This is a genomic window from Selenomonas sp. ND2010, from assembly GCF_000702005.1.
Taxonomy (GTDB): domain Bacteria; phylum Bacillota; class Negativicutes; order Selenomonadales; family Selenomonadaceae; genus Selenomonas_A.
The window spans coordinates 31,215-88,885 of the sequence record NZ_KL370847.1 but is presented as its reverse complement, the minus strand read 5'-3'; the positions used below and the strand labels follow the sequence as shown (position 1 = coordinate 88,885).

The following is a 57,671-nucleotide window of genomic DNA, read 5'->3' as shown; positions in this document are numbered from 1 at the left end:
GCGGAAATAAACACATAGCGTTTGGCATAATAAAGGCATAGAAAATTAAACAGACAGTCTTCAAAGTTTGGCATATCATCAAAGTGCAGTTGATATTTTTCGATAAGCTCCCGCCGATAAAGCTTGCCCCATGACGCAACATTAGTTCGATTTTCCAGCATTGCCTCAATACGCAACAAAACATTTTCTGGCATAATCCATACCGAATCTGTCAACCGTACTAAATCATACAAGAGGTATGAGCCATCCTTCTGCAAGCGATACTCCTGACTACCACCTGAAACCACATCTGCATTATGCAGTATTGCTTGCGCGTATAGTGTCTTCAAATATTCTGGTTCAACAACGTCATCGCCATCCACAAACGTCAAGAAGCGCCCTGTGGCGGTCTCCATTCCCCGATTGCGTGCCATACCGGCCCCGGAGTTCTCTTGCAGCTGCACAAGCCTTATACGGCTGTCAGTCGTCGCCATAGCCGCGCAGATTTCCCCGCTGCGGTCTGTCGACGCATCATCGACAACGATGAGTTCAAAATTCTGCAACGTCTGTGCCAGCAGGCTTTGCAGGCATGCCTGTATGTACCGTTCGCAATTATATACAGGCACAATGACCGAAATACTAGGACACTTCATTTTCATACCTCAACAATTATTTATCAACATAGTAAATGCCTTCACGACTTCTTCGGGCGGAATAGTCGCAATGCAATGCGCGGTCTTGCCACAGCAACCGCCATAGATGATTTCCTCTTGGCAGGCCCCAATTGCCTTATCCGGGCGCAAAGCGATATAGGGAACCTGCCACGGCGCAAAGCGATGAAAACCGCTGAATACCCCTGGCAGGAATTCATCCTTGTCCAGCGGATCGCGGAAAAAGGCCAGTACCGGTTTCTGCAAAGCTGCCGCCATATGCATGGTCCCCGTGTCATTGCCGATATACATGGCACACAGGTCGAGTACCGCGCCCGTTTCCCGAAGGCTTGTCCTGCCCGCAAGATTTACCACATGCCTCTGCGGCAAGGCCTTTTTCAACTGCTCAGCCGCCTGCTGTTCCGTCGGCCCGCCAATCAACACGAAACACAAAGCAGGATAGCGTCCCTCAAGCTCATTTAACGCACGTGCCAAAAACTCTGGCGGATATTTGCGGTTTGGCGTTCCCGCACCGAGGCCTACGGCAATATAGATAGCGTCCGCCGTCTGCTCCCAGCCCAACAATGCCTTGGCCCGCAGGCTATCCACCGCACCATACCAAAGATCCATGCTGGTATCGCCAGGCTTAGTCCCAAGGGCTTCCAGCACATAAAAAATGCGCTCGGCCTCATGCAGGTATTCTGGCGGACTAACGAGTGATTTTGTCAGCAACTCCTCGGCAAAGTCGGGCCTAGCTTCGAAGTTTCCATAGACATTGAACACTGTATTGCTGAAATCCACGCGTTCTTTGGCGCCACTTAAGTATTCCACCAGACGGATTTCATTGCGCAGCTGCGCCCAGCCCCAAAGCTTTGAGATACATAAATCGAACTGCTTTGGCCAAAGATGCTCCTCTGCAAGTGCCACTAGCTCCTGCCAAGCTTCCCGCTGATTCTCTTGAAAGCGGCGCTCATCATACAAAATACGTTCATTGATATACGGACAGAATTCCCAAAGCTCCGCCACACCAGGCCGCACCAGCACAGCAATATACGCCTGGGGATAAGCGCGTCGCAGCTCCCGCATAAAGCCTGTCGTTAGCACCGTATCGCCTACCGCATCGAATAACAACACCAATATTGACTTCACTGCCCCAGCCTGCTGTTTGCGCAGACCTGCCTGCTCAAAAGCCGGCTCCATCAGCGCTTTGAGCTTCGCGACGGAAAGCTGATGCACATCCATGGCCAGTTGCACTAGCTGTTCCCCAGCTAAAGACAAAGCATGTTCTCTCATTGCAGCAACTCCTTCTTATGCTCCTGCCGGCAACGATCGATAGCTTTTTTCACCATTACCGGAGCAATCTGACGCTGGCACTCCAGATAATGCGGACTCTTCTGCTCATGATACGGGCAAATTTTCCGCAAGAAATGAACACGGACATCATTGAAACAGCCATTGCATACGCGGGGATTCATGACCCGATAAACCTCCGGGAATTCATACCAAACTGCCGAAAATCCCACCAGCATGATAACAGGACACCCCGCCATCCAGGCCAGCCACGAAAGGCCACTGCCAAGGCCGATGAAAAAATCGGCATACGCCAGCATATCAGCCCGCTCAGCCAGTGGAATATTGCCCGTAAAGTCCTCGGCGCCCGCTGGCATCTTTACAGTGATGCCTTGGTCACTTACGACCCTGTCGCGATCGATGCACAGCACCCGATAGCCGAGTTGTTTCAGATACGCCACGATTTCGTCCCAGCCATTTGGCCACTGCCAGGTCTTAGCTACGCCCGAAGCCTGCACGCCAATGCACACATAAGGTTCTGCGATTGTCCGCAGTTTACGCGGTTTCCAGGGAATACGCGGTGCGATACAATCCTGTCCGAGAATATACTGCGCCGATGCCCGCATTGGAATCCGTCGTCCATCCATCGGGATGAAATGCGGATCATCAAAGCCGATTACCAGCCAGAAAACCGCATAAGTATCCTCCGGAATTTTTTCACATTGTTCGATTTCCGGATAGGCGACCTGAATAAATTCCCGCCATTTTTCACGGACATCAATCGAGATTTTCGCTTGATGCTGCTTGGCAAACATAACAGCCGCAGGCAAGAAGGCAATCGTATCGCCCATCGCCGTACTGACAACGCCAATATGGATACGCTGCCCTGTCGGATCAAAGCAATGCTCAAACACCTTCTGCCCCGCGTAAAAGACCTCGATAAACCACGGGATATAATATTTTTCCTCCGATACCAGGATGACTTCGGCTGCATCTTCATCAAAATACACCGTGCCAGTTTCGGCATCTGCTATCCGCACATGATAATCCCCTGCGGGGACCTGCAAGCGAAGCCCATTGCGGAAATCCAACTTCAGCCCGTCAATGCCCGTATCGCCAGCTACAGCTCCCATATGAACATGCATTTCATTAAAAAATATACGATTGTTTTCTTCCATCAATTCCTGCTGCTTTTCTGTATATTCCCGGCAAGAAAAATACTGGATGGGATACGGAAACATCTCCATTCTTTACCTCTTTCTTCCATTAGTTAATCGCGAGCAACGCCTGCTGATATTGCTGCCAAAGCGGCGTTGCCGTATCAACACCAATATTCAAGGCCTGCGTCAATATCCGTTCGCCATTTTTGCAGAACAGCGTTACGGTTTCCGGCCAATTCGCCTGGGGCCCCGCTGCTTTTTCCGCTTTTATGAGCTCCAGCCATTCGAGCTGATGCATGACGAGCGTTTCCAGCGGCAGTTCCACCGTCTGGGGCCAAGCATAGCACTCGGTTATCACGCCAACCAACTGCGTATCACCTGCAGTAAGCAGGATTTTCCAAGCCGTAAATGGCAGCATATAGCCCTCAGGCCGCAAAAAAGCCTGCCGCAGCCAGCTGCACGCATCCATCAAGCGCCGGGCCATCAAGGCCCCCGTCAAACCACCAGCCGGATATTTGCCGATTTCGACCAGCCGCTGCCAAAAAGTCACACAATAAGCCACTTGCGTATTATCCATAGGATGAATCGTAATATAGGGAAGCTCATTGCGATAGTCCTCTGGCCCGTCGGATATCAATAGACTGATAGAGACATTCTGTTCCGCGATAGCTGACACCATACGTAACATAAAATTAGCAGCCATTTCTGTTCCCGGCAACTGCCAATGGATAAAATCGCCTTTAGCAGTTGCCGAAAGCTGGGTAAATACCTCCCCCGCTGGCGAATCTGCCAAAACCTGCCAGTCGAGCTGCTTTGGCAGATTCCGCTTGCAGCTCTCCTTGATTTTCATCAAATCGCTGCTGTTTACCTGATTCATGCAGGGAATCAATACCTGCAGATAAGGATAATCCTGATCTGCCACCTGCCGCAAACGCGAGCAAAATTCCTCCCACTCCCCGAGATAAGGAACGATTGTCGTGACCCATATCTTGCGAGCCAATATCTTCTCTTCCTTCAATCGTTCCGCCAGCAAAACACTGGCCTGCATCAGATTGACCTGCGGATTTGGCGTGACCTGCTGACTATAGCGCAGTTTCTGCGGCTGCACCAACGGCCGTAAATCTACCCCATTGGCCCGTTTGAAAAATTCAAACGGATTGATGGCCTCGCCCTTTATCAGCCGCTGATGGAAGAGGCGGTAACCACCACCACCGATAGAAGCCAGCGAATATTTCGATACGAGAATTGGCCAGGCAACCGCAATCTTTGTTTGGAACTGCTCGGAACTGCGCCAATAGAAATGCGCGATTTCCAGTGTCTGGCAATCCAGCATATCCCTGCCCACCATCTTGCCCTCTTGTACCGAATACAGATAATGGTTCCCCTGTATCACTTGGAGCTTATTGTCTAATACGGCCTTGGCCCCGACGATGCATTTATTTCCCGCATCACGGTAAATATCCCCCAGAGCCGGCCGCGCCAACAAGAACTCCTCACGCCGCACATCTGGTTGATAAGGACTATAACGCCGCCAGGGCAGCTTATATACAAACTCCCTATCCAAGTCTTCTAAATATTCCCGTATGCTCTTCCCGGGCTTAGTGCCTACCAGGAACTCATCCGCATCCAGCGGAATAACCAAATCGGCCCCATGCTTATTGATTGCTTCATACAAGAGATCTGTCGTCATATCGCCCTGGGCATATTCGACCCGATTCGATGTATGTACAGTAAGCGGCAAGCCTTCCTGCTGCAAGGCCCGCAGGATTTCTGCCGTCTTGTCTGTACTCTGATGGTCGATAAGCAACAGTTCATCGGCAAAGCTCAACGTATGGCGCACGAAACTTTCAATGATATCCATTTCGTTCTTGACTATGCCAATGGCTGCGATATGATATTTCTTTATCGCAGCGGGAGTCGGTTCTGCATACTGAGCCTTTGCCTCCCACGCCTGCCAGCGGATATCTTCAATCAGCTGGCACAGTTTCTTGGCCACTGTGGATTTCGACTGGGAGATAAGCGGTTGCAGGCTCTCCAACAACAATGGCAGGAACTTCTGTCCTTCGCCAACCTGCAACGTCCGGCATATCGCCTCGTCGAGCACCTGCTCCAGCGTTTCCAAGACCACTAAGGCATTTGGCTGCGTTAAACGCTGCTGATAGCAGCAGCGCCAGAGGTATTGCAGGTCTTCGCCATAACCAATCCACACCTCATCCCCAGCGGGATAACGCTCGAGCCAGGTCAAGAGCAAGATTGTCATTTCCGTATAGCGCTGCTGGTGAAAAGCCCCCCAAAGCCTTGCCATATCCATATACCGGCGCTTCTGCCAATAGGTCTCTAAATCTGCCCGTCGGCGGCTCTTGCCCTCTACCAAATTCTGGCCGGTAAGATCATAGCCGCACGCCGCAATCTTTTGCTGCCAAAACGCCACATGACTTTCATTCCAGCCATGGCAGCCAAAGGGCCGCAGCGTCCCCGCCTCGATTCGCCGGTAACAGCGCTGTACCTCTTCCTGGACAGCGAACTGCAAAGCGATTGCAATCGGCGCACACCGAAAATCAAAATCTGGCTGAACCCCGCACCAGCCCCAAAACAAGTCCTCGACCTGCAAAAAAACATCCTGGAAAATCTGCTGCCGCCCTACAGGAAGCTGCTCCCAGCGTTTGAGCGCCTGCCTTGCCGCCGTAATTTTCCGCAACGAGAGGCCGCCATTGCCCACACGTGCGCCAATGGCATGCCAAATGGGATTCGACGGTGCAATCGGTGCTCCGATGTAATCATAGCCAAGGTCACAAAATTCCTGCAACCGATCCGCAAAGACAAAGGCATCGAGCTGATAAATCAGCAAATAATCATAAGATGCAAACCGCGCATAATACGTTTCGTTTAACAGCAGCTGGCTGTAGCTCGTAATACTCGTGAAATAATGGTCCGGAAAGCGCTCCACGGCAATGCCATCTTCCAAGCCTTCATAATCAAATACCAAGGATTCCGGCGCCACAAAAACGCAAGGATAATTGCCCAATATCCGCTTTACCTGCATCAACGATACTTTTTCTGTTGTACTCAAAAAATCCCGATAAATCGGAATGGTAATCACTACACTCATGTTCTGCCTCTTCCTTGGTTCTTATCAATCATTCCATACCATTGTGGAAGTTCTTCGTATTGGCCGCTTTGTGCAAGAGCTCCTGTCTGCCAGCCGGTGTAAGTAAATGGCGGACAAGACGCTGCAAAGCCAGCTGCCCACGGTCAGGCGTATCGCGGCTTACTACCCAGCCACAATCAGCCCGTTGTACCCGAAGTGCCTGCGCCCCCCAATTCATCGTAACTACCGGATAGCCGGATAGAATTGCCTCACTAGCCGTATAGCAATAGGTCTCCGGAAAAGCACTTGGGATAAGCACAGCCGCCGTCTGCTGGCTGGCTAACAGCTCAGGCACTTTCTTACAATCGTATTGCCCAGTAAAGATAATACCCTCGCGATCCCCATCAATATCCTGTATATCTTTGCCCATTACCACCAGTCTCATAGGCAGTTTGCGCCGTTTGCGCCAGCTGTTTAGCTGCAGGATATAACGCGCACCTTTTTGTGCACATAAATTTCCCAAAAAAGTCAACGTAAGCTCCGGTGCATACGCAAATTGCGGCTGAAACGTCCGCTCGATATTGCGCTGCAATTTATGCGGACGGCTCATAATTTTCACTTCGGGATAGAATTGATTCACCACTTGGGCTGCATAGGCAGAGGGCGCAATCACTTCAGCTGCCCCTGCCAGGAACTCCCGGAAATTCTGCCGGAAAAGCTCCAAATCAAGATTTGGTACCGATCGTTCTTGGAAAATCATCTGACAATACGGCTGGCTGCGATAATTAGGACAATAGGCAGCCTGACAATCCAGCGACCAATTGGGACAAACACACAAATAGTCATGCACATAGAACGTATAGGGAACGCCGAGCTTCCTTATAATCGCCATAATCTCAAACAATCTAAAACCGAGCAAATGATTGACCGTTATCTGCGTGATATGGTTTTGTTGCACCAAGTCCTGCCATTCGGCAAGGCTTCGCGGTGCCTGACTTGGACGCAAAACCATTTTTTTTGCCACGGATACCTGCCTCAGGTATTCCTGCAAAAACACCTCCGTTCCACCGCCCAGCTCATGCGAGATAATGAGTTCCGTCGCTTCCCGAGCTGGTTTAATTCCCAAAGCTTCCCGCACCTGCTGGCAGAAAAGTTCTGGTTCCTGCTTGATTTTCTGCCGATAGGCAGCATAGCGACCGACTTCCTGCTCGTAATTTGCCAACAGTTCACGGATTTTGGCTATGATATTCGGAATGTTTTCCTCCGTATCCGCAAATTTCAAATCCTCAGCAATAGGAATATCCACCGCATTGGCTGCTGCACCGCGTCTGCCGGTAATCAGGCAGCACCCCGACAGGACGGCCTCGCGCGGTATCCTGTCCTTGCCCGGATGATTGCCAAAATCCACATAGACTTTCGCCGTATGCAGGAATTCTTCCACCTGCTCCGGCGTCATATCCTGCACGGGACGCCAGGAAATATCTGGCGCATATTCCATGAGTTTGCGCGTAAAATCCAGGCCCTTCCGGGGATTGAAGGCAACAACATCCTGCCGGTTTTCTTTCGTTACAGTTTCATTGCGCAACAAAAAGGCCTCGTCGAGATAATCCCCAACAGGCAGTATCTTTTCCGCTGGTACACCATTTAGCCGCAAGAACCGCTGCGCGTACTCAGACTGCACCCAATGGGTAAGGCCGGCATCATTCAACGCCCAGACATTTGGCAAAGGTTCTATATCAAACGCTTTCGCCTGTTCTTCATAATACTGCAGGAACTCATTGGTCAGCTTCCACCAATTATCGACGCTGAGCCACCACAAAACCCGCTGGATTTTCAGCGATTGCGGCACAAAGCCGCACAAGGTCTCAGGGATAATCAGAACATTATCCGGACAGTCATCGATAGCATCGGTATACGGCAAATTATATTTTTTATAACCAGGATGAACCTTCTTCTCTGCCGTAAGCGGCCAATAATACATAGCAGCATCCACACCATCAGACAACAGACACGCTGCAAGCTGATGCAGCAGCGTCGGCCCGCCCGAATAGGCATGTGCAGGACACATGATATAGACTTTACTGTTTTCCGTCAGATTCATACTTCTACCGCAGCCTCCCTGCTCATTTCTGCAACAGGAAATCAAGCAACAAAAAGTCCGTCTGTGGCAATTTGGCGGCAAGCGCCAAGGCCTTGTCCGTCTTGCCCATGCGTTTTGCCAGTACGGCCAGATTGCGGATGACATTTGCATTCTTTCCATCGATAGTAAGAGCTGCTTCTAAAAGCTTAGCTGCTGCTGCATATTCGCCTGCCGTAAAATGACCACCAGCAAAGGCCTGCAACAGACGCACCTTGTCACAAAGTGAAGCATCCTTGTTCAGCACGGCCTGAATCTCTGCTTCCACATCTTCAGCTGCTTTTTCCTCTGCCTTCACTGGCTCGTCCATTGGCGCACCTGCCACCACTGGAATCTCCTGCGATACATTCTGCGGTACTACCGGCGCTACTGGCTCTGCAGGGATAGCTGCCGCCTGCGGAACTACGGCTGGCGTCAAGCCTAAGAAAGCCGCCACATGCGGGAAATCAGCCTTCAGATGATCTGCCTCATTGCGGCCATAGTAATCAAGGATATCCTCCATATCCTCGCGCTGCTCCTGCGTGAGCTGGCCCTCACCATGCTCAAGGACGAAATCGAAAATCGCCAGACTATCATCGGTGCGATCCTCCAAGATGCAAATACGCGCGAGCAAAATCCGCGCTGCCAGATGGCCCGGTGCGAAATTCAGGACATTTTCCACCATGCCTGCTGCCCGTTCATAGTCACCAATCATAAAGTAACTGTACGCACCATCATAGAGCATCTCCGGATTATAATCGCCAGCCTGTACGAGCTCAGCCAGTTTGTTGATAACATCGCTGTATTTCTCCTCAGCAAACAACGTGCTCAGTTCCTCACGCAGTTTCTGTACCATCGCCGACTGCATCTCCTGTCCTTTTTTCTTCTTGTTTTTATTCATCTTACGGTTTGCTTTACCCATCGTATAATCTCCCTTCTTATTTTAACCTATGCCCTTATCTCATCTGTCAGGCTTTTTTATATATTCGGCGTAACCATGGCCGCCTCCTGCTTTTGCTGCCACTCAGCCCAAATGGCGCGGTACATCGCCTCGACCGACTGCACATAGGCAGGGCCATCCATCAAGGGCGAAGCCTGCATCATAACAGGAATTTGCTGATGCAGGGTGCGCAATAGCTCCTTGTCCCTAGCTAACGCCACCGCTTTGGCGACATACTCCTCACGCGTCGCGCAGGCCAGCTCCCCCAGACCGATGTTCTGCAGGATGCTATAGCTAAACCGCTCGCCATGACGGCGGCCATAACGCGCGATGACCGGCACACCCATATAGAGCGCTTCACAGGTCGTACCGCCCCCCGTATAGGGATACGTATCGAGCAGGATATCGACATCAAGATACCGCTCAAGATAATCACCGGTCGCATCCTCCAGAATATATTCTTCGGGACGGAACCCAATCCGCTGCAACTGACGGCCGATGATCTTCAAGGCGTTTGTCTTGTGACTCGAATTCTTGATAAGGATGCGGCTGCCCGGCACCTGCCGGATAATCTGCAGCCAATCCTCCAGTATCTCTTCATTGAGTTTTAGGAAATTATTGAAACTGCCAAAAACAATCGATTCGTGCAGCTTGTATTCCTTCTCCACCTTGAGCACCCGCGCTGACGGTGTATAGCAGAAATGCGAATGAGGAAGCCGCCAGATTTTCTCGCGGAAATCCTCCTCATGCAGTCCCGGCGGGTCGCAATGCGGGTCGCCGAGGAAATAATCCACAACTGACGAGCCCGAAGTGCTCATATAGCCAATGCCTGCCACCTGTACGGGTGCTGGGCGATAACTCATGACCGCCATCGTCCGCCCGCCTGACGCATGCACATCAAAGTCAAACAGGATATCGATTTCATCCGCATAGATATCCTGCGCGACCCGGCTATACTCTACATTGCGCGGATAACGCCGCATCATGGCAATCTGCTGCTCGATATCATCACTGAGCAGATCCCGCCCCTCATACAGCTGATAACAATAAACGTCAAACGCATTGCGGTCATAGGCCAGCAAAAGCTGTATCGTAAAATAACTGACCACATTGTCGGTAAACTCACCAGCAATATAGCCAATCCGCAATTTATTATGACAATGGCGCGCCAAGTTATGCTCATACTGCTGCACCGCCCGTGTAAACTGATCATAGGCAAAGTGCAGCTGCCGCATCTCTGCATCCGTCACCTCCGGATAGTAATGCAGCATAAACAGGTAATCGCTAAACTCCAGCTGCTGGATACGGAACGGCTGACCTTCGCTATGCTGCAGAGCTGCCCAAGAATATTCCCGGCACTTTTGCTTATCAAAAAGCTTATAATAACATTGACTATAGTATTGCAGGATGCGCCACTCTTCATCTGGAGCATATCCCTCTTCCCGTACCAAACGGTTCAGCCGGTCCAAAGCCTGTTGTGGTGCTTCCTGCTCCAACAGCTTCAGCACCGCCCCATAGCGATTGTCCAAATCTCCTAAGTCCATTACCTTCCCACCTTTTCCAGCATCTGCCGATAGGCCGACTCCACCTCTGCCACATAGCGCTGCGTATCCATAAGCGGCGCTTGCAGGAGCATTTGCCGCAAATTTTGATGCATTGCCTGCAAAAGCTCCTTATCCTGTGCCAGCGATACCACCCGCGCCACGTATTCCGCTGGCGTCTTGACTGCTAGTTCCCCTAGACCCGCATTTTGCAGCAGCGTAAGCCCGAAACGCGTATCTCTGCGCTCGCCGTAAAGCGATACTACCGGTACGCCCATATACAGGGCATCACAAGTGGTGCCGCCCCCCGGATACGGATAGGTATCGAGAGCGATATCGACCGCCAGATAGCGCTGCATATAATCCATCGATGCCGCTTCTAACGTAATCCTATCCACAGCTAATCCCAAATTCCGCAACCGTTTCTGCACCATAAGCTGTGCCGCCGGCTCACCGAAAATATCGCTCTTCAAAAGCAAGCGGCTGTCCGGCACCAACTCCATGATTTTTTGCCACAAAAGCAGCATATCATCGGTAATCTTCAAATAACGGTTAAAGACACCAAAGGTGATATACCCATTGGTCTGGCAGGGTGCTCCCTGCGATTCCGGCAAATCACTGCGGCCCGTATAACAGAACTGACTCGTAAGCAAAACGGGCTGTTCGTGATACTTCTGCCACTCATGCTGACTATTTTCAGGGTCCGTCCAGCCATCGGTCAGGAAATAATCCACTGCAGACAGTCCCGTCGGATGCGTATAGCCAAGGCCCGATACCTGTACGGGTGCCGGCCGCCAGGCAAGGATTGGCAGTCCTGAATCTGCACTGTGCCCGCCTAAATCGACCAGAATATCGATTCCATCCTGCTGGATTCTTCTGGCCACCTCCTCATAGGAAAGAGCCGAAATATCCACAAAATGCGCGACGGCCTTCCGGACCATGTCCGTATAGTTATCTTGCCGTGGACTGAGGCTATAGGCATAAAGTTCAAACTGCCCGGCGTCGTGAGCGCCAAGCAACTGATAGTAGAAATAGAACATCACATGCTGCCGAAAATCCGCCGACAGATAGCCGACACGGATTTTGCGCCCCAGAGACCTCCTGGCTGGCGTCTGCGGCTGCACGGCGGCAAATAGCTTATCATAACCGCGATGTGCCTGGCCGTATTCCTCCGCGCTAAGCGGCAAATTATGCTGGGAAAGCAGCCAGGAACTGTAGAGCTGACAGCGGTCCTTGAAATCCACCGCCAACTCGGCCGCCTGCTGGTAAAGTGCTGCCGACTCCTGGGTCCTGCCAATCTGCAGGGCGCAGTTGGCCCAAATAGCCAAAAGACTGGTCATGAATTCCGGCGTGACTTTTCCCGCCTGCTGCGCCAGTTTCTCCGCCCCCGTTGCGGCGGCCTCATAACCAGCCAGATAATGCTTCTGCCGCATTTCGACGGCCGCAAGGGTACGCCATAATTCGACATCATGGGCGGCATCCTGCTGCGCAGCCTGCCGCAGCCACCAAGCGGCCCTCGCATCATCGTGCAGCGCTTCATAGGCCATAGCCCCGGCCGTCCAGGCCTTGGCTGACCGCTCAGGGAACCGCGCCGTCATCCGGCCGGCAATCTCCACCACCTTCGGCCAATCCTGACGAGCCTGCGCCAAGGCCAATTCTCTTTCTTCCTTACACTGGTTTTCCCAGCGTTCCTCCACAGAACAAGCCCGCTCGAGCCAATCTAAATGGATACGCGTAAAGGCCTGTTCGACTTCCCCCATATAATCTGCCGCCTGCATGACAGGCGACGCCAGGAGCTGCGGCCGTATCGACTGATGATAGCAGCGCAGCCGCTCTTTGTCGTTGGCCAATGCCACAGCTTTTTCGACATATTCTTCCAGCGAGAACGCACAGAGTTCGGAAAGCCCTGCATTCATGAGCAGACTGTAGCCAAAGCGTGCATTATGGCGCTCTCCAACCAGCGTGATGACCGGTACGCCCATATACAGGGCATCACAGGTCGTACCGCCCCCCGGATACGGATACGTATCCAGCGCGATATCCATCTCGTTATAGGCCTGCAAATACTTGGCCTCCTGCTCGCCCAAAATCAACCGCTCGGCGGGAATTCCCGCCTGCTGAATGCGCTCTAGTGCCAATTTCCTTCCATAGGGATTATTGAAAATAGCCGCCTTGAGAAAAAGTCTGCTATCGGGAACCGCCGCTAAGATTTTCCTCCAAAGTTCCAGCATCCCATCGGTTACCTTGGAAAAGTTGTTAAAACTGCCAAAGGTCACGTATCCATTCTTCTGAAAGGGAGCCGGGGCCGGCTCCTGCGGATTATCATGCCACATAAAGCAAAAATGGCTGTGCGGCAGACGAATGAGTTTTTCGACAAAATACGCATCGTTTTCCGGCGGGTCCGTATAATGATCTGCCAAGAAATAATCGATAGCGGGCAAACCTATCGTATCGAAATAGCCAATGCCCGATACCTGTACCGGCACGGGCTTATAAGCCATCGTTTGCAAAAATCCCCAAGCCGTATGCCCCGTGAGATCGATAAGGATATCGAGCTTGTCCTGATAGACGATTTCCGCGACTTTTTCATCCGGCAGTCCTCTTACATTCTGCCAATGATCGACCATAGACGCAAATTCCCGGCTCGCATTATCTTCTTCGCAATCGGTATAGCAGAAAACTTCAAAGCGGCGTTTATCATAATCATGCAGGAACGCATAACTGAAAAACGCCACGACATGGAAATGCAAATCCGGCGAAATATAGCCAATCCGTATTTTCGGGCTGTTGCTGCGCCGCTTTTCATGGCGATACTGCGGTATCTGCGCGAATAGCTGCCCGTATTGTTCGGCAGCTTGCCGCATAAATTCCTGCGGTTTGTCCAAATAGTGCAGATTGAACAGATAATTGCTGTATTCCGTGGCCTTGCCATGCTCCAAATCCTTATACTGGGCCGATTCGAGATAGTGCTGAGCCGCCTCCTGACCACGGGCTGTCTGCCGGTAAAGAGTCGCCAAAATGCTATGTACCGCACCGCGATACCAGCCCTCGAGCGTTTCATCGGCCAGGGCTGCCTTAAACTGCCTTTCCGCCGGCTCCCAATCGCCATTCATAAACGCAATACGGCCTAAATAGAATCGGCTGACTCCATCCAGTGGAAATAGCTGTTGGTATTCACGTCCTGCCGCCTCAGCCCGTTGGGCATCGCCCCCATCGATATAAGCGGCCAGTATTGCCTGGAACATCGTGCGGTCGGTTACCCCGGCCTGCCGCAAAGCATCGGCCGCCTCGATGGCCTTGTCCCACTGCCGCTCATCCATCAACTGCGTCAGCAGCAGATAGAGCTGTTTCTTCTCCCGGTATGTCATCGTTTTACCCTTTCCCGTTATCGCTTTGCCACCTCATGACCGCCTGCATGATTTTTTCGCGTTTGACTGGCAACAAAGCCTCTGCCGTCTTATCTTCCGCCATCACCAACAGCCGGTATAAAAACTGCAATTGCCTTGCCGCCAGCTCAGCAGCTCCATCGGGCCGGCCAGCTGCCAAGCAGCCCAAAACCTGCCTTTTATCGTCTTCCGCCTGTTTGGCATAGTAGACATAAACGAGCCCGCCATTTTGCCGAGCCAAATGCTGAGCCAAAAATGCGGCATCGGCCTTCTTATCATAAATCGCATTAAAAACTTCGATGATATCGGCAGCATTAATCTGCTGCCGCTGCAAAAAATGGAAAAACGCCAGAAACAAACCACTATGATAGCGGTTTTGCTGCAATCCCTGCCAATAGTAATCCTGTGCAGACTGCGCATCAAACTGCATTTCCGCCAGTTCGCCGAGCCGCCAGTAAACCGATGGCAGCAGGCGCATCGCGTTATCCATTACGCCCTCTACCGTGTCCTTGGCGTAAACTTCCCGCAGGCGCAGGCCAGCTTGCAAATCTTCTGCCGCCTGCAGGTAATTCCGCTGTTCGAAACGGCACAATCCACGCATCAGTGGAAACTCCGCCAAAGCGGGGCATTCCCGAATAGCTTCTGTCAGACATCTATCGGTTTCTTCAGCCGGATGATGCGCCTGCATGCAGCTGCTGGCCCAAGTCTCATAGGCACGCCCCTTCAACTCTGGCGACAAATCTCCTCGCGCCAAGAGTTTCTGGGCGTACTGAATTGCTTTATCATAATCCTGCAGGCCATACCAGATGTCCATAAAATAGCGGTCATCCATTGGCTCCTGTTGCCCGTTATTCGCCGCAATCCGTTCCTGCATCAGCTGGAGATTGCGTCGCAGCTTGGCCTGTACGATATGCGTGGAATACCCCGTATGATAGATTTCGATTTCGTTGGCCAGCTCGAGTGGTCGCCCTTCCGTAACCGTCAGGACTTCATGAATCCTGCCCTCATAGCGCAAATTTTTCCGATTGCGGAACATGCGCAGCTGAATCAAAGTCGTCATGATGCGATTGCCATCATCAACGTCAATATTGACCAATCGGCAGAGTACCCCTTCCAGCTTGAGATTTGGTTCCAATCGCATCAAAAGCGGCCGCACTTTCGCCTGTGCTGCCGGCGTGAAATATTCATCCGCATCGAGAAATAAAATCCAATTCCCCTTGGCCTGATCGAGCGCAAAGTTTTTCGCCGCCGCAAAATCATCGCACCAGTCGAAATGATAAACGTTAGCCCCAGCCGCCTCGGCCATCGCTACGGTTCTATCGGTACTGCCCGTATCGACGACAATCATCTCATCGGCTACATTTTTCATCGAATCCAGCCAACGCCCGATGTTTTCCTCTTCGTTTTTGGCAATCACACATGCCGATATGCTGATTTTCATGCCTCGTCCTCCCGGCATTGCAGCCATTTTTGATAGGCCGGCAAGTCCGGCTCCATGCAGCCAGCGGCAGCGGCCCGTTCCAAACACTCCTGTGCCGCCGCAAACTCCTTCAGATAGTACAGACAAATCCCCGTATGGTACCAGAACAGCGCACCGTCCCCAATCGCCTCAGCAGGAAATTCTGCCAGAAGCGAATAGGCTGCCTGCCATTTCTGCTGGTGTATAAGCTCGCTTGCTGCCTCCTGTACCTGCTCCCAAGAAAAATCAAGGGCCAGCCCTGCATACTCCTCATATTGCTGCTCGCCGGCAAAGCCCTGCATAGCCGAAAGCCCCGTCATATAACCGGCAAAATCTTCTGCCGAAAGCTTCTCCTGCCAGCCATAAAGCCGGGCAATCACAAGCTCTAACGGCGCGGGAAGCAGCGCCGCCCACTGGCGGCAATCCACCACCTGCAGCTGACGCTTATCCGCCGGCAAACTGACAAGAGCCGCAAATAATTCCTGAATATAAATGCCCGCTTCAAGCTGTGCTTTTTCGCCAGCCTCCGGCAGCTGCCCACTTGCAACAAGTTCTAACAAATGCTGCTGATTTTGCGGCAATTCCATGGCCAAAAACTGCACCAAGCGGCCATAGCCAAACCTTATAGCCCAATCCGCCAAAAACTTCCGGGCCTGCTGCTGATTCGGGAAAAAAGGCAGCACCTTTTGCAGCCATTCCGCTGGCGTCTGATTTACCCTTTGATAGCTGCGCGCTAAGGTCTCTTCCTGATAGGGATTCAGGCGAAGTGCCTGCTGATAACATTCTACGGCTTTTTCTGCCTCATGCTGGCTATAGCAAAGCCCTAACGCCGAATATACCTCCGGCAAAAGGGAGCGCACCGCATTTGATCCAGCTGACAGATCCGACACGGATGCCTCGCGGATAAACTGCTCCAAAAGGGGCTCGGCCGCTTCATAGCGGGCTAGTTCCGTCTGGATAATACCCTGCCAGCCAAGAAATTCTATATCATTTATGCCAGCAGCCTGTGCTGTATCGATAACGGCCAGTTGTTCCTCTGGGCTTTTGCCCAGTTCGCGCAGGCAGTGCAGCCACAGGCGGTATAATTCTCCATCACCAGCCACCGTCTGAACCCCGGCGGCAATCGCCCGGCGGGCATACTCAATCGCCAACTCATATTCATGCAAACCATAGAGACAATCGGCCAAATAGCGATAATGCAAGGGCTTTTCCCCCTGCTCCTGCATCTCCTGCATGATGAGCTTAAGATTTCTCGTGAGTTTCTGCTGGATACGCCCTGTCGAATAGCCCGTATGGCGAACGGCTAAGGATTCCATACAGCCCTGTTCGATAACTCCCGTTTCCGCATACAGTGCCTCATGGATGGCGCCCCGATAACGCCGCGAAGGACTTGGTCGCCAAATCCTCAGCGCCCGAAACCGCTGGATTTCCCGCTCACAGGCATCAACATCCACATTGACGATTGGCACCTGTACGCCCGCCAGCTCCGGATGATTCTGCTGTAAAAATGCCAGACAGCCGCGTACGCGCTCTGGCGCATAAAAGGTCTCATCAGCATCGAGGAAGATCACCCAATCACAGTCAGTCCCTACCCTGTCCAAGGCATAATTCCGCGCCGCTGCAAAGTCATTCTGCCAAGGAAAGGCATAGACTTTAGCCCCGGCCGCTTCGGCCATCACAACCGTATCATCGGTCGAGCCCGTATCCACCAGAATGATTGCATCACTGAAGACGGCCGCTTGTTTCAGCCAATCGCCCAATTCTGCTGCTTCATTTTTCGCGATGATGCAGGCCGTAATCCGCAATCCAGATGCTTTTTCCCAGATGGCCGACCATTCCGCAAGTTTTTCCTGCGCCAGGCTACGCATCGATGCCTCAAACTCCTTTGGCTCCAAACTTACCGCCGGATATTCCGCATCGCATTGCAACGCCTGCTGCATCGCCCGGATCGCTGCCGCATAATCATAAACGTCTGCCTGACAGATGGCAAATTCCGCCCAAAACTCCGGCAATTCCGGAAAATCCGCCACCGCCTGCTGCACCAATTGCCGCCGCTCTTCGGCCCGTCCCTGCTCAGCCAGTGCCGCCAGCAGCAGCCGATATGAACGACTAGCAAACGCCACCATCCGGCGCCCCTGCGCGATATCGAGCCGCGCATAATGTTCCATCTGCACCGTATCGCCTACTCCGCGGCAGGCTTCTGCCAGGTACATATAGAGCCGTCCTGGATTATCTGTTTCTGCTAGCTCCTGCAACAGAATACGCAGATTACGTTCGGCCTTGCTTTGGTTGACAGCCGCTTCGTAGCCTGTATGATATAAGATTAGTTCCGCAGGATTTATCACGGCTATATCTGCTATCACGTTTCCATTTTCACGCAGTTCCTCATGGATACGACCATCGTAACGAAGATTCCCCTGCCGCTTAAAGGCACGCAGGACAAAAATCTCCCCCAGAACATCCGTCTCATCCTTATCGATATCATAACGCTTCATAAGTAATGCCGCATGTCTCTGATACTTTGCCAAGACCTGCCGCAGATTGGCGCAAAAGTCCGCCGCTATATATTCATCGGCATCCATAAATAAGATATAGTCACCTGTGGTCTGCTCAATGGCATAGTTGCGTGCCGCCGAAAAATCATCCTGCCAGTCATAATCATAAATCCTGGCTCCGTAAGCTAAAGCAATCGCCTTCGTTTTATCCTGCGAACCAGTATCGACAACAACGATCTCATCGGCGGCAGCTTTTATGGATGCCAGCGATTTTTCGATATTCTTTTCTTCATTTTTCGTAATATAGCAGACCGATAATCTCATGAGCTGCTCCTCCATATACAACTGCGTGAAAAATGCATATACATAATTATTTATTCGTCAGCAACACAAAAAACCCTCTCCCGAAGGAGAGGGTTTCTTGCAACCATGTAGTTAAATCCGTTACCGGAATCTCGCTTACTGAAGCAGGCTGAGAACCGAGCTGCTGCTCTGGTTTGCCTGTGCCAGCATGGACTGAGCGGCCTGCATGAGAACGTTGTTCTTCGTGTATTCCGTCATCTCTTTTGCCATGTTGGCATCGCGGATCGTGGACTCCGAGCTCTGGACGTTCTCGGAAGCCGTCGTCAAGTTAGCGCTCGTGTACTCGAGACGGGACTCGATCGAACCGATCGTCGTCTGCTGATCAAGAGCCTTAGCTACAGCATTGTCGAGAACGCTGATAGCTGCGTTAGCCTGCTGCTGCGTACCAATCTGGATGTTTGCCCCCGAGGAGCTCTGGAGACCAAGGGCCTCAGCACGCATATCCGTCAGGCCGACTTTGATGCTCTGGTTTGCTTTCGTGCCAACCTGGAGAACCATAGCGTTGTCCGTGGACTTGTTCTGTGCACGGATGGACTCGGAGAAGTTGTCGAGAACTGCGTTAGCAGATTTCTGGACAGCACCCTTCGTGTTCGTTACGGAAATCGTCAGACCAGAGATCTGGTTCTTTACCGAGGAACCACCAGCCGTAATCGTCAGAGCGTTCGTCGCATCAGCCGTAGCAACCGTATCGCCAGCAACGTCCTTACCGATGTAGGAGTTAGTGCCAATCGCCGTGCTGAATGCTGCTTCCGAGGTCTGGCTGTTTGCCGCCTTGATGAGGTCAGACAGGCTGTTCGTAGCGCTGACGGAAGTCGTGTAGGTCTTGCCCTGTTTTACGAAGGAAATCGTAACTTTGTCCATCGAGTTGATGTTCAGGCTGTTGCCGTTACGGTCTTTCATCTCGCAGAACTTCGTCGTGCCCGTCGTATCAGTGCTGAGGCTCTGGTTGGACAGTGCCGTGGACGTAGCTTTGACTTCGCTGTTGTGCGAGCCGTCTACGAGCAGCTTGCCGTTGTACGTTACGTTAGCGTTGTCGTTGATCTGGTCGATGCTCTGGTCGAGCTCTTTCTGGATCGTAGCGCGGTCGCTGTCCGTGTTCGTATCGTTGGCTGCGTTGATGACTTTCTCTTTGAGAGTCTTCAGGATGTCAACCGTGGAGCTTACTGCACCCTCAGCAACTTTCATCATGCTGCTGCCGTTCTGCGTGTTGCTGTTAGCCTGGTCGAGGCCACGAATCTGAACGCGCATACGCTCGGAAATTGCATAGCCCGAAGCGTCATCAGCAGCACCGTTGATCTTCATGCCGGAAGAAACCTTTGCCAGGCTCTTCGTCAGTGCATTCGAGTTCTTGTTCAGAGTGTTCAGCGTCGAGACTGCCGACATGTTGTTTTTAACTACCATACCCATGATAATATTCCTCCCTGATAATACAGAAAAATTATTTTGTAACGGACATCCATGCCCGTCGCTAACTATATAATAGTAAGCTGATCCGTAAGTTTGGGGCTGCTAGCTGACCACCATTGCTTTCCTTAGCAGCTTACATATTATCGTAAGTGATTTCTTACATAGTATATATCGGAGGTTTTCCGATTTCCTTAATACCTTTTTAAAAAAAAAATTAATATTTTCGATTTAGGATATTTCCCACTGGATTGACGCTCTGCAAATCATAGGCGTGCACCGTGGCATTCTGCCGCTTGGACTTATTGAGCCACGCCTTGGCCTTATAGATAATCTGCATATCGAGCGGCTTGATCTTCTCTACCAGAGCCCGGCATTCCTCGGTCTTCCGATAGACTTCCGTCTCGGGCAAGGCTTTCATGCGCTCCACGATGACATCGCGCTGGCGCGTTAGTTCCGTGAACGCATCAATATCCTGTTTATCGATGAACTTCAAAAGCTCCTGAGAGAGTGTGTAGTACATCTCCCAGTTCGCTTTTGCCTGTTCCATTGCATCATTAGCCGACATAACTGTCACCCTGTGCATTCTTCGTGCCCTGATCCTGACGCGCTTTTTTCATTGCCTGCGCCCAAGCATCACGAAGTTCTTTGATAATATCGATTGCTTCCTGCACCAGCTTCGTATCGCTCTTCATATTGCCTTCGACCAAACGATCGTAGGTATAATTGTAAAGCGGCATGAGCTGCTTGCTGATATCATAATCCATGTTCAGCGTGATGCGGAACTCCGAAATGATATTCTGTGCTTTTTGCAATGAGATATTCGCTTGTTCCCACTGCTTGGCCTCAATGGCATCTTTGCCTTCATTCATGAATTTCAAGCAACCATTGTAGAGCATCAGTGTCAATGCTTCCGGGGTTGCCGTCATGATTTGCTGACGTTTATAAGCTTCAGCTGCATTGTTTACCATATATGCCTCCTAAAGAAATCAATTGCCATTGCTGATATAACCCATCTGCATCGACAATTTCTGAATCGCCTGTTCCATGGCATCGTATTTCTTATACAATGACTTTTCAAAGGCATCCATCATCGTTTTGAAATTCGACATCTTGGTCTGCATCTCCAGGATCAAATCACCAAGAGTACTGCCATCCGATGCCGAGGACGAAGTGCCTGCATAGGACTTCATCGTTTTCAGATTTTCATTGACCTTATCGGTAATGCGGTTGATTACACCTTCCTTGTTGTAGTCCGTATAAGACTCGCCCTTTTCATTTACGGCATCACCCGACGAAGCAAAAATCTGATAGACGCAGTCCGGGTCAGCAGCCAGTGCCTTTTTGAGCTTGTCCTCGTCAAGACGCAGATGACCACGGTCGGTCGACGACTCAATACCGATGGACATCATCGTGTTATAGCTGCTGTCAACCGAGTCAACCGGCGTGTAGATTGCCTCGCGCATCGCGCTGATAATCTTGCCCAGCGTTTGGTCGTGATACAGAAGACCGGATTTGGCCTTCTCGTTCCACTTCGTAATCTGGTCCTGCGTCATCGCATTTTCCTGCGATTTCGTCAGTACATCGTAATCGCTGTAACGAGTCTCGTTGTACTTCGAGTTGAGCTCATCGAGCATCTTGTTATAGTCTTCGACGAACTTCTTGACGTTCTCGATAATCTTATCCGTATCCTGCGATACCGATACTGTCGCCGACCCAACAGCACCAACATTGTAAGTAACGTTAGCAACATTGATTTTGCTGCTCGTCGTTGCATAGTCTTTACCATCAATCGTAACCGAACCATTCGTACCAGTTACCGTCAGCGTATTCGTACTGGTACCCGTTGTGAGTCCAGCATTAAATACCGTATTGAGGAATGCCCGCGACGAAGTTGCCTTGTCCGTTGTATCCATCGCATCGATTGACAAGGTAATATCCTTGGTACTATCCGCATTCGTCAGCGTCAGCTTGCCATCATTGGAAAGCGTCGCCGTCACATTAAGGCCAGTGCCATTGATATCCTTCATCAAGTCATTGAGTGACTTCGATGCTGCCTGTTCGGCCGTGTATACAATCGTCTTGCTGGCCGAGCCATCGTTGATGGTAAAGGACAGACCATTCGTTGCCACACTGCCCTCAATATCGCTAAGTTTCGTATTCTTCGTATACGCCGTGGAATTAACGCTGGTCATCGTGCCTTTTTCGGCTTTCGAGCTTACCCCATTTGAGGTCTCCGAAAGCTGCGGCAGCGACGTCATCGAGTCCCCGTCGACCTTAGCCAGATTGAGGTTATTGATAAGCGCGCGAGCCGCATCGTCAGCCTTGGCATTCGTCGTCACGCCATCTTTCGTCTCAGCGCCCGTACGGTTCTTAACCGAAAGGACAATCTGATTATCGACGCCACCGTCTTTCTGATAGATGCTGAAAGCATCATTCGTCGAATCATAGGTAGCCGTCATATTGACGTCAGCATTTTTAATCTTGGCAGCAAGATCGTTTAACGTCTGCTTGCTATCATAGAGTTCTGCATACGTAAACGAAATCGTAGTGGTTGTCGTACTCTTAGCATTCGGATCACCATTACTGATCTCAAACGATAATGCAACCTCATTGCGAATCTTAGCCTTATCCTCTTCACTAGCCGCTGCATCCACAGCTGCCTTGTATTCCGCCTCCGTTTTCTCGGTCTGCCCAGCAATAATATCTTTGATATACATGCTGTTGCCAGCGCTTTCATCATTGCGCGTAATGGCGCTCTGCGACTGCATATAGGCATTGCTCGATACCGAGTTGACCTTAACGGTATGGCTCATATTGGCCGCCTCAGCATTAGCAGTAGCTGAGACGACTGACGAGTTCGTACTAGCCGCCGACATCGGATTCGTCGTATACGACATCTTGTACGTAGACATCGTCGAAGTCTTGAACGTATTCAGATCTGAATAGATACTTGCATAAGCCTCTTTCAGCCATTCGTTCTTGACCTCTTTTTTATAGATCTTATCGTACTGGCTCTGCTTGTTCAACATACCGACCTTGACCATCGAATCAACGTCGATACCCGAGCCGGACAGGCCATAAATTCCCTGTACGCTCATCCCTTACACCTCCTTAGGCATTCTTGTCCAGGAATGCGCCAAGCCAATCCTTAGCTTTTATCATGTGTTTGATCATTTCCTCCGGCGGAACTTCCTTGAGCACCTCACCGGTCTTCCTGTCCAACATTTTGACAGACATCGTATTGACTTCCTTATGATACTGGAATTCGAGATCTGCATCAATGCGGCGCATCAAATCATTGAGTTCCTTTGTCATATAGCTGACAGAGGACTCATCCATCTTCTGCTCGTCTTCTTTTTGTTGTTTCTGATTCTTAGCATCCTGAGCATTTTCGCTCTGATTTACCTGTTCTTTAACAGCTGCCATATCAGAGGCCTTAGCTGTTGCTACCTCGGCATTCTCTTTTCTCGTGTTGACAGCAGTGTTATCGGCACTAGCCTTTTCCGCAGCACCTACAACAATAGCAGAAGCCACCACATCCTGAACTTTACCTATCATTGTTATCCCTCCGTAGAATTATTTAAGTTTTCCATAACCTTAATAATTATTTATTGGGCAAAGCAGCACTGAGATCCAAATCCTGCGGAGCCGGAGCTGCGGCCTTTTGATTTTCCTCCTGAATTGCCCGATAGATTTCGCCACGATAAATCTTGACTTCACGCGGTGCATCGATAGCAATCCGGACATTGTCGCCTTGAACTTCGACGACATTGATGACAATATTATCGCCAATCATGATTTGCTGGTGGGGTTTACGGGTAAGTACGAGCATTATTTGTTTTCCTCCTTATTTTCCGGAAACAATCTATGCTTGGTTGTGTAGCGGCTCTTGTCGAGCACAACCTGACGGGCCTGCATCGTGTTCTGATTCAGGACTACTGGTGCCATTAAATTGGCCGTCATTTCTGCTACCTTCCCACCAGGAATCGTCAAAAGCGTGTAAATCAGCATATCTTCCTGCGTTTTGATGCCGAGCTTATTCTGACTTTCATCATCAAGCTCGAACTCATAATCCGGGAAGAATACGAACGGCATCGTCATGAGGAATGCCAAATCCGGTGTTGTAATTGACTGCAGGAACACATAAGGGCTCTCATCATCATAAGGGATGATGAGAAACTCATGCTCATCTTCAAAGGCAGGGATACCATCTTCGAAATGTACTACCTTTTCTTCTGCGACTTCGATTTCGCCAAACCGTAATGTGTTGACCTTTTTCATTCGTTACGCCTCCAAATCCGCATGCTTCATCGCGTCATGCGTAGATATCGTATTTGCCTTCGGTCACCCATCTTCTGACATCCGCCTTCTGCTGCAGATACGTCTCGACCTTACCGGGCGTAAAATTCGTCTTGGCAAAGGCTTCCGTATCAATCTTGACCGTTACATCCCCTGGGTCTAAATTTCCCTCCGCCTTTACCGGCGTAAAATGGATTTCCGGGTCAGGGATAAGATTGGCAACGATATGACGCTGCTTGCTGATTTCCTGATTCAGCTTGCTGTCATACCGCTGTTTAACCGGCTGCCGACCTTTCTTGCCGCCATTTTCGATATTATCCCAGGCTTCCTCCGTCCAACGCGATGTCGTTTTCTTGAGGTCACTAAATCCCTGCTGTCCATGTTCCTTGGCAAAATCCGTATGATTCGTAAAACCATAGGAGTGGCGGCTTGGATACTGGTTAATCTCAACAGACGGCTGAGTCCAATGCGCATTAGACCGGGCCTGTCGATTTTCGCTATGCAGTTTTGCCGGTGTTGAATGGGCTTCCAGCTTTCCTAGCTGCGTGTGCATACCAATCATCGGTTGCGTTGTCCGCATATTTAACCGCAGCATAGATTATTTCACCCTTTCCCTAGGAAAATCCTGCTAATCCTTTATCTTACCTTTATTATACTATGTTTTCCTGCGTTAAGCTATCCTTATCGCAAGTAATCCGCCAACGACTGTGGCAAAATTCTGCCGCCGAGGGACAAACTCATATTGTAGATTGTCTGCTCCTGCATGAGCTGCACTGCCAGTTTTGCAACATCCGTCGAGCTGACATTGGTAATATCGTTCGTGATGATCTCATTCTGATTTTCCAGCATAGTCTGAACCGACTGATAGAGCTGCTGGCGGGCACCGAGTTTCGTCTCGGTGTTGACCGTCGTCGAATGCGCGGCATCAGCTACTGTCTGTCCATCTTTGGACAGCCAGTCATGGTCAGCATTTTCGACCTTAGTCCGGACCGTCAGCATCTGGTTAAGCATGGCTGCTCCCGATGCCTTATTGCCTGAAGCCGGGTCGTCAAAAATATCCGTCCCAAAGATTTCCGGCCCCGTAACATTTACCGTATCGGCTACCGGCTCCGTCGTACCATTTTTCTTGACCATGGAAACGCCCTTGTCATCGCCATGATAGGTAACGATCTGCTGCTTGACGGTAGCAAATTTCAGGGTAACACTGGTACCATTTACGCCTATCGCAGCACTAAACGACTCACCATCTGCCGTTATTTTTCCCGTATTGGCAAAATACTTTGCGACATCCGTACTGCCGCCCCAACCAGACAGCGTGCCAACTTCATCTCCATCGTTGACCTCTTTCCGCGACTCGCTGGCCATTTTATCTTTATAGCCATTTTCCACGAAATCCTGGCTGAACACCTTGCCATTTTTCGTATTGAGGTAGTAGGTATTGCCGTCACTGCCCGTGAGCGTCAGCATCTGTTTCATGCTGCCCGAGTCATCAACAGCCCCATTGCCGCTGAAAAATGCTGCCTGATTCTCGTCGAGCGTCTTCGCCAGGCCGCGGTCGACTTCTTCCGTCGACATGATAAACGGCTTGGTCAAATCCTTCTGACCACCAAATACATAGCTGTCGCCCTGCATCGTATTGCCGAGCGAAACGAGCTCCTGAATTTCGGCCATCATTTCCTTGGCAATAGCGGCCATATCGCTCGCGTTATTCGTGCTGTTAGCGGCTGCGACCGTCTTCTCCTTGAAGGTCGTCTGGATACTCGTCATATTGACCAGCGCCGCATCGGAAGTTTTCATCCAGGAAAGTGCCGAACTGACATTATTCTGGTACTGCGAATTTTCGCTTTCCGACACCGTATAGCGGAGATATTTCGAATAATCCACCGAGTTATCCGAGGGACGATGCAGTTTACTGCCGTCGCCCTGTTCCAAGAGTTTCGTCTGACGGGTATTGGCATCATTGAGCTGTTTCTGATAACCATAGACCATCTGATTACTGCTTACGCGAATAGACATTTTATTTCACCTCGTTAGTTCAAAGATTATCTGCCGACAGTACCCGTGCTATTGATAAGACGGTCAAGCATCTCATCCATAGTCGTCAGGCAGCGGGAGCAGGCACTATAGCCTTTCTGGAAGGTAATCATATTCGTGAGTTCCTCATTCCAGTCGACACCAGCTGTCGAAGAGCGCCAATTGACGATCTGGGTAATCAGGTCTTCCTGCGAACTCTCTTTGGCCTTTAACGACTCGGCATCGCTGCCCAGTTTAGACATCGCCGCATTGTAATAAGCGTTGAGCGAATCCGCCTCAGTAGCACGCGCCGATGTCGAAACCGCCTCCGTGCTGCCGTTTAAAAACACCTTAGCCGTATTGTATTTCTGAGCCTCAGAACCACTCATATTCATAAGTGCACTGAGATTAACCGCATTCGTACCATCTTTGGAACCATTCGTGACAATCTTATACGTTCCATCCAAAAGCTTTCCGTTGGCATCCGTATCCTGCTCTACCGAGAAGATACGAGCGGCTACGCTGTCCTGACCGCCAGTCTTGGAGAGCTGTCCATTAACGGTCAGCGCCGTAATGATATTAATGCCGCGAACCGTATCGGTCGATTTGACCGTTCCGTCAATGTTAACCTTCGGCGTTCTGGTTTTCGTACCATCACTGTTGGTCGTTTCCGTATAACTGATGGATCGCGTAACGGTGCCAGCAGTCATCGTCGTAGCCTTCATCTGATGATTGTCCGCATCCCATTCGTATACCGTATTATCATCACCATAGAAGTTCAAGCCGTAGAGCGGGCCCTTATATTCGCCATTCGTACCAGTTACCGTACCATCCGGCTGGGTAGTAAACGTCCCCAGCGAACTATCGGAGCCATTGATCCCCGATCCCTGCTGGTGCATGTTGTTGAACGTCGTGAGCAAAAAGCCTGCCATATCCGCCAGCTTATCGATATACTCTTTATCCTCAGCAATGGTATCCTGCTGTGCCTTGAGACTGCCATTCTGTGGCAGGAAGGTAATGCCGGATTCCTTGATGTTGATGACATAGTCGTTGATGCCATAATCACCATTATTGATAGGATCAGACATCTCAAGCGTCAGCCGTTCGACACCGCCGACCATTGTGATACCATTGGATACTACCGAGTACATGCCCTTCTCATCTTCATAGACATTAAGGTTCATATACTGCGAAAGTTCATCGACCAGCAAATCGCGCTGATCGCGCAGATCGTTGGCCGAAGCGCCGATTGCTTCCTGCTGCATGATGTTCTTGTTGAGCTGAACGATCTTAGCCGTCGTCTCGTTGACCTTATTGACCGTCACGCGCATATCATCATACTGGGAATTAATCTGGGACTGCAGCTGCTGACCAGCCGTCTTGATTCTATCGGCAAGGGTATTGCCCTTCTCGATTACCGCCACACGCGTGCTGGCAGTCGAAGCATCCTTCGACAGATTCTGCCATGCCGCGTAAAATTCATCCATAGCATTTAAGATACCGGTCTTGTCCGAGTCGTCAAATACCGCCTCAATCTTTTCATAGTTGACCTGCGTGGTCTTGTAATATTCCTGCGTCGAAGTCTCCTGCCAGAACTGCTTATCCGCATAAATATTGCGGGCACGTTCGATTGACATCGAATCAACACCCGTACCGACTATGACATTTCCATAAAGAGAGGATACTCCCTGACCTCTCGTTGCTGCGAGATTTACTTTCTGACGAGAATATCCTTCTGTTGAAGCATTTGTGATATTATGGCCGACTGTATCGAGCGACAGCTGATTGGCAAATACGCCGCGAACCATCGTATTCAAACCAGAAAATGTTGAACGCATTTATCTCACCTTTTCTTTCTTCATTTCCCTATCATCTTCTCTCATTCCGCAAAGGGAATCAAACATTTGCATCAAACATTTTAATTCCACGGCGATTCTCTACTTCCGGTGCCCCTGGAGGCGCATAAGTATCGTTAGCCGCGGTCTGGGTCATCACATTGATGTGAAAATCCACAAACTCCTTACTTCGTTTCAGGAGTGCCTGCGTCGATGCCAGTTCCCTCTGCAGGCGTTCATCCAATCCCTGGATTCTTGATAAGAGCCGCATAACCGCATCTCTTTCCACAGAGTCCGGCATGCTGGCTGCATAAGCAGTCATTCTCTTTTTCCCCGTCTTCTCAAGAAATTCGCGAGTGATTTTCTCAAGCTGACCAATTTTCGTTAAGGTGGGTTCAATCGCTTGAACAGCTTCGGTTACCCCCTTGCCAGCACTGTTTTCCTTCAGCGCTGTTTTTATCGCCTGGAGCTTTTCCAGACATTCTGTCGAGAGCATGAGCTGCGTACGCAACAATTTAATGACTTCATTCATCATCTTCCCACCCTTATTTTATCGATATGCCCTTAGGCATCGAATTCATAATTTTTCCGATGGCTGACCACTTCTCCACCACTTTGACCATAGGTCGGTTCGACGGTAGCGCCGCCAATCCGGTTCAAATGATAGGCAACAGCCTGCATGGCTCCACGAATAAGCAGACTGTTGCCTTCGCTTAACTCTTTTGCCTCCGCTGTATTTTTTGACAGCGAACTATGGAGTTGAACCAGAATCTGCTGCAGCTGCGGCGTTGGTGCCATTCGCACCAAATCTTCCATCTTGGTATCCTGCTTGATGGAACGATCTTCCACGGCCATGTGAATCAACACCTTCTGGCGCCTCTGTTCCAACTCCTTAATTTCCTTCGTTAAGGCATCTTCTTCTTTAACGAGTCCTTCAAGGGTCTTCATGTCAATTGTGACCAGTGCTTTTTTCTTCTTTGTCCCGAGCTCGATGAGCTGCAGATAAACTTTGTTCAAATCATTAAGTATTGCTGCAAATTCTTGCCACATAGGCTGCCTCCGTTCTCAGGAATAGATTTTTCATCAGAAACGCGTGTCCAGCAAGCGATCCGCAATGCTCTTGCTATCCACTTCATAAGTACCATCAGCAATGTGCTGACGAAGCGTTTCCACCTTTTCCGCACGGCTCTCGTCCATTCCACGAAGCTTCTGCAGCATGTTGCTGAACGTCTGGGCTTCACTGGAGAATACCACCTCATCCGCTTTATGTGCGCGTTCTGCGGCGCCGCTGCGTCTTGCACCGCCCGTTGAACTTACATTATAAGCGCCAGTCACTGCCTGAATATTGTTGTTGATAAGCATATCCTTTCACCACCCATTTTAAAAACTATGACTTTATAAGACCCCATAAGGATTCTTTTTATGTCTTCTGGTTAAAGTATCGTAAAAAAAAGCAGGAGACTTAACTCCTGCTTTTTAGCTATTATAAGCGTTTATATTAAATTTTCTTTATTTTTCTCTGTTTTTCGCCTTATTTCATGTTAAACAATCAACCAAGGTTGTTTTTCGAATACATGCCATGTCCATGACCGGTTGGTTTTGCTGCCTGTTTGGCGGCAGTAATCGCCGACGCTTTTTTCTGGAGTTCCTTATGGAGTTCCTCCTGACAACTCTGACAGATTTTGCCCGTGATAATCGGGTTGCCGCACTTCTCGCACGGATAGCTCATCTTTACACCGATCTGTTCAAAGCGGCCTTCACGAATCATCTTCTTGATCATCCCCTCAGGCGCACCAGTAGCCTCAACGATTTCCGGAATCTTCGAGCCCGGATTATCGCGAACATAGTTCACCACTTCTGCCTCTTTCTCAAGGATTTTATCATAACAATCCATGCAAACGCGATGCCCCGTATCCGCAAACAATTTGCCGCACATCGGACAATTTTTGTTTTTCCCTGCCATATCTTCCACTCCTATTCAAGCATCTCGCTATTCTATCGCAATCATAACTACATTTCGTATATATAAATAAATTCGGCAGGAAGGACAAATTTCCTCCCTGCCGAATAATTTCTTTTTTCTTGTTTCGTATTTTACCAAATTTTTCCCAGCATAAACCATGTACGCCCCTTGGCCTGCGCAGCTTGGGAAAGATTTGGATCGTCACCGATACGACGGGCATAGTCTAGCCGCGTAAACCAATCGTTGGCCTTCGTATAGGACAGTCCCAGGCCCCAGCCCCAGAGAGTTTCTCCGCTGGACCACTGTCCCAGCGAACCAGCACTTCCCTGGCGGTCTGGGGATCTATCGTTGTTGAACCAGACATGACCGCCATCGATGTAGGTACTGAACACGAGTCCCGGAATATCGGTATAGAAGCGCGTCTCCATCGTACCCATTACGCCCTCATCCCCAGAACCTTCGCCCTGCGGATAGGCACGCACGCCATTGGCACCGCCGAGATACATCTCCTCAGAACCGTCGAGATTGCGGCTGGCAATCTGACCGTTTGCCTTGACCATCACATCAGCGCGGTGACCGATTCGCTGTACTGCCGTCACATTGGCCTCCCCCTTGGTAAAGCGTCCTTCGGAGTGGCTGTCGGCCAGCGTACGACGGGCATCGGCACTATCGAATCCCAGTGTTCCCGTCGTAACCGTAGCGCTATAGTTAGCTGTAAAGCCATCACGGCGTTCAAAGCCATTGACGCCGGCATGGACACTATGCGAATGCTTCCGCTTGCTGTCGTTGAACATATCCAGGTCATCCTTCAGCTTGCGGTAATCATAACCATAAGTTGCCGTCAAACCACTGCGCGTGAAATGGTAGAGTGGCCGGCTGCCAAATACACTATAGGTATTGGCCACACCATTGGCACCGAGACTCCGCAGGCTGCCACCGACTTTGTAATCCATGCGGCTGTAACCAAAGCCCAGCATCGTGCCACCATGACCGATAAGTGCCTCATAGTTGGCATAATAGTTATGCATATCGGCATTGGAAATCATCGTACCGACACTGGCCTTGCCGCCGGTACCACCAACATCGTAGACGTTGTGCTGCAAACCATAACGGTAACGGCCGGAATTCTGGCTGCCGTAGTTTTCCACATAGAGAATCGTATTGGACCCCTTGCCCTTTTCAATGCGAACGGTCAAATCGCTGGTACCAAACTCTTTGCCAGGGCTCAGTACACCGACTGCCCGCGTACCGCTGATATCCGACAGGGAGTAAAGTGCCGACTCCAGATTCTTCGTCCGAATGATATCGCCAGATTTGAGCCCATTTACGAACCCCTTGGCCACTTTATCTTTCATGCGGGTCTGGTTGTCGATCTTTACTTCACCATAACGGCCCGGAATCACCTTGATAATAATCATGCCATCACTGCTCTCCTGCGCCGGCACATAGGCAGCGGCAGCCGGATAGCCATGCTGGCGGCAATACCGCGTGATAGAATTCAGCGTCACATTGAGCTGACTCATCGTGCGGTTCTTACCCATGCCATTTTGAAGGATGCGCGTAAGCTCGGCCTTATCCAGATAGAGTTCATGAGCGTCAAGGGTGAAATTTCCAATCGTGAATTCCACCTCAGGCTGTACCTGTGACTGTCCCTGCGTCTTATCCTGGACTTCGGCCGCTGGCGTGGGCATCTGCCGCTTGACATCTTCTCCCGGTTTTGACAAAGAAGACGCTGCCATAGCACTGCCGCTAAGCGCACCGAGAAGTGAAACGGCTGTCACACTTGCTGTGAGTTGTTTCTTCCACTGTTTCTTCATCTTACTGCATCCTTCTTTCTCCCTTACTGTCATACGGCGTTCTGAATTTCCGCATCGGCGTCGTGATTTGCCGTTTCGCCGGAAAGCGGAACAATCTCCAGATTTACAATCTCGCCCTGGCCATCTACCTGAACATGGGCTACACTGCCAGCATCTACGCTTTCCATATTGACGACATCACTGCCCGTAATGCCGATTTTAGCGAGCCGTTCCTTGCTGTCCATGGCTCCAATTCCCTTCAAATCGCCATCAAGACCTTCCGAAACATTGCCACTCGCCTCACTATCATGGACATCCCCACTATTTATCGTCGTGATTCCCAAAACCGTGCCTTTGGTATCACGGTATTCGAGGGCTGCTTTGGCGATTTCATTGAAGGTACTGACATCATCCATTGAAGACTGTTGATAAGCCGTCTGGTCTGGACGGAACTGCGATTTCGGGTTGACCGTATCGTGATATTCACGGCCTGGATCTACCATGACGACGGTAAAGGCTTCTTCATTGGCCGGATTCTGGCTGAACGTGTAGTTCTGTCCCAGATTCCCTGCCGATTTCCCCTTATACCAGCCATACACACCATATTGGCCCGGATTTTCGTTAGTAAGTTCCGTCTCATCCTTCGCCGCAAATGTGAATGCATCCGCTAGGCCGCTGTCCTTGGCTACCAGCCCCGTCACGCTGCCCGTGAACGTTGGAATCGCTTCGCCGACATTGATCTTCTGCGGCTCAGCAACGATATCGAGCCCCTTGCGGCGAATCGTTCCCTTACCGTCTGCCGACGTCTTATCCAGCTGATAGTTGTCATTGTCCAAATGAAGTGTATACGAAACATTATGGTCAAGCAAAGCATCGGTATCTTCGCCAGCGGCAGCATTTTCATTGTCATAGCTGCCAGAAACCGTAAGGCCGATATTGTCCCCCGCAATAATGCGGTCATCGAGAACGATATTGCCCGCAGCGTTTTCCACGCCATCGGTGCCATCGTATTCCTTGTCGGCCCGTGTGACATCGGTAATCGTGAGCAGGCGTTTTTCAATCGTACCATTGTGCCCCGTGAGCGCTGCCGTCATCCCATCGGTCGTCAGGCTCTCACTGGCTGCAGTATCTGCCAATTCATAGTTGCCATTGGTCCAACCGAGCTGATAGGTGTAATCCTTATCCGCACCAGCGTTCCAATCCGTATAGTTCCCAGACTTGACGAACACGCCCACCGTATCGCCACCGATAACATTGGTGGTATCGACAGTGATATTCGCAGCGTCGAGGTATTTATCCGCCAGCGAAGTGTCGCGGTCGTATTCCTTGACTGGCCCTTCTTTGACCGATACATTTACCGTACGCGGCGTTATCGTGCCGCTTCCCGTAAGCGTATCCGAGCCACCTTTGGCCTTGACCACATAGTTGTCCTTCGTCGCACCAGCAAGCTGGAAATTGCTGAAATAAACCTCCTGCGTCGTGACCTTGCCCTGCGAATCGCGAGCTACATCTTTGCCAGCATAGGCCGCACTGATGGAATCTGCCAACAGCGTAATGGCATTCTTTTCTGCCTGGATGACACCCGTATTTTCATCCGTACCATCCAGCAGATTGATGTGATTGCGCTGTTTCTTATCGGCATCAGCCGCCGCATCGCCATCATATTCCTTATCAATTCCTGTGCCATAGCCATCGGCAAAGTCCGCATAGACCACGCGTTTCTTGATCGCACCATCCCCCTTATAAGTATTGGCATCCTTCTCCGTCGCCAACCCCTTGGTGGTATTGCTACTATCGAGCGTGTAGTTGCCGGCCGTATTGCCCGTAAGTTCCAGCCTATAGTTAATCTGTTTGCCAGATTTTGCCGTGCTGTCCGGATCTACATTGGCATTTTCATTCTCATAAGCTCCCGTCACCGTGAGATTGACCGTATTATCTTTCGCCAAGATATCGTGACCATCCTCGAAGGTATAACCAAAGCTATTAATTACCTGACCGTTTGCGTCTTTGACCGCCGTGTTACCATCATAAGTTTTCGTATAACCACTGAGGTTATCCGTCCTGATTTTGAGCACGCGCGGCGTGATACTGCCAGTATTCGTATAGGTCTTATTCTGGAACGACGTCAGCATCGCTGCATCCATCTTGAAGTTCTTGAACTCCTGCGGCTCCAAATCATTAAGCGTATAAGTTACCCCATGACCAGAAACCACATTGACCTGATTGTTATCATAGACGGCGGACTTCAAATCGTATTTGATGTCGATGTTATCCCCGGTTACATCGGTATAGAGGGAAAGATGGTCCTTAGCATCCAGAACCGCATCCGTTCCATCGTATTCCTTAGTAATCGGCGTCGTCCATTTGGTTTTGACATCATTTGCCGTAAGTGCCAGCTGGCGAATCTTGCCCTTCTTGGCAGCCTCGGTGAAATAAACCGTATCGGCAATGGTGTAATTCTTGCCCAAGAAGCCCGACGCGTTATTCGCATCCGTGGCATTTTCGAGTGCCTGCTGGAGTCCCGTGTACTTAACTGCCTTGTAGCCAGTCTTTTCATCCTCAGTACTGCCCGTACCCAGCCAGTTTACGTCCCCATTGGCCGTAAAGCTGCCCTTTTCGGTCTGACCGCCTGCACCGATGCCCGTCTGAGCACCGCTGGCATCGGCCGTCCATTTGCCGTAAGTTCCGGTGATGTTATTGTCGCTTAGCTTGATAACCTCGCCATTGACTCCGACAATATTCTTGCTCGACAGCGAGTTGACCGTATCTTTGGCATCATAAGCCTTGTTGGCAGTCTTATCGCCAGCCTTGTTGTTGTAGTCAGACGCAGCGACATTGCCATCGTAGTTAAAGTCAGCCGAAATCTCTTTGGGCGTAATCGTGCCTTTGCCTGTAATCGTAAGAGACGGTTTGCCACTTACCAGCGTTGACCCTTTCGTACCATAAACCAGTTTGTAGTTCGCAGCATTATCGCCCTTCAGCACCGCATCGTAATAAACATCCTTGGATGTTACTTTGCCAGCACTGTCATAGGCGACATTCTTATCCGCATAGCGAGCGTTGACGTTATCACGGTCGAGCTCGGCTTTATCGCCACTGATAATTCCCGAAACATTAAGGATATTCGTGCCAATAGCCAAAGCCGTCCCATCGGGGTTAGCCTGGGTAGAGCCTGCCACCACATCCTTCTTGCCGTTATACACCTTCGTAACCTCAGGGTCGTGGAACGACACCGTGACATTCTTCGGCGTGATAGAAGCGGTACCCGCATCCGTAGTCTTCGTCAGCGTCTTAGCGGTAGCATCAAAGAACGAAACCGAGCTCAAATCAAAGTTCGACAGTGCCTTATCCGTCAGCGTAATCGTAAATTTCGCCTTGTTGGCATCAACACCGCTGGTCTCTGTTCCCGCCGAATTCAGATAGATACCGGCAGCACTGTAATTCTCCCCCTTGGTATCCGTCTGCCCGTTTTTCAGAACGACGCCACCAATGACGAATTGGTTGATATAGTCTGCTGCATCCTGTGAACCTGCCTGATCGCCATAGTCAGCGGCCGAATGATTGTACGAAATACTCGAATTCGTATCGTACACTTTATTGACCGCATCAAAATTCAACGTAACATCCGCATCGGTAAGGTTTTTGGGGCTAATCGTGCCACGACCATTGAGGACCGTTTTTTCTCCTTCTTTCGTCGTGACTTCATTGCCATTGGCATCGGCAATGAAATAGTTCCCTGCCTGTGCACCTTCCAGCGTGAATTTATACGTGACATTTTGCGAGGTCACCTGGCCATTCGCATCGCGGGCAACATCTGCACTGTCAAATACCGAATCCTCCTGCGACGCAAACGACACATGGACATCATCGGCAGTACCGCTCCGGCTCTTGATCCCACCATGATAATTAGGCGATATCAGCGAGGCATCATTGTTATAGGTATCCTTAAGATAGGCATTGCCATCATATTTCTTGTTGACATCATCGAATGTCACCTGCAAGCCAGCCTTATTGATGACACCATTATTCGCCGTAAACGAAGTGCCCTTTGTCCAGTTTTTATTATCATTGGATACGTAAATATCGTAGTTATTGGCAATGGCATCACTACCCGTGCCGATTTTGGCCGTATAGTTAATCGCCTTACCCGTGCCAGCATCAACATTATCATAGACTGCCGAACTATTATTGACACTTTGATCTTGGGTAAGCAAACCGTCGGCCGCATTATCATAGCCAACAAAAGTGACAACGCCATTTCCCGAAAGCGGCGTCGTCCCATCATAAACGACATTGGTCGCATCATAAGTCTTGGTAAAGCCACTAGCAGCCGCCTGCGCCTTCAATTTGCGCGGTGTGATGATGCCGCCATCATTGTTGGCTGTCTGGAACACCTTGGTGACATAACCATTACTGTCTTTGAGTCCTGCTGCGATGGCATAGTCGCCATTTTCCGTGACCTTGAGCTTATACGTCACATCTTTCTTTATCACATTGCCACTGCTATCACGGGCAACATTCGCATCGGCACCATTCGCATCGCCATAGTTCGCGTCGCCAACCGTATACGAAAGATTGACATTCGTATTGCCAACCGTCGCATAAAGATCACCGACGAATTCGTCCGCCGTGTGATTTACACCCTGCGCATCCTTATAGGCAACCGAAGCACTTCCGTCATAGGCCTTGGTAATCGTCCCATGCTTCAGCGTCAGTTCATTCATACTGTTGATGGTCAGCGGATTGATAGTGCCTATGCCGTAATCGCTGTCCTCATCGAGCACATAGTTATCCGAAATAATGCTGTTTTTGAGGCTCACCGCCGCACCATTTGCATCTTTGCCCGTATATTTTACCGTACCAGCGATAACCGCATTACTGTTGTCGCGCTGAACGTGAGCATTCTTGGCAAATGTCGCATCCGTATTGCCTGAACCATAGGTCCCCATGATGCGCGTCGTATCAACGATGTTCCCCAGGGTATCCCCACTTACCAGCACCGAATTGGTACCGTCGGTGATGTCCGCTACCGAAATAACATCCGAAGTCTGTTCGCCCTTTACCATCTCCGAGTCATCATACGTCTTCGAGACATTATTAAACTGGATGTTCTTGATATGAACCGGATTGATGGCGCCCGTTGCTCCCGTAATGGTCTGCGTGGCCTCGCCCCCCTGCGTCTTAAACACATAGTTCGAGGCTTTGCCCGAAATCGTGCCATCTACTACACTTACGGTATACTTGATGCCTTGGTCAGCACCAATGCCATAGGTATTCGACTTGGCAACATTTTCCGAATCATATTCGCCTTTTATCGAAAGCTTCGTTCCATCGGTAGCGATAAGCTGATTGCTGCCATCGGCATACTTAACCAGCCCATCCGACAGAGCGATATCACTCGTCAGCTGGTTGTTATGGGTTACCTTGACCCACTTATTCCCATCATAAGTTTTATCGATATCGGTGGTCGTATCCCCCAGCGCCAGCGTAATCACACGCTTCTTGATGGTACCGCCGGAACCAGTTACCTCCGCTGTCGAACCATTCGTAATAGCCGCACCGTTAATCGTATAATTATCGGCATCACTGCCGCCAATGGTGACATGATAGCCTACGCCATAACCGGTGCCTGCATCGGTGACATGCGTAGTGCTGCCTTCCTGCTCGGTGAAATAGCCCGAATGACCATTGGTATCCTTCGTTACCGTGAAGGTCAAATCATCCCATACCGTTTTGTCCGCATTATGAATGACTTCATCGGAATAGACATTCTGCCCCAGTGCTCCATCATAGAACTCCGTATTATCATACGTTTTCTCTGCCCCTTGGGCCGCACCATTAACGGAAAAACCGCCCAGCGATATATTCTTCTTGGCAATGGTTCCCGTACCATCCAGATAGCCGCCAGTCGCCTTATTGACATCAGCGCCGACGCCATTATAGGCCTCACTGTAGAGCACATCGCCATTGGCATCGACCAAACGGTAATTTTTCGCATTATCGCCCGTAAGCTTTAAGCCGCTATAGCGTACCGAATGGCTACCAGCATTTTTCGTTGCCGTTCCCGTGCCATCGATATAGTTAGCCTCTGCGGAAGTGATATCGATACTGACCTTATCCTTATTGGTTGACCCTTCCGGGATAATGATCCCCGTAAGCGTAAAGGTATTGTCCGTAGCTGCTGCAGCCGCAGTGGTACCATCATAAGTCTTGTTGATTGCGGTACCACCCGAGTAAAAGCTGCTGTTAAAACCAATAACCAAATCCTTCTGGGTGATAGTACCTACCCCGGTAAGTGTCGTACCAGAAGAAAAATCCATTCCCGCTGTATTGAGGATGTAGTTATTCCTAGCTGCAATTCCGACCGAATTATCGGCGAACTTCAAGTCGATCGAGCTATCCGAACCGAACTTGATATCTTTGCCCTTGCCCACCGAAGCATCGGCATTGCCATTGCTATCAACAAACGAAGCAGAACCGGAAAAGTCTACGGTAACCGCATCTTTATCCACGTCGAGAATGCCTGACGTCGTCGTGCTGTTGCCACTGAACAGATTCTTGAGTGCTTCGCGGGCATCGGACTTGCCATCATATTGCTTCGTGATTGGCGTATTACTATAATCCGTGATAGCCTTGACCGTACGCGGAGCAATGCTGATATTGCCACCTACGAGGTCATAGCCCTGCTGGTTGGACCAGACCATGGCCAGCGTATTTTGCGTACCCGAAGAAGCCTCATAGGTCGAATTTTTTTGACCTGAGGTATTATACTTGATATCGCTGGCATCGACTGTCGATTTTCCCGTAGTCTTGATAAACGACGAAGCATCATTAGCAGTCGTTGCCGTCAGGGCATTATTATCCTTATCAACGATTTTCAGTGTCTCGCCGTTATAAACGAGCCCTGTCGGCTGGCTCGTCTCATCATACGCTGGCATATCGGTACTGCCGTTTGAACCAATACCAGACGCCCCCGATACGGCATTGCGGACGGAGGCCTTCTTATCGAGCGAACCATCGGCCTTGAAATAGCCATAGTTATACGAAACCGTCTTGATTCCCTTGGTCATCGAGGTAAGGATTGGCGTGTCCTGTCCTTCATAAATACGCCAGGTTGGACGGGTTACCGCGCCATTGCCATCGACCTTCACACCGCCAGTATTGCTGATATCCCAGCCCAAATCGCTGTAATATGCTTGACGATTCATAATGGAATCGCTATAAGTGACCTCCGCTGGACTTGCCCCAGCCGTTGTAAATTTTTGTATTTTACCATGACTGGTGTCCTTTACCAGCGAATGATCAATTTTTATTACCCCCGCCTGCGGATAAGGGCCATTATTCGAAATTGCATAACTATTGCTTACAGTCGCCGATAATTGATTCGTAGATGTTTTATCGCCAGATTTAGCAATAAACCCGTATTCTGCACTGCCATCAAAATAACTATTCGTAACTGAATTAGCCCCAGCGGAAACATAACCAATGAATCCAGCACCATAATCTCCCGTTATCTTAGCAGAGCTATACGAATTCTCGATAGTAACTCCCGTAGCTGTACCGACTAAGCCACCATTTTTTCCATCACTTGTTATCGTTCCAGTACTATAAACATTGCGAAGAACTGTTCCAGAACCAGCTGCTCCAACAACGCCGCCAGCCCATTTATCATCCGAATCCGTTATATTAACATTCGTAACACCTAAATTTTCAATCTGTGCTCCAGATGTTGCTCGGAACAATCCACCACCAGTAGTAGAAGTAAAGCCATCGATGGTAAATCCCATACCATCAAACTTGCCGGTAAAAGTCCCCGAATAGCCATTAGCGGATGTAATATCCTTCGACAGCATATAATTGCCGCCTGCATTGGTGATTCCAGACATAGAATCAATCAACTGATAGTACGTATTCTTCTTTTCCGCAGCCGTTAAGCTGTCGTTATTGGTACCATTTACCTTATAACCGCTTACACCAGTTCCCGTGGAATTACCAATATGAACATAGCCGTTAGCGCTGGATTGAAACGAAATATCATCATTCGTGACATTGACTGTATTATCTGCCGTACCCGAATTCATGAAACGGATATTGTTGCCTTCCAATACGACCGAATTGGCTGCAATCGAGCCCATATTGACAATATCCGAGGCTACCGTCGAAGAAGCATCCTGGATAACCGTAGAAATCGCCTTACCCGCTGCTACATTTTCCTTTGCGGCAGCGGAATCGAGATAACGGGTAGAGACATTAAACGAACCGGCACCAACATCAACGCTGCTGCCCTTACCGAAAATAACACCATTGGGGTTGACCAGATAGATATTGCCCCCCTTCGCATTGATGGCACCATCAATCTGGGAGGTATTCTGGCCCGAAACGATATTTAGATAGTTATGGGCATCGTTAAAATTTACACTTTCGCCCTTGGCTACCGAGAAATCCTTCCAACCGATGACATTATTCGGCGCCGTACTGGTGATATTTGTATCGACAGCACCAGCTGTAGCAGCTGCCACCTGATCAATCGCAACACCAGCCGTTTTTACCCCATCGCTGACTGGTGCACCATAAGCCACCGGTACGATGCTAAACATACCGGCAGTAAGTGCAATTCCTATATTAAGTACGAGTTGTTCCGTTCGTTTCTTCTGCCCCATCTCAGACACTCCATTCCGTCGGAATTATCTATCCTTACATTATGTATCTTCTTCTGCTATCATTGTACGCTATCTTATAGGAAACCTCAAATTAAAAAAGAAAAACTCCCCTCAGCCTGAAGGGAGTTTTTTATCTGTCATCCGTTACTGAAGCAAACTCAATACCTGGCTGCTATTCTGGTTTGCCTGCGCCAGCATCGACTGGGCAGCCTGCGTGATTACGTTATTCTTGGTATACTCCGTCATTTCCTTGGCCATATTGGCATCGCGGATTACCGACTCCGAGCTCTGCGTGTTCTCACTCGCCGACGTGAGGTTCGAAACCGTATACTCCAGACGGCTCTGCATCGAACCGATCGTCGTCTGCTGGTTCAATGCCTTCTGCATAGCCAAATCCAGCACGCTGATAGCCGCATTGGCATTCTTCTGCGTGCCGATATTGAGCGTAGAACCATCGACAGCCCTAAGCCCCAAGGCCGTAGCCCTCATATCGGAGAAACCAATCTTGACCGTTTGATTGGATTTCGTGCCAATCTGGAATACCAGCGCGTTATCCGGCGACGGATCTTCCGCACGAATTGCTTCTGTAAAGTCATTGAGTACAGCATTGGCTGTTTTATTCAGCGTACCATCATGATTAATAACATTAATCGTAAGTCCCGAAATCTGACCTTCAATACCTGCTGCGCCAGCCGTAAACAATAGTGCCGTATTTCCATGGACTGTCGTTACATCTTCCCCCATGCGGTCTTGACCCACGATATCCGATAAACTCATCGACAAAATATTACTATCTGGCTTTTTGCCATTAGCATCCTTGCTCATAGAAAACATGTCCCCCAGCTCCTTATTCTTTACGGGGTCCAATGTCGTAACATAAGTTTTTCCCTTATAAACATAGGAAAACTCAATTTTACTATCGCCTCGAATTCCCAGATTGCGGCCCGTACTATCGGTAAGGTCTTTCAACATTGTAGCGCCCGTAACGTCAGCCGACAAACTCTCATTCGCCAAAACCGTCTTCGTTCCTGGCTCCAACACTTCATTATTATGAGACCCATCGAGCATTACCTTGCCGTTATAGGAAACATTAGCATTCTCGTCAAGCTGATCGATAGCCTGGTCAAGTTCTTTCTGGATAACCGCGCGGTCAGCATCAGTATTCGTATCATTGGCCGCATTGATAACCTTTTCCTTGAGCGTGCTCAGAATGTCCACCGTGCTCTGCAGGCCGCCTTCGGCAACTTTGAGCATGCTGCTACCAGTCTGCGAATTATCAATATCCTGCTCAAGGCCATTGATCTGCACCCGCATCTTCTCTGAGATGGCAAAGCCCGAAGCATCATCGGCAGCACTGTTGATTCTCATCCCTGAAGCAACTTTTTTCAAACTTTTCGAAAGCGCCTTATCATTTTTGTCGAGCTGATTCAGCGTATTCTTCGCTGCCATGTTATTCTTAACTACCATAGCCATAATGGCCGACCTCCTTGTTTCCGCTATCTATTATGCTAAGACATCCATATCCTCCCCGACATGGATATCATCTCTTGCTACTTCATGTATCGTCAAAATCAGTTTTTTTCTTAAGCGATTTTCCGCTCTATTTAAAATTTAATCTTTTTCTCTCTAACTGTCAACCTGTCACACAAAAGCCTTCCCTGCTGGAAAAGGTGAGCGAAAAACGCTCGGATGGAGTGTATGACCTCATCCGCCCCTAACGGGGCACCTTCCCCAGAGGGGAAGGCTGTATTTGTTTTTCCTATGGCTTCCCCCTTGAGGAAGGCTTGGGATTACTGTAATAAACTCAGCACATTACTGCCGCTTTGATTGGCTTGGGCCAGCATCGACTGCGCTGCCTGCATCAAGACATTCGATTTGGTATATTCCGTCATTTCTTTTGCCATATTAGCATCACGAATCGTCGATTCACTGGCCTGCGTCTGTTCCGTTGCCGTGGTGAGATTGGCTGACATGAATTCCATTCGCGCTGACTGTGCGCCCAAAGTCGTATTGGCCGAGAGCAGATATTTGATTCCCTGATTGACATGTTCCAGGAATTTATTTGCCCGCACACGCGTTGTCACGCAGTTATTCAAATCCATCGTCACGATGTCAGCCGGATACTGCCAGGTATCTTCGAGCCATTTGCGCTGTTTCTCAGCAATCGTGAGATTTTCATAGCCCGCTGGCCATTCTTTGGGATAATCTTTCAACTCTGGCTGGATATTCCAATGCTCTTTCGCATCAGGGAAAATCATCGACAACGTCGTATTCGGCAATTCAATCATCGTGTTCTGACTGCCACGATCCCAGCTCTGGATATGCAGATACTGTTTCGGGTCGTTATAGGGAACAGGAATTTTCCCCGGAATAAAATCGCCCATCAGACCATTTTTCAAGGTCAAACCACTGCTTGCTTTATAGATGTGCAGCTCTCCAGCTGATGCATCATATTTGAATTGCACCGAATGCCTAAGCGCAATCTGGGTGCTGACATCGGAATTGCTGGGCAAGCGCCCAGTACCAACGCCAGTCGTGTCATACACTGCATTGAACACGGCTGCCTCTAAATCCTTAGCGGTTTGAACCCCAGCTACACCAACTTTATAGCAAATTGGCGTTGTATCGTTTTGGTTATTGACATCAGGGCCAAAACGAGTCGACGAATAAGAATTCGCATCAAAATAAAACGTCATAAACTGACTGCATGCATTGCATTTCAATGAAAACCCCTTGCCATGAAGATCCGCGGGAATATTTAACGATGCATTGTTAAAGATGCTATTAAAATCAATAACGAAATCATTAACGGAGGTGTTGCCATTCGCATTTTGTACAAAGGGCACTTGATAATCAGAACCATCAACAGGCAGCTGACTAAGCGCAACGAATCCATCTGGATTTTTTACATACCCACTGGTCGGCTCAAAGACCAAGCCATCTTCCATTTTAATCGTCGTCGTACGCTGATTGAGCAGTTGTATGCCATTATAGGTCGTATCCTGCGCCAAGAGCTCAATCTGATCCATGGTCTGCGTAGCTTCCTTTTGCAGGATTGCCCGGTCGCTATCGGTATAGGTGTCATCGGAAGCTTTCATCGTTATGGTAAACAGCGTGCGCATCAATTCTACCTGTTTATCGACCGTAGCCGACGCCAAATCCAGCATATTCTTACCCTTGCTGGCATTGTCATTGCACTGGCTGAGCGCCCGGATCTTGGCACGCATTCGCTCGGAAATCGAATACCCGGAGGCATCATCCCCGGCGTTATTGGTTTTCATCCCTGTAGAAACCTTCTGCAATTGCTTGCCTAAGGCACTATCGTTTTTTTTGAGCTGGCCTAAGGCCTTCATTGCTCCTCGGTTGTTCCGGATTGTCATCGCCATTGAAAAATCCCTTCTTCCTTCGGTAACCACCCGCTATTGCGTTATTGCAATAAACTCAAGACAGCGCTGCTGCTCTGATTCGCCTGCGCCAGCATCGACTGGGCTGCTTGCATCAGCACATTATTCTTCGTATAATCGGTCATTTCTTTGGCCATATTGGCATCACGAATCGTCGACTCACTGGCCTGTACATTCTCACTGGCCGTCGTGAGGTTGCTAGCCGTGTATTCCATACGGCTCTGCAAAGCACCAATCGTCGTTTGCTGATCGAGGGCCTTCTCTAACGCACGGTCAAGCACGGTCATCGTCCGCTTAGCCTCAGCCCGCGTCTCAACACTGATATTCTTGCCATCATCACTGCGAAGGCCCAGCGCTGTCGCATGGATATCGGAGAACTGCGCCTGGATATTCTGGTTGGCCTTCGTGCCGACCTGGAAGCGGAAACCGCCCTCAGGACGCGTGTAATTCGGCCATTTCACCGTAAGTCCCTGAATCACCGAGGTATCGCTGCCCGGATAGTACCAGAAATTCGGCGATTTTCCCTCGATAACCACCTGCTCGGCATTGGCATTCTCACCCATCCAAGCCTTTGCACCGAGTGCCGAGCCCGTATCGAACTTATTATCGGCATCAATATCGCAGAATTCCTTGAGAAACTCCTTGGTCGTATGACCAGCTGCCGTATAGTCTGTCAAGTCCTGCTTGAAGCCAGCGATTGCCGCCGCTGCCGAAGAAAAGCCGCCTTTCGAAGCTGCCGCTACCGCTTCGTCCAGTGCCCCGCCGCCTTTTTCATCAAGCACATTCATAAAGCGCGTCATCATATGACCGTCATGGCCGCTCTTGGCATTGAGATAGTGGAAGAACGCATAGCCCATAGCGTAAGGAACGACGCCATCTCCATTGCCAAATTGTGAATCAACCTTGTCCGGCGTAAGTGCCAACAACACGTCTTTTCTATCCCCCTGGTCATCGATACCATGGATATAATCCGCCGCACCTTCTTTAATATACTTCGGCAAATTGTCAAAGCCCGTAATATTCGCCGACATCACTGCATGCGTCATCTCATGGGCAATCGTGCGGTCAAGATAGGGATAAGAACCAGCCTTGCCGTTTACATCATGTTCGGCCAAGGCATCATAGACATCCATATTGATGGTAAGATCCAATTTATTCGTCTTACCATCACTGCCAAAATATGAAGTAACATAGGCCAGCGTAGTCGTACCACCAGAGCCACCAGAGCTGCCCCTTTCAAATTTAACGGTCATCTCCCTGACGCTCGTCTCATCCTCCTGGAACGACAGACCGTAGGCCTCTTTTGCCATTGAAAGCGCACTATCGAGCCACTCACTGTTCAGTGCCTTGATAATACGCTGCTCAGCAGTAGTTCCTGCATCAGCTGATCCGTCAAAGAGAATCTTATTATTGAAGGTAATACTGGCATTGTCATCCACCTGATCGATGGATTGATTGAGTTCCTTCTGGATAATCGCGCGGTCCGCATCAGTATTCGTATCGTTGGCCGCGTTAATGGCCTTTTCCTTCATGGTCTTCAAAATATCGACCGTCGAGGAAATCGCACCTTCCGCGGTTTTCATCATGCTGATAGCACTCTGCGTATTATCGATGTCCTGATTGAGACCGCGCACCTGCACGCGCATGCGCTCCGAAATCGCATAGCCTGATGCATCATCTGCCGCACCATTGATTTTCATGCCGGTAGAAACCTTCTGCAGACTCTTGGACAATGCCGTGCTGTTCTTATTCAGCGTACCCAACGTATTTTGCGCCGCCATGTTGTTCTTGATTACCATTCCCATGATGATTCCTCCATGTAATTACATCAACGAGAGCACCCTGCCGATTACTCTCTGCCATCCTTGCATTTCCTTTTAATGGGTCTTTTTCTATACATATATATAATCGAACAAAAACGATAAAAACTTAAATGTATTCACGAAAAAATACTAAAAAAGGCTGTGATGTTGCTTTTATTTATGCCAGATATGCGCCATGATGTCCTCATAAACCGCTTCTAGGTGCTGGACCAGCACGCTTAGCATCAGCTGAATCATCTTGCTATCGAAGGTCTCATCGACAAAGGGCAGGCAGATGTCAAGATAGACTGTACCATCCTCGCGCAGGTAGTATTTAAAAATCTTGTACTGCGTGTTAAGCTCGTTGAGATATGTTTTGAGGTCACTGCGTTTATCCTCGGGAATCCCTGTGATAATCTGCGTGCGAATGACCGTAAAGATACTCGTATCGATCAAGATTGCCATCGGCAGAATCTGCCCTTTGGCCTCAATGCGCGAGCGAAAGATAACCGTGGAGTAATCGTCCTCCACCGACTCCGTACTGAACACATCAATATTATTCTCAATGAGAAACTCCTGGAATTTCAGTGCCTTCTCATTACTCTCAACACCTTTGGATTTCTTTGGCATATCGTTTCCTCACTTCTCTTTTGTCGTCTTTAATCTGCGAAGTACTGCTTGGCATTATTATAACATATATCTTCCATCAATTTTCCCAAAGCATTCCAATCCTCGGGATACTCCCCATTTTCCACCATCCGGCCCACGAAATTACAGAGGATGCGGCGGTAGTATTCATGACGATTGAGGGAAAGCAGGCTGCGCGCATTACTCGGCATGTGAATGGCATTTCCGAGCAGCAAAAGGTTGGCCGTGTTGGCCAGCTGAGCTTCGATGCCCGCCTTGTCCCCCTGAAAAGTCCACGAGCCTCCCAGCTGCAGTTTTCCTGCCACACCACTCCCTTGGAAAGCTCCGATTACCGACGCAATCAACGCGCCATCGGACGGATTGCGGGAGCTAATGATGGTCTTGGGAATTTTCCCCTCCCGATTGAGCCGGTCAAAGAATCTGGCCAAGTTATCACCGCGACAGCCGCTTGACAGGCAGTCATCGCCCTTATCCGGCCCCAGCTGCTGCGCCCGCACCGTATTGCTGTCGCGAACTACAGCATATTCCAGCTGCATAATCCAGCCGCGCCGTGCGTATTCCTTGGCCAGGAACAGCAGCAACGCCGTCTGATATTGCTCACGAGCTTTGGGCGAAGGTGTCCCTTTGCCGTTAATCGTACGGCCCACGATATCATCGAGTTCAAAGTTTTCGGCCGGGTAGTAGCTGATGGCCGCCAACGTATGATCAGCCGTACAGCAGCCCAGTGCTGCAAAGGCATCCATCCGTGCCGACAATGCCTCATAGATGTCATGCATCGTGCTGATTTCTATTCCCGCGGAGGTTCCCAGCTCATATTTCATGTAGTTTTCCCATTCTTCCCCCTCGATTTGCAGGGCCTTATCCGGACAAAACACCGGCACGACATCAGCCGGACAGGCTTTTTCCTGACGAAGTTGCTCGAACCGCTGCAACTTGCCAGACGGGTCAGCCAAAATGCCCAATCCTTCCACCTTTTCCTCTGCCAGGATTTTCCACGGCGAAAGGTCTTTTAGTTTTGCATTGGCCTCATTCCAGATTTTTTCCGCCGTATCCCCGCTAAGGAATTCCTCACAGCCAAAAAATCGTTTGAGCTCGATATGCGTATTTAGATAAATAGGATTACCCATAGCTTTCGGCAGGGTTTCCGCAAATTTTTGGAATTTCTCACGGTCCGAAGCCTCGCCGGTGATGTATTTCTCCTCCACACCGTTTGCCCGCATCAACCGCCATTTCTCTGGCGAATTTTTCAGCATCAACTGGGTGAGATTGCGATAAGGTTCATCGCCACCAATCTCCTCAACGCGCAAATGCGTCCGATAATCGATAACGGGCAGGCTGGCCACATAGTCATGATAAAGCCGCTTAGCCGCCTCGGTCTGCAGCATAACATCATTCGGTATATATTTCTTCATGCAAATCTCCCCCTTTGCGAAAATCTTTGCCAGCGATAATCTTCTCCCCTACTTTATTCGCCTTTCCTGCCTGAAATCCTGTAAAAAAAAAGAAGGCTCATTGACCGTCATTTCTGTCAATGAGCCTTCGCTTATGCGAACATCCTCAAGATTCTTTCTTCAGTAACGTATGGCTGGCGTAAAGGGCCACGCAGACGATGGCAAAAATGATACCAGCGGGATAAGTGATGCTCGTTGCGAGTTTAAATCCTTCCGGAGCCTGCAGAATATAGGTAAAGGTAACTGCCGACATGAATGTTGCCGGAACTGCTGGGATAACCCAAGCTTTACTGCCCTTATGAACGCGATACAGATAAGTAGCACCCGTCCAAAGAACAATCATGGCCAGCGTCTGGTTCGTCCAAGAGAAATAACGCCAAATGATGTTGAAGTCCATCTGCGATAAGATGCCTCCGATTGCCAGCAATGGTACCGCAAACATAAGGCGTTTACCCGCTTTTTTCTGGTCGACGCCAAACCAATCAGCTAGCGTCAGACGGGCACTGCGGAAAGCCGTATCGCCAGAAGTAATCGGGCAGGCAATAACGCCAAGCATTGCCAGCGTTGCACCGACATAGCCAGTCCAGCTTCCCGCACCGCCCATGAAGCCAACGCAGATATCATAGACAACCGTACCAGCACCGCCGGCTGCCATGGCTTTGGCAAGACCGCCCGTGCTGTCATAGAACGTAACACCGGCAGCTGCCCAGATCAGGGCAATGATGCCCTCTGAAACCATGGCCCCGTAGAATACCGGACGGCCCAAGCGCTCATCGCGCAGGCAGCGGGCCATGATAGGCGACTGCGTAGAATGGAATCCCGATACAGCACCGCAGGCAACCGTGATGAACATCAGCGGCCAGATTGGCATAGCATCGCCTTTCGGATGCAGATTGGCCAGCTGAAGTTCCGGCATGGTATGTCCACCAACGCCAAAGAGCATGCCACCCATGATCCCCAAGGCCATGATGATCAGGCAGGCGCCAAAGAGCGGATAGAAGCGGGCGATAATCGCATCAATCGGCAGCAGCGTTGCCAGAAAGTAATAAGCCAAAACGCAGGGCAAAACAATCGTTACAGCTACACCCGTAAGCTTTGCCAAAAGCCCAGCCGGCCCTGTCATGAAAACCGTACCGACAAGGACCAGCAGCACTACGGAGAACACGCGCATGATAAACAGCATCGTGCCTCCCATATGGTGACCAACAACCTCCGAGATACTCTTGCCATCCTCACGCAAAGAAATCATACCGGACAAGTAGTCGTGAACACCACCAGCAAAAATCGTACCAAAGACAATCCAGAGATAAACGGACGGCCCCCAAAGAGCACCGCCCAGCGCACCGAAAATCGGGCCAAGGCCTGCGATATTCAGCAGCTGAATCATGAAGACTTTCCAAGTTGGCAGTGGAATGTAGTCAACCCCATCGTTGTGGACTAACGCCGGTGTAGGCTTGTCCGTCGGACCGAAAAGGTTGTCTACGATTTTGCCGTAGATGAAATAACCACCAATAAGTGCCAGCAAAGCAACCAGAAATGTAACCATTTTTTTCACCTCATCTTGTAAAATTGATAATAAAACTGAAAAATGCGACGATTGCTTGTAAATTATCTTAGCATAATCCGCCTGAATTGTCTATATATTTCAAACTCTTTGGATATATCGAATAAGAATCATCTTGATAACCTGCAGTTATCGGCTTGCTTTGGTATGTTATACTAAAATTGTTTGTTTATCACGTTTTTCTATGAAAGGATTCTTATGGCTATTCTTCTTTTCCTGCTGCTGGGACTTTTTGTCGGCTGCTTTGGCACACTGGTCGGAATCGGCGGCGGGCTCATCTGTGTGCCGGTCTTTATCTTCTTCATGTCGGACGGCGGGCTTTATCCCTACTTCCATACGGCCGCGCAAATTACCGGCACCTCACTGGTCGTAGTACTTGCTAATGCCGTATCGGGCACCATTGCCTACATCCGCCAAAAGCGCGTTTTCTTCCGTGCGGCGATTCCCTTCGCACTGGCTACCCTGCCAGGTGCTTTTATCGGTTCCTATATCGTAAACGAATTCAGTGCACCACAGCTCGATTTCTACTACGGTGTATTCGTACTCTGTATGGCCTGCATTATGTTTTGGAACACGATGCACAAACCACCGACGGACACCATCGATCTTCCCGACAATTTCGCTTTCAATAAATGGATTGGCATCACTGCCAGCTTTGGTGTCGGCTTTGTCTCAAGCATCTTCGGCGTCGGCGGTGGCATTATCCATGTACCGCTCATGATTTACCTGTTGAGCTTTCCGGTACACGTTGCTACTGCGACCTCGCATTTCATTCTCGCTTGCTCGTCCATCTTCGGCGTTGTTTCCCATTTCCTTTTGAATCACATCATCTGGCTGCCAGCAATCTGCATTTCGATTGGCGCTGCCATCGGCGCGCAGATTGGCGCTAAGATTTCCAAAAAAACAAAGTCCAAGGTTATCCTTGGACTTCTGTCTCTGGCTATGTTTGCTTTAGGTATTCGGTTAATTTTAATGGGTGGACACATATCTCTCGGATAAAGTCTGCCAAATAATCCGCAAAAATCATTTTGGCCTCGCAGAATCGTTGCAGTTCGGCGAGGTTTTTTTCGCGTTCCACATCGTATTCAATGCGATGGATAATCCGCGCCAGCTGCTTGCGCGTTTCTTTGTCATAGAGACTCTTCAAGTTGGCTACAGCTGCCGTACTGCGCTTGGCCTCCACGAGCCAACAACTCGTGCTGAGGTCATGGCTGAAATTGTCAAAGCCCTGTGCTTCCCACATCTCTCCTGCGGAAAAGTCCTCGTCTTGCTGTCCCGGCAAAAAATCGATTTCCTTATACAGAGTATCATCGAGCAGCCGGACGACCTCGCTTTTCGCATAGAGATGCTGCTGCCGCACAGGGAAAATCCCTTCGCGAAGTTGTGCCAATACGCCATGATAGCGAATATTTCCGTACGACGTATAAAGCGTCCCAACATCCGTCAGCTTCCGGCTGATGTCCATCATGGTCTCGTAGGGTTGAAATGCCTCCTCCAAACAACTTTCCGCAATCGCATAGTCAAAGGATTCCTCGGCAAAAGGTAGCGCCTCCTGACGATAGTCAAGGATATGCCAATCGACGCCCAGCTCCTGAAATTCGCCCAGTGCCGCGATTTCCTCAAACCGCGTGACCGCGGTAATCTTCGCCTGGGGATAAGCATTTCGCAGTGGTGTTAGATACTGAGCACTCTCAACGACCAGCCAGCGGCCAGCCTCAGGACCGCCAACAATAAAATCCATCAGGGTATGTCGCAAAATCCCTCTTCCTCTCAAATTTCTTTCTTTATCTCAGGCAGTTTTTTACCGCCTGCTCAAAATTCCCTATATAAGCGTCTTTATCCATCAATGCCGAATGCTCTAATTCCGTCCGCAGCATCAACTGCGTCCTCGCCAGGCCTTCTTTATCCACGGCCAGCTGCAAAGCCAACTTGATGTACGCATCGGTGCTATCAGCCAGCCATTCGGAAAAGCCTGCGGCGTTTAAGATACTGCTGCTGAGGCGTGCACTATGATGGTCACCACCTAAGGCGACCACCGGTACCCCCATATAAAGGGCTGTCGCCGTCGCCGCCCCGCCAGGGTAAGGGAAGGTATCCAACATGATATCAATTTGCTGATACTGCGTCAAATACGCATCACTGCCAAGGCGCACCTCGACCCGCTCCATCGGCAGTCCAGCATTTTCCAGCCGTTTTTGCATGACAGCTCGCCGCTCGAAAAGCCGCGTCGTATCCTGGACCACGAGCCGGCTGTCCGGCAGATTATTTAAGATTTCCCGCCAACAATCCATAACAGGGCGCGATATCTTCATGAAATTTTGGAAACAGCCGAAAGTGATAGTACTTTCCGCGCGCGTTTTGCGCGTCTGCCGCCGCATTGGCACTGACGGCTGGAAACAAAAGCCATGAGGCAGGCGCAGCAGTTTTTCTTTGAATAGCAACTGCGCCTGACCGTCCAAGGGGTCCATAATACCATCCGTCAGGAAATAATCCATAGCCGACAGCCCCGTGGTATCAAACCAGCCGATTCCACAAAGCTGTACGGATGCCGGACGCTGTGCCATCACCATCAAGGTCATGCCGCCATCGGCATGACCACTCAAATCCATCAGCACATCGATTTCATCCCAACGGATAGTCTTTGCCATCTGTTCAAGATTTTGACCACTCAAGCAGCGATAAGTCAGCCCCGACGCCTGCAGCTGACGCGTAAAATCATCTTCATCGGATTCCATCGCATAGGCATACACTTCAAACGCGCGCACATCAAGCCCCGTCAGCAAACATTCGTAGAATCGGGCCGAGGACGATTCCCGGAAATCACGCGCGAGAAAACCAATCCGTATGCGATCATGCTGATACGCTGGACACGGCGGCAATTCTATGGTATCCCGATACAACCCCTGATATACTACATGCTGCTGATATAACTCCTCCGGCGATAACCCCGGCAGATAATGAAGCGCGAACAGGTAGTTGGAAAAATGCTCCCGCTGACTCCGCAAAAAGCGATCCGACTGCGCGGCATTGCTGTAAGCCGCCGCCGCTCCCTCAGCATCAGCCAGATCATGGAACATCGCTCCATAAAGTTCATGAACCCGCCACATTTCCTCAAGGGGAACTTCCCCAGCACCACGCAGCTCGTCAAGCATCTTGCGGGCCGCAGTAGTTTTTCCCTTTGCCAGCAACGAACAAATCCCATCCAATTTTGCTTGCCAATCCACCATTTTTAACCTCGAAACTCAAAATAAGCCACTTCCGGCGGACAGCCAATCCGGCAGGGGAACCAGCTGCCATTGCCTACGTGGACATAACCATAACTATCGCCCAACCGCACCATACCGCGCGTGTATTTGAACACGGGAAAGAGCGGCCAGCCAAAGATACCAAACTGACTGCCATGAGTATGGCCGGTCAGCGTCAATGGTATCCCTGCCGCCGCGGCATTATCGATAAACTCCGGATGATGCGCTAATACTATTGTACTTTTTCGTTCTTTTTCAGGAATATCCTCTATGGTTTGGGCAAAGTATTCCGCCTTGAGCTGACGGAACTTCTCCGTCTCCCGAATCATCGGATGGTCTGTTCCCGCTATCCAGAAGGATTTCCCTGGAACCTGCTCCGCGTGGTTGTAAAGCGCATGAACCCGCGTTGCCGACAGCAGCCGCTTGATTTCCGTCACACCACGGAAATGTTCGTGATTCCCCAAGCAGTACCAAATGCCGTCGGGGAATCTATCCACATATTCATCCAGCAGTTGTGCCGCCGCAGGATTCTGCCCCTCGTCATCGAAAAGATCCCCGGTAATTGCCAGCAGATCTGGACCATCCGATGCAATCCGCTCCAATAACCTTCGCAGTTCCGCCACCGAAAAGAATCTTCCCAGATGAACATCACTGATTTGCGCCAAGCGGTATCCCTCGGGGAAAGCACCAGCTGCCATCGGGATGCGATAGCGATTGTCCACCGTATGACAGCGCTCATAGCCATATCCATACCCACTTGCCGCCGCCAGCCCCACCGGATAGCTGACCGCCTTCTTCAGGAAGCGGCGTCTGCCCGCATCTTCAGGGATTCTCATACTGAGCCTCCATATCACGACGGCTGGGATTACGATAAACACCAATAACAATAAACTGATTACAATTAACCAAAAATAATGTATCATATAATTCTCCTGAAAAAATGCAAAAAAAGAGAACCGGCAAGGCCGATTCCAACATTTACCCAAATAACAGCATTACATTACCGGCATATTTATGCCAGTCCACGAAGGTGAGCATTTTCCGCCTGCCGTTCCCGGTAATACCAGCGGATTGAGTTGCCAATAGCGCAGCGTACTGCGTCAAGTTCTCCTGCCAACGCCAACTTGCGAAGACGATTGACGTCAAAGCCATTGACAGACAAGTAACTTGCAGAAAGGAAACCTCCTCGTTTCAAGATTTTGCGATAACTCGCACTGTCACGACGGTCCATTTCAATGTTCTTGATAGCCATAAATAATCCCCCCATAGTATTATGTATGAGTCTATTTACATGCTCCCCTAATGGCAACTACATTATAGCATAAATATGTAACATTGTACACTATATCTTGTGGATACTATTTATTTCAGCCCATTATATCTAATTTCAACGTCTTTATTCTTTTTGTTTTTTTATCCAAACACTGTCAATCTATAATATTTTATTATATAATAATATTGTTATATATGTATTAAAAATATAGGAGGCTTATCTATGCTGACTGCACAAATGAAAGAATATCCGCTGCCTGCCGAGCTTCAGGCAAAAATAGATCTTGTTCTCGAATCACATGATAACGATCCGACACAGATCGTCGGCATCCTGCTCGAAGTGCAGGAGCTCCATGAGCGTCATTACATTTCTGAACCCATTGCCTACTATTTGGCTGACCGCCTTTCGCTGCCGGTCACCAATATCTTTGACTGCCTTAATTTCTATAGCGAACTTTCTTCCAAGCCACGAGCAAAATACCCCATCCAGGTCTGCAGCTCGCCTGCCTGTCGCGTAAACGTCATCGACACACAGCGCTTGCTCGAAACCCTCCAGCGTCTGCTCGACATCAAGATTGGCGAAACGACTTATGACGGACGCTTTACACTCGAGACTACGACCTGCTATGGTGCCTGTGACCGCGCGCCATCGGTGCGCATCAATGGTCAGATTTACGACCATCTGGACACACAGGAAAAGATTGAAGCCCTGCTTCGTTCCCTGACGTAAGCTGAGGAGGAAATGTTATGAGCAATCAAGTTAGATTCCTGACCAAGAACTTTGATCAGTATGATACCTCATCCATCGGATCGTATATGAATATCGGCGGCTTTGAGGCCCTGCGCAAAGCTGTGACCATGGACCCGGAAAAAATCTGCGACATGATTACCGAGGTCAAAGTACGCGGACGCGGTGGCGCCGAATATCCCCTCGGGCGCAAATGGTCACAGGCTCGTGCCGTTGTCGGCGAGAATAAAGTCGTTGTCTGCAACGCCGACGAAGGGGAAACCACCACCTTCAAAGACCGCGAACTCATCCAAAAAGACCCCTTCAACCTCATTGAAGCCTTGATTATCGCTGGCTATGTCTGTGGCGCCACCGATGGCTACATCTATATGCGCGCAGAATACGCCTGCCTCCGTCCATTGCTGCTCAATGCGATTCGCCAAGCCAAGAATTACGGCTTTCTAGGCGAAAACATTCTCGGCAAGGGCTTTGATTTCAACTTGCACCTCTATTCCGGTGGTGGTGCCTATGTCTGCGGCGAAGGCACTGCGCTCATTCGCTCCATTGAAGGCAAAGCCGGACGCCCCCGCATGAAACCGCCTTTCATCAAAGTCAGCGGTCTCTTCGCCCGTCCGACCTGCCTCAACAATGTCGAAAGCCTGTCCATCGTCCCACACCTGCTCGTTGATAAAGACAACGTCTACGCATCCTGCGGGTCCGGTGACTCCATCGGTACAAAAATGATTTCCGTTGCCGGGAATGTCAACAATCCAGGTGTTTTCGAAATTCCTTTCGGCACTACCATCCGGGAAATCATCTACAACCTCGCTGGCGGCATCCAGCATGACCGAGAAATCCAACTCATTCAGTTTGGCGGCGCATCGGGTAAGATTGCCGATGCCTCGATTCTCGATACGCCCTATACCTACGACGATCTTCGCAACGCAGGTGTCATGGTCGGCTCTGGCGGCATTTTGGTCATCGACGAACGCACCAGCGTCATCGACTTCCTGCGCATGAATCAGGAATTTTTCTCTGAGGAAAGCTGCGGTCAGTGTACGCCCTGCCGGGAGGGAAATCTCCACATCAAGATTATCCTCGACAAGATTGCCAATCACACCGCTACGTCAGAAGACATCCGCATCATGGCCACCATTGCCCGCGTCATGAGCATGTCTTCCCTTTGCGGTCTTGGCGAGACGGCACAAAACACCCTGCAGTCCGCCATGCTGACATTCCCCGAGGTATTTGAAGTTGGAGGTACCGAATCATGACCACAGCAAACGAAGTAAAAGATATCCCAATGGTCCATTTGACTATCAACAATATCCCTATCGAAGTGCCGAAGGGAACCAAAATCATGCAGGCGGCACAAACTCTGGGCATCGATATTCCGCACCTCTGCTATCACGAGGACCAGCGAATCAAAGCCCACTGCCGTCTTTGCGCCGTCGAAGTCGTTGGCAAACGCCGCCTGCTGGCTGCCTGCTCCACTGAAGTCTGGGAAGGGATGGAAGTCCATACCGATACGCAGATTGTCCGCGATACACAGGTATCCATCCTGCAGCTCATGTTAGCCAATCACAACAAAGACTGTCTGAGCTGTCCACGCAATCAGAACTGCGACCTGCAGCGTCTCTGCAGCCGCTTCAACATCCAGCACTCCCCACTGCCCAGCGTTCTCAAAGACGAACCCCGCATTGAAACGAATCCTTCGATTGTCCGGGACCCATCAAAATGCATCCGCTGCGGCCGTTGCATCCGCGCCTGCAAAGACGTTCAGGGTATCGCCGCCCTGACCTATGCCGGACGCAGCAGTGACATCGTAGTTACCACGGCATTCAACAAACCGATGGAAGCCACCGACTGCATTCTCTGCGGTCAGTGCAGCCTCGTCTGCCCCACCGGCGCCATCGTCGAAAAAGACGATACGAATAAAGTTCTCGACGCCCTGCAGGACCCACACAAACACGTTATCGTACAGGTTGCCCCATCTGTCCGCGTAGCCCTCGGCGATGCTTTTGGCATGGAAGAAGGCGCCATCGTCACCGGACAGATGGTCACTGCGCTAAAGCTCTTAGGCTTTGACAAAGTATTCGACACCAACTTCGGTGCTGACCTCACCATCATGGAGGAAGGTGCCGAGTTCCTTGACCGCCTGCAAAACGGCGGCACACTGCCAATGATGACTTCCTGCAGCCCAGGCTGGGTCAATTATATGGAGAAACATTTCCCGAACTGCATCGGTCATCTGTCTTCGGCCAAGTCCCCCATGAGCATGTTTGGGGCAATCGCCAAGACCTATTATCCGGAAAACGCAGGCATTGATGTAGGCGACATCGTCACAGTCTCAGTCATGCCCTGCACGGCTAAGAAATTCGAAGCCGCCCGTCCGGAAATGGGACGCAATGGCATCCCCGACGTCGATATCGTCCTCACCACCCGTGAGCTTATCAAACTCATAAAATATGTCGGTCTTTCCTTCAAGAACCTGCCCGAAAGCGAATTTGACAATCCTCTGGGACTTAGCACCGGTGCGGGGGCAATCTTCGGTGCTACCGGCGGCGTTATGGAAGCAGCTCTACGCACCGTATACGAAAAAGTCACCGGCGAAACGCTGGATAAAATTGAATTCAATGAAGTTCGTGGCTTTGAAGGCATCAAAGAGGCTGTCATCAAAATCAAAGATCGGGAAATCCGCGTCTGCGTAGCCCATACGCTTCGCAATGCCCGCCGCATTATGGAACAGGTCAAAAAAGGTACCAGTCCTTACGATTTCATTGAAATCATGGCCTGCCCCGGCGGCTGCATCGGAGGTGGCGGCCAGCCAATCGGTACGACCAACGCGATCCGCAAAAAACGCATGGCTGCCCTCTATGAAATCGACCGTGGCCTGCCACTACGCAAATCGCATGAAAACCCAGAAATCCAGACTCTTTACCGCGATTTCCTAGGCGAACCGCTCAGCCCACGGGCCCATGAACTCCTGCATACGACTTACCATAAAGCCGCCAAGCCATACGAATTTGACGAATAAAAACGAATGTAGGCTGTGAAATTACAGTTTGCAGGGGCGTAGTACCCAGTTCGTGTTCGAGGTAAGTCGCCGGCGGCGGGG

Annotated in this window: 40 protein-coding genes (1 of these 40 only partly in view); 4 read left to right on the top strand and 36 right to left on the bottom strand. The window is 50.1% G+C overall.

Annotated elements, in window-relative coordinates; genetic code table 11:
- From T504_RS0112435 to T504_RS0112280, 32 genes are all read right to left on the bottom strand, one after another.
- Positions 1–632, bottom strand: partial view of a glycosyltransferase family 2 protein gene (locus T504_RS0112435; protein WP_051635378.1) — the 5' portion only. Its footprint begins 358 nt before the window's first position; the window shows 632 of its 990 coding nt (coding positions 1–632); it begins with the start codon at positions 630–632; the stop codon falls past the left edge of the window.
- Positions 633–641: 9 nt separating this feature from the next.
- Positions 642–1,922: a glycosyltransferase family 9 protein gene (locus tag T504_RS0112430; protein ID WP_033171358.1), complete on the bottom strand. Its 1,281-nt coding sequence runs from the start codon at positions 1,920–1,922 to the stop codon at positions 642–644.
- The gene (locus T504_RS0112425; RefSeq protein ID WP_051635377.1) at positions 1,919–3,166 is read right to left on the bottom strand and encodes an autotransporter strand-loop-strand O-heptosyltransferase; all 1,248 of its coding nucleotides are present in this window, start codon (positions 3,164–3,166) and stop codon (positions 1,919–1,921) included. The genes T504_RS0112430 and T504_RS0112425 overlap by 4 nt, the downstream gene beginning before the upstream one ends.
- A 19-nt stretch (positions 3,167–3,185) precedes the next feature.
- The gene (locus tag T504_RS14015) at positions 3,186–6,188 is read right to left on the bottom strand and encodes a DUF5672 family protein (RefSeq protein ID WP_051635376.1); all 3,003 of its coding nucleotides are present in this window, start codon (positions 6,186–6,188) and stop codon (positions 3,186–3,188) included.
- A gap of 28 nt (positions 6,189–6,216) precedes the next feature.
- On the bottom strand, positions 6,217–8,268 hold the full coding sequence (locus tag T504_RS14010) for a glycosyltransferase (RefSeq protein ID WP_051635375.1): 2,052 nt from the start codon (positions 8,266–8,268) through the stop codon (positions 6,217–6,219).
- A 22-nt stretch (positions 8,269–8,290) separates the two neighbouring features.
- Positions 8,291–9,205 carry a tetratricopeptide repeat protein gene (locus tag T504_RS0112410; RefSeq protein ID WP_033171357.1) on the bottom strand — a complete coding sequence of 305 codons (915 nt, stop codon included), beginning with the start codon at positions 9,203–9,205 and terminating at the stop codon, positions 8,291–8,293.
- Positions 9,206–9,261: 56 nt separating this feature from the next.
- Positions 9,262–10,767 (bottom strand): O-linked N-acetylglucosamine transferase, SPINDLY family protein, encoded by a 1,506-nt coding sequence (locus T504_RS0112405; protein ID WP_033171356.1) that lies wholly within the window; start codon positions 10,765–10,767, stop codon positions 9,262–9,264.
- Positions 10,767–14,132 carry an O-linked N-acetylglucosamine transferase, SPINDLY family protein gene (locus T504_RS0112400; RefSeq protein WP_051635374.1) on the bottom strand — a complete coding sequence of 1,122 codons (3,366 nt, stop codon included), beginning with the start codon at positions 14,130–14,132 and terminating at the stop codon, positions 10,767–10,769. The genes T504_RS0112405 and T504_RS0112400 overlap by 1 nt, the downstream gene beginning before the upstream one ends.
- A gap of 4 nt (positions 14,133–14,136) precedes the next feature.
- Entirely contained in the window at positions 14,137–15,591 is a 1,455-nt protein-coding gene (locus tag T504_RS0112395; RefSeq protein WP_051635373.1) for a glycosyltransferase family 2 protein, read from the bottom strand.
- A complete protein-coding gene (locus T504_RS14005) occupies positions 15,588–18,428 on the bottom strand; it encodes a glycosyltransferase (protein WP_051635372.1) in 2,841 nt (946 codons plus the stop codon). Before T504_RS14005 ends, T504_RS0112395 begins: the two co-directional genes overlap by 4 nt.
- A 135-nt stretch (positions 18,429–18,563) precedes the next feature.
- Positions 18,564–19,874, bottom strand: a complete 1,311-nt coding sequence (locus T504_RS0112385) for a flagellin N-terminal helical domain-containing protein (protein WP_033171355.1) — start codon at positions 19,872–19,874, stop codon at positions 18,564–18,566.
- Between the two features lie 214 nt (positions 19,875–20,088).
- Positions 20,089–20,439, bottom strand: a complete 351-nt coding sequence (locus T504_RS0112380; RefSeq protein ID WP_051635371.1) for a hypothetical protein — start codon at positions 20,437–20,439, stop codon at positions 20,089–20,091.
- A complete protein-coding gene (gene fliS, locus T504_RS0112375) occupies positions 20,429–20,842 on the bottom strand; it encodes a flagellar export chaperone FliS (RefSeq protein ID WP_033171354.1) in 414 nt (137 codons plus the stop codon). Before fliS ends, T504_RS0112380 begins: the two co-directional genes overlap by 11 nt.
- An 18-nt stretch (positions 20,843–20,860) precedes the next feature.
- Positions 20,861–22,972 (bottom strand): flagellar filament capping protein FliD, encoded by a 2,112-nt coding sequence (gene fliD, locus T504_RS0112370; RefSeq protein WP_033171353.1) that lies wholly within the window; start codon positions 22,970–22,972, stop codon positions 20,861–20,863.
- A gap of 13 nt (positions 22,973–22,985) precedes the next feature.
- A complete protein-coding gene (locus T504_RS0112365; protein WP_033171352.1) occupies positions 22,986–23,432 on the bottom strand; it encodes a flagellar protein FlaG in 447 nt (148 codons plus the stop codon).
- A 46-nt stretch (positions 23,433–23,478) separates the two neighbouring features.
- Positions 23,479–23,706 (bottom strand): carbon storage regulator CsrA, encoded by a 228-nt coding sequence (csrA, locus tag T504_RS0112360; RefSeq protein ID WP_033171351.1) that lies wholly within the window; start codon positions 23,704–23,706, stop codon positions 23,479–23,481.
- Positions 23,706–24,155 (bottom strand): flagellar assembly protein FliW, encoded by a 450-nt coding sequence (gene fliW / locus T504_RS0112355; RefSeq protein ID WP_033171350.1) that lies wholly within the window; start codon positions 24,153–24,155, stop codon positions 23,706–23,708. The genes csrA and fliW overlap by 1 nt, the downstream gene beginning before the upstream one ends.
- A 34-nt stretch (positions 24,156–24,189) precedes the next feature.
- Positions 24,190–24,768, bottom strand: a complete 579-nt coding sequence (locus T504_RS0112350; protein ID WP_033171349.1) for a DUF6470 family protein — start codon at positions 24,766–24,768, stop codon at positions 24,190–24,192.
- 86 nt (positions 24,769–24,854) lie between these two features.
- On the bottom strand, positions 24,855–26,189 hold the full coding sequence (gene flgL / locus T504_RS0112345) for a flagellar hook-associated protein FlgL (RefSeq protein WP_033171348.1): 1,335 nt from the start codon (positions 26,187–26,189) through the stop codon (positions 24,855–24,857).
- A 26-nt stretch (positions 26,190–26,215) separates the two neighbouring features.
- Positions 26,216–28,024 carry a flagellar hook-associated protein FlgK gene (flgK, locus tag T504_RS0112340; RefSeq protein ID WP_033171347.1) on the bottom strand — a complete coding sequence of 603 codons (1,809 nt, stop codon included), beginning with the start codon at positions 28,022–28,024 and terminating at the stop codon, positions 26,216–26,218.
- A gap of 58 nt (positions 28,025–28,082) precedes the next feature.
- Positions 28,083–28,553, bottom strand: coding sequence for a flagellar export chaperone FlgN (flgN, locus tag T504_RS0112335; protein WP_197018719.1), 471 nt, complete (start codon positions 28,551–28,553; stop codon positions 28,083–28,085).
- Between the two features lie 32 nt (positions 28,554–28,585).
- The gene (locus T504_RS0112330) at positions 28,586–29,071 is read right to left on the bottom strand and encodes a flagellar protein FlgN (RefSeq protein WP_033171345.1); all 486 of its coding nucleotides are present in this window, start codon (positions 29,069–29,071) and stop codon (positions 28,586–28,588) included.
- A 33-nt stretch (positions 29,072–29,104) separates the two neighbouring features.
- On the bottom strand, positions 29,105–29,383 hold the full coding sequence (flgM, locus tag T504_RS0112325; RefSeq protein WP_033171344.1) for a flagellar biosynthesis anti-sigma factor FlgM: 279 nt from the start codon (positions 29,381–29,383) through the stop codon (positions 29,105–29,107).
- 187 nt (positions 29,384–29,570) lie between these two features.
- A complete protein-coding gene (locus T504_RS0112320; protein WP_051635370.1) occupies positions 29,571–29,984 on the bottom strand; it encodes a flagellar protein in 414 nt (137 codons plus the stop codon).
- Positions 29,985–30,115: 131 nt separating this feature from the next.
- Entirely contained in the window at positions 30,116–31,801 is a 1,686-nt protein-coding gene (locus T504_RS0112315; RefSeq protein WP_033171343.1) for a ShlB/FhaC/HecB family hemolysin secretion/activation protein, read from the bottom strand.
- Between the two features lie 29 nt (positions 31,802–31,830).
- The gene (locus T504_RS0112310) at positions 31,831–40,440 is read right to left on the bottom strand and encodes a filamentous hemagglutinin N-terminal domain-containing protein (RefSeq protein WP_033171342.1); all 8,610 of its coding nucleotides are present in this window, start codon (positions 40,438–40,440) and stop codon (positions 31,831–31,833) included.
- A 144-nt stretch (positions 40,441–40,584) separates the two neighbouring features.
- Complete coding sequence (locus tag T504_RS0112305; RefSeq protein ID WP_033171341.1) at positions 40,585–41,913, bottom strand: flagellin N-terminal helical domain-containing protein; 1,329 nt, start codon at positions 41,911–41,913, stop codon at positions 40,585–40,587.
- Between the two features lie 317 nt (positions 41,914–42,230).
- Positions 42,231–43,826, bottom strand: coding sequence for a flagellin N-terminal helical domain-containing protein (locus T504_RS0112300; protein WP_033171340.1), 1,596 nt, complete (start codon positions 43,824–43,826; stop codon positions 42,231–42,233).
- A 41-nt stretch (positions 43,827–43,867) separates the two neighbouring features.
- Complete coding sequence (locus T504_RS14670) at positions 43,868–45,649, bottom strand: flagellinolysin (protein WP_051635369.1); 1,782 nt, start codon at positions 45,647–45,649, stop codon at positions 43,868–43,870.
- A 171-nt stretch (positions 45,650–45,820) separates the two neighbouring features.
- Entirely contained in the window at positions 45,821–46,276 is a 456-nt protein-coding gene (locus T504_RS0112290) for a type III secretion system chaperone family protein (RefSeq protein WP_033171339.1), read from the bottom strand.
- Between the two features lie 29 nt (positions 46,277–46,305).
- Positions 46,306–47,706 (bottom strand): glucuronate isomerase, encoded by a 1,401-nt coding sequence (uxaC, locus tag T504_RS0112285; protein WP_033171338.1) that lies wholly within the window; start codon positions 47,704–47,706, stop codon positions 46,306–46,308.
- Between the two features lie 145 nt (positions 47,707–47,851).
- Positions 47,852–49,291: a carbon starvation CstA family protein gene (locus T504_RS0112280; RefSeq protein WP_033171337.1), complete on the bottom strand. Its 1,440-nt coding sequence runs from the start codon at positions 49,289–49,291 to the stop codon at positions 47,852–47,854.
- A gap of 210 nt (positions 49,292–49,501) precedes the next feature.
- Here T504_RS0112280 and T504_RS0112275 point away from each other — a divergent pair, with 210 nt between their 5' ends.
- Positions 49,502–50,308: a sulfite exporter TauE/SafE family protein gene (locus tag T504_RS0112275; protein ID WP_033171422.1), complete on the top strand. Its 807-nt coding sequence runs from the start codon at positions 49,502–49,504 to the stop codon at positions 50,306–50,308.
- Here the strand turns inward: T504_RS0112275 and T504_RS0112270 are convergent.
- From T504_RS0112270 to T504_RS0112255, 4 genes are all read right to left on the bottom strand, one after another.
- On the bottom strand, positions 50,250–51,065 hold the full coding sequence (locus T504_RS0112270; protein WP_033171336.1) for a class I SAM-dependent methyltransferase: 816 nt from the start codon (positions 51,063–51,065) through the stop codon (positions 50,250–50,252). The two genes, T504_RS0112275 and T504_RS0112270, sit on opposite strands and share 59 nt — an antisense overlap.
- A gap of 28 nt (positions 51,066–51,093) precedes the next feature.
- A complete protein-coding gene (locus T504_RS0112265) occupies positions 51,094–52,536 on the bottom strand; it encodes an O-linked N-acetylglucosamine transferase, SPINDLY family protein (protein ID WP_051635367.1) in 1,443 nt (480 codons plus the stop codon).
- Between the two features lie 2 nt (positions 52,537–52,538).
- The gene (locus T504_RS0112260; protein WP_072022746.1) at positions 52,539–53,390 is read right to left on the bottom strand and encodes a metallophosphoesterase; all 852 of its coding nucleotides are present in this window, start codon (positions 53,388–53,390) and stop codon (positions 52,539–52,541) included.
- Positions 53,391–53,566: 176 nt separating this feature from the next.
- On the bottom strand, positions 53,567–53,806 hold the full coding sequence (locus T504_RS0112255) for a hypothetical protein (RefSeq protein ID WP_033171335.1): 240 nt from the start codon (positions 53,804–53,806) through the stop codon (positions 53,567–53,569).
- A gap of 243 nt (positions 53,807–54,049) precedes the next feature.
- On the opposite strand from T504_RS0112255, the gene T504_RS0112250 reads away from it, so the two are divergent.
- Genes T504_RS0112250 through T504_RS0112240 form a run of 3 tightly spaced genes read left to right on the top strand, consistent with a single transcriptional unit; the run spans position 54,050 to position 57,590 of the window.
- Positions 54,050–54,556 carry an NADH-quinone oxidoreductase subunit NuoE family protein gene (locus tag T504_RS0112250; RefSeq protein ID WP_156033549.1) on the top strand — a complete coding sequence of 169 codons (507 nt, stop codon included), beginning with the start codon at positions 54,050–54,052 and terminating at the stop codon, positions 54,554–54,556.
- A 17-nt stretch (positions 54,557–54,573) separates the two neighbouring features.
- Positions 54,574–55,827, top strand: coding sequence for a complex I 51 kDa subunit family protein (locus tag T504_RS0112245; protein ID WP_033171334.1), 1,254 nt, complete (start codon positions 54,574–54,576; stop codon positions 55,825–55,827).
- Positions 55,824–57,590 carry an NADH-dependent [FeFe] hydrogenase, group A6 gene (locus tag T504_RS0112240; RefSeq protein ID WP_033171333.1) on the top strand — a complete coding sequence of 589 codons (1,767 nt, stop codon included), beginning with the start codon at positions 55,824–55,826 and terminating at the stop codon, positions 57,588–57,590. Before T504_RS0112245 ends, T504_RS0112240 begins: the two co-directional genes overlap by 4 nt.
- Positions 57,591–57,671 lie beyond the last annotated feature (81 nt).

What these genes read in the sequence shown, in the direction of transcription:
- T504_RS0112430 (WP_033171358.1), bottom strand. Translation starts at nt 1,922, where the DNA reads ATGAGAGAACATGCTTTGTCTTTAGCTGGGGAACAGCTAGTGCAACTG.
- T504_RS0112425 (WP_051635377.1), bottom strand. Translation starts at nt 3,166, where the DNA reads ATGGAGATGTTTCCGTATCCCATCCAGTATTTTTCTTGCCGGGAATAT.
- T504_RS14015 (WP_051635376.1), bottom strand. Translation starts at nt 6,188, where the DNA reads ATGAGTGTAGTGATTACCATTCCGATTTATCGGGATTTTTTGAGTACA.
- T504_RS14010 (WP_051635375.1), bottom strand. Translation starts at nt 8,268, where the DNA reads ATGAATCTGACGGAAAACAGTAAAGTCTATATCATGTGTCCTGCACAT.
- T504_RS0112410 (WP_033171357.1), bottom strand. Translation starts at nt 9,205, where the DNA reads ATGGGTAAAGCAAACCGTAAGATGAATAAAAACAAGAAGAAAAAAGGA.
- T504_RS0112405 (WP_033171356.1), bottom strand. Translation starts at nt 10,767, where the DNA reads ATGGACTTAGGAGATTTGGACAATCGCTATGGGGCGGTGCTGAAGCTG.
- T504_RS0112400 (WP_051635374.1), bottom strand. Translation starts at nt 14,132, where the DNA reads ATGACATACCGGGAGAAGAAACAGCTCTATCTGCTGCTGACGCAGTTG.
- T504_RS0112395 (WP_051635373.1), bottom strand. Translation starts at nt 15,591, where the DNA reads ATGAAAATCAGCATATCGGCATGTGTGATTGCCAAAAACGAAGAGGAA.
- T504_RS14005 (WP_051635372.1), bottom strand. Translation starts at nt 18,428, where the DNA reads ATGAGATTATCGGTCTGCTATATTACGAAAAATGAAGAAAAGAATATC.
- T504_RS0112385 (WP_033171355.1), bottom strand. Translation starts at nt 19,874, where the DNA reads ATGGGTATGGTAGTTAAAAACAACATGTCGGCAGTCTCGACGCTGAAC.
- T504_RS0112380 (WP_051635371.1), bottom strand. Translation starts at nt 20,439, where the DNA reads ATGTCGGCTAATGATGCAATGGAACAGGCAAAAGCGAACTGGGAGATG.
- fliS (WP_033171354.1), bottom strand. Translation starts at nt 20,842, where the DNA reads ATGGTAAACAATGCAGCTGAAGCTTATAAACGTCAGCAAATCATGACG.
- fliD (WP_033171353.1), bottom strand. Translation starts at nt 22,972, where the DNA reads ATGAGCGTACAGGGAATTTATGGCCTGTCCGGCTCGGGTATCGACGTT.
- T504_RS0112365 (WP_033171352.1), bottom strand. Translation starts at nt 23,432, where the DNA reads ATGATAGGTAAAGTTCAGGATGTGGTGGCTTCTGCTATTGTTGTAGGT.
- csrA (WP_033171351.1), bottom strand. Translation starts at nt 23,706, where the DNA reads ATGCTCGTACTTACCCGTAAACCCCACCAGCAAATCATGATTGGCGAT.
- fliW (WP_033171350.1), bottom strand. Translation starts at nt 24,155, where the DNA reads ATGAAAAAGGTCAACACATTACGGTTTGGCGAAATCGAAGTCGCAGAA.
- T504_RS0112350 (WP_033171349.1), bottom strand. Translation starts at nt 24,768, where the DNA reads ATGCTGCGGTTAAATATGCGGACAACGCAACCGATGATTGGTATGCAC.
- flgL (WP_033171348.1), bottom strand. Translation starts at nt 26,189, where the DNA reads ATGTCTATTCGCGTAAGCAGTAATCAGATGGTCTATGGTTATCAGAAA.
- flgK (WP_033171347.1), bottom strand. Translation starts at nt 28,024, where the DNA reads ATGCGTTCAACATTTTCTGGTTTGAATACGATGGTTCGCGGCGTATTT.
- flgN (WP_197018719.1), bottom strand. Translation starts at nt 28,553, where the DNA reads ATGAATGAAGTCATTAAATTGTTGCGTACGCAGCTCATGCTCTCGACA.
- T504_RS0112330 (WP_033171345.1), bottom strand. Translation starts at nt 29,071, where the DNA reads ATGTGGCAAGAATTTGCAGCAATACTTAATGATTTGAACAAAGTTTAT.
- flgM (WP_033171344.1), bottom strand. Translation starts at nt 29,383, where the DNA reads ATGCTTATCAACAACAATATTCAGGCAGTGACTGGCGCTTATAATGTA.
- T504_RS0112320 (WP_051635370.1), bottom strand. Translation starts at nt 29,984, where the DNA reads ATGGCAGGGAAAAACAAAAATTGTCCGATGTGCGGCAAATTGTTTGCG.
- T504_RS0112315 (WP_033171343.1), bottom strand. Translation starts at nt 31,801, where the DNA reads ATGAAGAAACAGTGGAAGAAACAACTCACAGCAAGTGTGACAGCCGTT.
- T504_RS0112310 (WP_033171342.1), bottom strand. Translation starts at nt 40,440, where the DNA reads ATGGGGCAGAAGAAACGAACGGAACAACTCGTACTTAATATAGGAATT.
- T504_RS0112305 (WP_033171341.1), bottom strand. Translation starts at nt 41,913, where the DNA reads ATGGCTATGGTAGTTAAGAATAACATGGCAGCGAAGAATACGCTGAAT.
- T504_RS0112300 (WP_033171340.1), bottom strand. Translation starts at nt 43,826, where the DNA reads ATGGCGATGACAATCCGGAACAACCGAGGAGCAATGAAGGCCTTAGGC.
- T504_RS14670 (WP_051635369.1), bottom strand. Translation starts at nt 45,649, where the DNA reads ATGGGAATGGTAATCAAGAACAACATGGCGGCGCAAAATACGTTGGGT.
- T504_RS0112290 (WP_033171339.1), bottom strand. Translation starts at nt 46,276, where the DNA reads ATGCCAAAGAAATCCAAAGGTGTTGAGAGTAATGAGAAGGCACTGAAA.
- uxaC (WP_033171338.1), bottom strand. Translation starts at nt 47,706, where the DNA reads ATGAAGAAATATATACCGAATGATGTTATGCTGCAGACCGAGGCGGCT.
- T504_RS0112280 (WP_033171337.1), bottom strand. Translation starts at nt 49,291, where the DNA reads ATGGTTACATTTCTGGTTGCTTTGCTGGCACTTATTGGTGGTTATTTC.
- T504_RS0112265 (WP_051635367.1), bottom strand. Translation starts at nt 52,536, where the DNA reads ATGGTGGATTGGCAAGCAAAATTGGATGGGATTTGTTCGTTGCTGGCA.
- T504_RS0112260 (WP_072022746.1), bottom strand. Translation starts at nt 53,390, where the DNA reads ATGAGAATCCCTGAAGATGCGGGCAGACGCCGCTTCCTGAAGAAGGCG.
- T504_RS0112255 (WP_033171335.1), bottom strand. Translation starts at nt 53,806, where the DNA reads ATGGCTATCAAGAACATTGAAATGGACCGTCGTGACAGTGCGAGTTAT.
- T504_RS0112250 (WP_156033549.1), top strand. Translation starts at nt 54,050, where the DNA reads ATGCTGACTGCACAAATGAAAGAATATCCGCTGCCTGCCGAGCTTCAG.
- T504_RS0112245 (WP_033171334.1), top strand. Translation starts at nt 54,574, where the DNA reads ATGAGCAATCAAGTTAGATTCCTGACCAAGAACTTTGATCAGTATGAT.
- T504_RS0112240 (WP_033171333.1), top strand. Translation starts at nt 55,824, where the DNA reads ATGACCACAGCAAACGAAGTAAAAGATATCCCAATGGTCCATTTGACT.